This is a genomic window from Ornithinibacillus massiliensis, assembly GCF_018310345.1.
Classification (GTDB): domain Bacteria; phylum Bacillota; class Bacilli; order Bacillales; family Amphibacillaceae; genus Ornithinibacillus; species Ornithinibacillus massiliensis.
Genome location: NZ_JAGXBY010000002.1, coordinates 403,699 through 461,369, shown reverse-complemented (window position 1 = coordinate 461,369; position 57,671 = coordinate 403,699). Strand labels below are relative to the sequence as shown.

General features: G+C 33.2%; 68 protein-coding genes and 3 pseudogenes (2 of these 71 only partly in view). 61 read left to right on the top strand and 10 right to left on the bottom strand.

Annotation, left to right across the window (positions count from 1 at the left end; genetic code table 11):
* The 25 genes and pseudogenes from KGF86_RS06600 to KGF86_RS19260 all read left to right on the top strand — a co-directional run.
* Nucleotides 1–590, top strand: the final stretch of a protein-coding gene (locus KGF86_RS06600) for an ABC transporter permease (RefSeq protein WP_211741423.1). The gene continues 1,408 nt to the left of window position 1, outside the view; the window shows 590 of its 1,998 coding nt (coding positions 1,409–1,998); the start codon falls outside the window, past its left edge; it ends in the stop codon at nucleotides 588–590.
* 188 nt (nucleotides 591–778) lie between these two features.
* Complete coding sequence (locus KGF86_RS06595; RefSeq protein WP_211741422.1) at nucleotides 779–916, top strand: hypothetical protein; 138 nt, start codon at nucleotides 779–781, stop codon at nucleotides 914–916.
* A 383-nt stretch (nucleotides 917–1,299) separates the two neighbouring features.
* The gene (locus KGF86_RS06590) at nucleotides 1,300–1,842 is read left to right on the top strand and encodes an AAA family ATPase (protein ID WP_246521352.1); all 543 of its coding nucleotides are present in this window, start codon (nucleotides 1,300–1,302) and stop codon (nucleotides 1,840–1,842) included.
* 81 nt (nucleotides 1,843–1,923) lie between these two features.
* Nucleotides 1,924–2,437 (top strand): annotated as a pseudogene (locus KGF86_RS06585) (shikimate kinase).
* A 276-nt stretch (nucleotides 2,438–2,713) separates the two neighbouring features.
* Entirely contained in the window at nucleotides 2,714–3,637 is a 924-nt protein-coding gene (locus tag KGF86_RS06580; RefSeq protein ID WP_211741420.1) for a helix-turn-helix domain-containing protein, read from the top strand.
* A 257-nt stretch (nucleotides 3,638–3,894) separates the two neighbouring features.
* The gene (locus KGF86_RS06575) at nucleotides 3,895–4,059 is read left to right on the top strand and encodes a hypothetical protein (RefSeq protein ID WP_211741419.1); all 165 of its coding nucleotides are present in this window, start codon (nucleotides 3,895–3,897) and stop codon (nucleotides 4,057–4,059) included.
* Nucleotides 4,025–4,594 (top strand): RibD family protein, encoded by a 570-nt coding sequence (locus tag KGF86_RS06570; protein WP_211741418.1) that lies wholly within the window; start codon nucleotides 4,025–4,027, stop codon nucleotides 4,592–4,594. The genes KGF86_RS06575 and KGF86_RS06570 overlap by 35 nt, the downstream gene beginning before the upstream one ends.
* Nucleotides 4,595–4,681: 87 nt before the next feature.
* Nucleotides 4,682–4,939, top strand: coding sequence for an NUDIX domain-containing protein (locus KGF86_RS19265; RefSeq protein WP_246521350.1), 258 nt, complete (start codon nucleotides 4,682–4,684; stop codon nucleotides 4,937–4,939).
* Nucleotides 4,940–5,214: 275 nt separating this feature from the next.
* Nucleotides 5,215–5,649, top strand: a complete 435-nt coding sequence (locus KGF86_RS06560; protein ID WP_343221438.1) for a GNAT family N-acetyltransferase — start codon at nucleotides 5,215–5,217, stop codon at nucleotides 5,647–5,649.
* Between the two features lie 77 nt (nucleotides 5,650–5,726).
* Nucleotides 5,727–6,938: a serine hydrolase domain-containing protein gene (locus KGF86_RS06555; RefSeq protein ID WP_186871434.1), complete on the top strand. Its 1,212-nt coding sequence runs from the start codon at nucleotides 5,727–5,729 to the stop codon at nucleotides 6,936–6,938.
* Between the two features lie 179 nt (nucleotides 6,939–7,117).
* Complete coding sequence (locus tag KGF86_RS06550) at nucleotides 7,118–7,411, top strand: VOC family protein (RefSeq protein ID WP_211741416.1); 294 nt, start codon at nucleotides 7,118–7,120, stop codon at nucleotides 7,409–7,411.
* Between the two features lie 480 nt (nucleotides 7,412–7,891).
* Nucleotides 7,892–8,770: a CAP domain-containing protein gene (locus KGF86_RS06545; RefSeq protein ID WP_186871432.1), complete on the top strand. Its 879-nt coding sequence runs from the start codon at nucleotides 7,892–7,894 to the stop codon at nucleotides 8,768–8,770.
* A gap of 297 nt (nucleotides 8,771–9,067) precedes the next feature.
* Entirely contained in the window at nucleotides 9,068–10,027 is a 960-nt protein-coding gene (locus KGF86_RS06540) for a helix-turn-helix transcriptional regulator (RefSeq protein WP_186871431.1), read from the top strand.
* A 74-nt stretch (nucleotides 10,028–10,101) separates the two neighbouring features.
* Entirely contained in the window at nucleotides 10,102–10,734 is a 633-nt protein-coding gene (locus tag KGF86_RS06535) for a type 1 glutamine amidotransferase family protein (protein WP_186871430.1), read from the top strand.
* 383 nt (nucleotides 10,735–11,117) lie between these two features.
* On the top strand, nucleotides 11,118–11,735 hold the full coding sequence (locus KGF86_RS06530; protein WP_211741415.1) for a class I SAM-dependent methyltransferase: 618 nt from the start codon (nucleotides 11,118–11,120) through the stop codon (nucleotides 11,733–11,735).
* Nucleotides 11,736–11,926: 191 nt separating this feature from the next.
* On the top strand, nucleotides 11,927–12,391 hold the full coding sequence (locus tag KGF86_RS06525; protein ID WP_343221431.1) for an 8-oxo-dGTP diphosphatase: 465 nt from the start codon (nucleotides 11,927–11,929) through the stop codon (nucleotides 12,389–12,391).
* Nucleotides 12,392–12,453: 62 nt separating this feature from the next.
* Complete coding sequence (locus KGF86_RS06520) at nucleotides 12,454–12,789, top strand: peptide ABC transporter permease (RefSeq protein WP_211741413.1); 336 nt, start codon at nucleotides 12,454–12,456, stop codon at nucleotides 12,787–12,789.
* A gap of 58 nt (nucleotides 12,790–12,847) precedes the next feature.
* Nucleotides 12,848–13,648 (top strand): MBL fold metallo-hydrolase, encoded by an 801-nt coding sequence (locus tag KGF86_RS06515; protein WP_211741412.1) that lies wholly within the window; start codon nucleotides 12,848–12,850, stop codon nucleotides 13,646–13,648.
* A gap of 65 nt (nucleotides 13,649–13,713) precedes the next feature.
* Complete coding sequence (locus tag KGF86_RS06510) at nucleotides 13,714–14,133, top strand: RDD family protein (RefSeq protein ID WP_211741411.1); 420 nt, start codon at nucleotides 13,714–13,716, stop codon at nucleotides 14,131–14,133.
* 246 nt (nucleotides 14,134–14,379) lie between these two features.
* A complete protein-coding gene (locus tag KGF86_RS06505; RefSeq protein ID WP_211741410.1) occupies nucleotides 14,380–14,775 on the top strand; it encodes an NUDIX hydrolase in 396 nt (131 codons plus the stop codon).
* Between the two features lie 194 nt (nucleotides 14,776–14,969).
* On the top strand, nucleotides 14,970–15,332 hold the full coding sequence (locus KGF86_RS06500; RefSeq protein WP_211741409.1) for a VOC family protein: 363 nt from the start codon (nucleotides 14,970–14,972) through the stop codon (nucleotides 15,330–15,332).
* 456 nt (nucleotides 15,333–15,788) lie between these two features.
* Entirely contained in the window at nucleotides 15,789–16,322 is a 534-nt protein-coding gene (locus tag KGF86_RS06495; protein ID WP_211741408.1) for a hypothetical protein, read from the top strand.
* 106 nt (nucleotides 16,323–16,428) lie between these two features.
* Nucleotides 16,429–17,316, top strand: a complete 888-nt coding sequence (locus tag KGF86_RS06490) for a methyltransferase (RefSeq protein ID WP_211741407.1) — start codon at nucleotides 16,429–16,431, stop codon at nucleotides 17,314–17,316.
* Nucleotides 17,317–17,590: 274 nt separating this feature from the next.
* Nucleotides 17,591–18,052, top strand: a complete 462-nt coding sequence (locus KGF86_RS06485) for a VanZ family protein (protein WP_246521396.1) — start codon at nucleotides 17,591–17,593, stop codon at nucleotides 18,050–18,052.
* A gap of 456 nt (nucleotides 18,053–18,508) precedes the next feature.
* On the top strand, nucleotides 18,509–18,814 hold the full coding sequence (locus KGF86_RS19260; RefSeq protein ID WP_246521348.1) for a hypothetical protein: 306 nt from the start codon (nucleotides 18,509–18,511) through the stop codon (nucleotides 18,812–18,814).
* A 937-nt stretch (nucleotides 18,815–19,751) separates the two neighbouring features.
* On the opposite strand, the gene KGF86_RS06475 is transcribed toward KGF86_RS19260, so the two are convergent.
* The 8 genes from KGF86_RS06475 to KGF86_RS06440 are packed head-to-tail and all read right to left on the bottom strand — an operon-like array spanning nucleotide 19,752 to nucleotide 26,282.
* On the bottom strand, nucleotides 19,752–20,207 hold the full coding sequence (locus KGF86_RS06475) for a site-2 protease family protein (RefSeq protein ID WP_211741405.1): 456 nt from the start codon (nucleotides 20,205–20,207) through the stop codon (nucleotides 19,752–19,754).
* A gap of 60 nt (nucleotides 20,208–20,267) precedes the next feature.
* Entirely contained in the window at nucleotides 20,268–20,507 is a 240-nt protein-coding gene (locus tag KGF86_RS19670; RefSeq protein ID WP_211741404.1) for an acyl carrier protein, read from the bottom strand.
* Nucleotides 20,464–21,489 carry a BtrH N-terminal domain-containing protein gene (locus KGF86_RS06465; RefSeq protein ID WP_211741403.1) on the bottom strand — a complete coding sequence of 342 codons (1,026 nt, stop codon included), beginning with the start codon at nucleotides 21,487–21,489 and terminating at the stop codon, nucleotides 20,464–20,466. The genes KGF86_RS19670 and KGF86_RS06465 overlap by 44 nt, the downstream gene beginning before the upstream one ends.
* 20 nt (nucleotides 21,490–21,509) lie before the next feature.
* Nucleotides 21,510–23,126, bottom strand: coding sequence for an ABC transporter ATP-binding protein (locus KGF86_RS06460; protein ID WP_211741402.1), 1,617 nt, complete (start codon nucleotides 23,124–23,126; stop codon nucleotides 21,510–21,512).
* Nucleotides 23,110–23,913: a SagB/ThcOx family dehydrogenase gene (locus KGF86_RS06455; RefSeq protein WP_211741401.1), complete on the bottom strand. Its 804-nt coding sequence runs from the start codon at nucleotides 23,911–23,913 to the stop codon at nucleotides 23,110–23,112. Before KGF86_RS06455 ends, KGF86_RS06460 begins: the two co-directional genes overlap by 17 nt.
* An 18-nt stretch (nucleotides 23,914–23,931) precedes the next feature.
* The gene (locus KGF86_RS06450; RefSeq protein WP_211741400.1) at nucleotides 23,932–25,203 is read right to left on the bottom strand and encodes a YcaO-like family protein; all 1,272 of its coding nucleotides are present in this window, start codon (nucleotides 25,201–25,203) and stop codon (nucleotides 23,932–23,934) included.
* Entirely contained in the window at nucleotides 25,196–26,116 is a 921-nt protein-coding gene (locus tag KGF86_RS06445; RefSeq protein ID WP_211741399.1) for a hypothetical protein, read from the bottom strand. Before KGF86_RS06445 ends, KGF86_RS06450 begins: the two co-directional genes overlap by 8 nt.
* Nucleotides 26,085–26,282, bottom strand: a complete 198-nt coding sequence (locus tag KGF86_RS06440) for a hypothetical protein (protein ID WP_211741398.1) — start codon at nucleotides 26,280–26,282, stop codon at nucleotides 26,085–26,087. The genes KGF86_RS06445 and KGF86_RS06440 overlap by 32 nt, the downstream gene beginning before the upstream one ends.
* A gap of 442 nt (nucleotides 26,283–26,724) precedes the next feature.
* On the opposite strand from KGF86_RS06440, the gene KGF86_RS06435 reads away from it, so the two are divergent.
* The 9 genes from KGF86_RS06435 (at nucleotide 26,725) to tnpB (ending at nucleotide 33,820) form a co-directional block, all read left to right on the top strand.
* The gene (locus tag KGF86_RS06435; RefSeq protein WP_211741397.1) at nucleotides 26,725–27,105 is read left to right on the top strand and encodes an HIT family protein; all 381 of its coding nucleotides are present in this window, start codon (nucleotides 26,725–26,727) and stop codon (nucleotides 27,103–27,105) included.
* 261 nt (nucleotides 27,106–27,366) lie between these two features.
* Nucleotides 27,367–28,116: a class I SAM-dependent methyltransferase gene (locus KGF86_RS06430; protein WP_211741396.1), complete on the top strand. Its 750-nt coding sequence runs from the start codon at nucleotides 27,367–27,369 to the stop codon at nucleotides 28,114–28,116.
* 114 nt (nucleotides 28,117–28,230) lie between these two features.
* Complete coding sequence (locus tag KGF86_RS19255; protein WP_246521346.1) at nucleotides 28,231–28,476, top strand: VOC family protein; 246 nt, start codon at nucleotides 28,231–28,233, stop codon at nucleotides 28,474–28,476.
* Between the two features lie 436 nt (nucleotides 28,477–28,912).
* Complete coding sequence (locus KGF86_RS06420) at nucleotides 28,913–29,371, top strand: NUDIX hydrolase (protein ID WP_246521344.1); 459 nt, start codon at nucleotides 28,913–28,915, stop codon at nucleotides 29,369–29,371.
* 267 nt (nucleotides 29,372–29,638) lie between these two features.
* Nucleotides 29,639–30,091, top strand: coding sequence for a hypothetical protein (locus KGF86_RS06415; RefSeq protein WP_211741395.1), 453 nt, complete (start codon nucleotides 29,639–29,641; stop codon nucleotides 30,089–30,091).
* A 12-nt stretch (nucleotides 30,092–30,103) separates the two neighbouring features.
* Nucleotides 30,104–30,358 carry a hypothetical protein gene (locus tag KGF86_RS06410; protein WP_211741394.1) on the top strand — a complete coding sequence of 85 codons (255 nt, stop codon included), beginning with the start codon at nucleotides 30,104–30,106 and terminating at the stop codon, nucleotides 30,356–30,358.
* Between the two features lie 54 nt (nucleotides 30,359–30,412).
* Nucleotides 30,413–31,414 (top strand): alpha/beta fold hydrolase, encoded by a 1,002-nt coding sequence (locus KGF86_RS06405; RefSeq protein ID WP_211741393.1) that lies wholly within the window; start codon nucleotides 30,413–30,415, stop codon nucleotides 31,412–31,414.
* Between the two features lie 291 nt (nucleotides 31,415–31,705).
* Nucleotides 31,706–32,251 (top strand): hypothetical protein, encoded by a 546-nt coding sequence (locus KGF86_RS06400; RefSeq protein WP_211741392.1) that lies wholly within the window; start codon nucleotides 31,706–31,708, stop codon nucleotides 32,249–32,251.
* Nucleotides 32,252–32,647: 396 nt separating this feature from the next.
* A complete protein-coding gene (gene tnpB / locus KGF86_RS06395; RefSeq protein ID WP_211741391.1) occupies nucleotides 32,648–33,820 on the top strand; it encodes an IS200/IS605 family element RNA-guided endonuclease TnpB in 1,173 nt (390 codons plus the stop codon).
* 287 nt (nucleotides 33,821–34,107) lie between these two features.
* Here tnpB and KGF86_RS06390 read toward each other — a convergent pair whose 3' ends face one another.
* Nucleotides 34,108–35,193: an NAD(P)H-dependent flavin oxidoreductase gene (locus KGF86_RS06390; RefSeq protein ID WP_211741390.1), complete on the bottom strand. Its 1,086-nt coding sequence runs from the start codon at nucleotides 35,191–35,193 to the stop codon at nucleotides 34,108–34,110.
* Between the two features lie 422 nt (nucleotides 35,194–35,615).
* Between KGF86_RS06390 and KGF86_RS06385 the strand changes: the two genes are divergently transcribed.
* From KGF86_RS06385 to KGF86_RS06345, 9 genes are all read left to right on the top strand, one after another.
* Nucleotides 35,616–35,918 (top strand): LysR substrate-binding domain-containing protein, encoded by a 303-nt coding sequence (locus KGF86_RS06385; protein WP_211741592.1) that lies wholly within the window; start codon nucleotides 35,616–35,618, stop codon nucleotides 35,916–35,918.
* Nucleotides 35,919–36,171: 253 nt separating this feature from the next.
* Nucleotides 36,172–36,549 carry a BlaI/MecI/CopY family transcriptional regulator gene (locus KGF86_RS06380; RefSeq protein ID WP_211741389.1) on the top strand — a complete coding sequence of 126 codons (378 nt, stop codon included), beginning with the start codon at nucleotides 36,172–36,174 and terminating at the stop codon, nucleotides 36,547–36,549.
* Between the two features lie 2 nt (nucleotides 36,550–36,551).
* On the top strand, nucleotides 36,552–37,478 hold the full coding sequence (locus tag KGF86_RS06375) for a M56 family metallopeptidase (protein ID WP_211741388.1): 927 nt from the start codon (nucleotides 36,552–36,554) through the stop codon (nucleotides 37,476–37,478).
* Nucleotides 37,475–37,723 carry a hypothetical protein gene (locus KGF86_RS06370; protein WP_211741387.1) on the top strand — a complete coding sequence of 83 codons (249 nt, stop codon included), beginning with the start codon at nucleotides 37,475–37,477 and terminating at the stop codon, nucleotides 37,721–37,723. Before KGF86_RS06375 ends, KGF86_RS06370 begins: the two co-directional genes overlap by 4 nt.
* A 45-nt stretch (nucleotides 37,724–37,768) precedes the next feature.
* Complete coding sequence (locus KGF86_RS06365; RefSeq protein ID WP_211741386.1) at nucleotides 37,769–38,836, top strand: beta-glucanase/beta-glucan synthetase; 1,068 nt, start codon at nucleotides 37,769–37,771, stop codon at nucleotides 38,834–38,836.
* A 14-nt stretch (nucleotides 38,837–38,850) separates the two neighbouring features.
* Nucleotides 38,851–40,041: a transcriptional regulator gene (locus KGF86_RS06360; RefSeq protein WP_211741385.1), complete on the top strand. Its 1,191-nt coding sequence runs from the start codon at nucleotides 38,851–38,853 to the stop codon at nucleotides 40,039–40,041.
* Nucleotides 40,042–40,073: 32 nt separating this feature from the next.
* Nucleotides 40,074–40,943 (top strand): ABC transporter ATP-binding protein, encoded by an 870-nt coding sequence (locus KGF86_RS06355; RefSeq protein ID WP_211741384.1) that lies wholly within the window; start codon nucleotides 40,074–40,076, stop codon nucleotides 40,941–40,943.
* Nucleotides 40,944–40,975: 32 nt separating this feature from the next.
* Entirely contained in the window at nucleotides 40,976–42,175 is a 1,200-nt protein-coding gene (locus tag KGF86_RS06350; RefSeq protein ID WP_246521342.1) for an ABC transporter permease, read from the top strand.
* A gap of 10 nt (nucleotides 42,176–42,185) precedes the next feature.
* On the top strand, nucleotides 42,186–44,207 hold the full coding sequence (locus KGF86_RS06345) for a DUF5050 domain-containing protein (RefSeq protein ID WP_211741382.1): 2,022 nt from the start codon (nucleotides 42,186–42,188) through the stop codon (nucleotides 44,205–44,207).
* Between the two features lie 20 nt (nucleotides 44,208–44,227).
* On the opposite strand, the pseudogene KGF86_RS06340 reads toward KGF86_RS06345, so the two are convergent.
* Nucleotides 44,228–44,302, bottom strand: a pseudogene (locus tag KGF86_RS06340) (XRE family transcriptional regulator); the annotation flags it as partial.
* A 440-nt stretch (nucleotides 44,303–44,742) separates the two neighbouring features.
* On the opposite strand from KGF86_RS06340, the pseudogene KGF86_RS06335 reads away from it, so the two are divergent.
* The 18 genes and pseudogenes from KGF86_RS06335 to KGF86_RS06250 form a co-directional block, all read left to right on the top strand.
* Nucleotides 44,743–45,494, top strand: a pseudogene (locus tag KGF86_RS06335) (class I SAM-dependent methyltransferase).
* 477 nt (nucleotides 45,495–45,971) lie between these two features.
* The gene (locus KGF86_RS06330; RefSeq protein ID WP_246521338.1) at nucleotides 45,972–46,409 is read left to right on the top strand and encodes a hypothetical protein; all 438 of its coding nucleotides are present in this window, start codon (nucleotides 45,972–45,974) and stop codon (nucleotides 46,407–46,409) included.
* A 374-nt stretch (nucleotides 46,410–46,783) separates the two neighbouring features.
* Nucleotides 46,784–47,194, top strand: a complete 411-nt coding sequence (locus tag KGF86_RS06325) for a heavy metal-binding domain-containing protein (protein WP_211741381.1) — start codon at nucleotides 46,784–46,786, stop codon at nucleotides 47,192–47,194.
* 512 nt (nucleotides 47,195–47,706) lie between these two features.
* Entirely contained in the window at nucleotides 47,707–48,249 is a 543-nt protein-coding gene (gene lepB / locus KGF86_RS06320) for a signal peptidase I (RefSeq protein WP_211741380.1), read from the top strand.
* A gap of 514 nt (nucleotides 48,250–48,763) precedes the next feature.
* Nucleotides 48,764–49,108 (top strand): ArsR/SmtB family transcription factor, encoded by a 345-nt coding sequence (locus KGF86_RS06315; protein ID WP_186871518.1) that lies wholly within the window; start codon nucleotides 48,764–48,766, stop codon nucleotides 49,106–49,108.
* A 26-nt stretch (nucleotides 49,109–49,134) separates the two neighbouring features.
* A complete protein-coding gene (locus KGF86_RS06310; protein WP_211741590.1) occupies nucleotides 49,135–50,424 on the top strand; it encodes an arsenic transporter in 1,290 nt (429 codons plus the stop codon).
* A gap of 101 nt (nucleotides 50,425–50,525) precedes the next feature.
* Nucleotides 50,526–50,945 carry an arsenate reductase (thioredoxin) gene (gene arsC / locus KGF86_RS06305; protein ID WP_211741379.1) on the top strand — a complete coding sequence of 140 codons (420 nt, stop codon included), beginning with the start codon at nucleotides 50,526–50,528 and terminating at the stop codon, nucleotides 50,943–50,945.
* A gap of 352 nt (nucleotides 50,946–51,297) precedes the next feature.
* On the top strand, nucleotides 51,298–51,747 hold the full coding sequence (locus KGF86_RS06300) for a DUF3995 domain-containing protein (RefSeq protein WP_211741378.1): 450 nt from the start codon (nucleotides 51,298–51,300) through the stop codon (nucleotides 51,745–51,747).
* Between the two features lie 229 nt (nucleotides 51,748–51,976).
* The gene (locus tag KGF86_RS06295; RefSeq protein WP_211741377.1) at nucleotides 51,977–52,453 is read left to right on the top strand and encodes a GNAT family N-acetyltransferase; all 477 of its coding nucleotides are present in this window, start codon (nucleotides 51,977–51,979) and stop codon (nucleotides 52,451–52,453) included.
* Between the two features lie 50 nt (nucleotides 52,454–52,503).
* A complete protein-coding gene (locus tag KGF86_RS19665; protein WP_425516480.1) occupies nucleotides 52,504–53,112 on the top strand; it encodes a nucleotidyltransferase domain-containing protein in 609 nt (202 codons plus the stop codon).
* A gap of 94 nt (nucleotides 53,113–53,206) precedes the next feature.
* A complete protein-coding gene (locus KGF86_RS06285; RefSeq protein ID WP_186871514.1) occupies nucleotides 53,207–53,752 on the top strand; it encodes a nucleotidyltransferase domain-containing protein in 546 nt (181 codons plus the stop codon).
* A gap of 137 nt (nucleotides 53,753–53,889) precedes the next feature.
* Nucleotides 53,890–54,396, top strand: a complete 507-nt coding sequence (locus tag KGF86_RS06280) for a MepB family protein (RefSeq protein ID WP_186871513.1) — start codon at nucleotides 53,890–53,892, stop codon at nucleotides 54,394–54,396.
* Nucleotides 54,397–54,446: 50 nt separating this feature from the next.
* Nucleotides 54,447–54,656: a hypothetical protein gene (locus KGF86_RS06275; RefSeq protein ID WP_186871512.1), complete on the top strand. Its 210-nt coding sequence runs from the start codon at nucleotides 54,447–54,449 to the stop codon at nucleotides 54,654–54,656.
* 266 nt (nucleotides 54,657–54,922) lie between these two features.
* Nucleotides 54,923–55,315: a hypothetical protein gene (locus KGF86_RS06270; protein WP_211741376.1), complete on the top strand. Its 393-nt coding sequence runs from the start codon at nucleotides 54,923–54,925 to the stop codon at nucleotides 55,313–55,315.
* A gap of 327 nt (nucleotides 55,316–55,642) precedes the next feature.
* The gene (locus KGF86_RS06265) at nucleotides 55,643–55,981 is read left to right on the top strand and encodes a PadR family transcriptional regulator (protein WP_186871522.1); all 339 of its coding nucleotides are present in this window, start codon (nucleotides 55,643–55,645) and stop codon (nucleotides 55,979–55,981) included.
* 1 nt (nucleotide 55,982) lies between these two features.
* Entirely contained in the window at nucleotides 55,983–56,321 is a 339-nt protein-coding gene (locus KGF86_RS06260; protein WP_211741375.1) for a DUF1048 domain-containing protein, read from the top strand.
* Between the two features lie 537 nt (nucleotides 56,322–56,858).
* On the top strand, nucleotides 56,859–57,620 hold the full coding sequence (locus KGF86_RS06255; RefSeq protein ID WP_186871509.1) for an ABC transporter ATP-binding protein: 762 nt from the start codon (nucleotides 56,859–56,861) through the stop codon (nucleotides 57,618–57,620).
* A protein-coding gene (locus KGF86_RS06250) for an ABC transporter permease (protein WP_211741374.1) crosses the window boundary here: on the top strand, nucleotides 57,621–57,671 show its start. 699 nt of this gene lie beyond the right edge of the window; the window shows 51 of its 750 coding nt (coding positions 1–51); its start codon is at nucleotides 57,621–57,623; its stop codon lies beyond the right edge, outside the window.

Below are 57,671 nucleotides of genomic sequence, written 5' to 3'. Positions count from 1 at the left end.
AATCAACGATTCATGCATTAAACCTATTTAACTGGGAAAAATCTGGTGATGCATATGTGACATGGAAGGAACAATTAAAGAAACAAAATGGAATAGAAGGACAAGATCCATTACTATCTCGGTTAGATTACAGCACGGAGGAAGTGTTATTGGAGCCACAAGCTAAAATAGAGGTCTATAATTCCAATAGAAAAGCTGGGGGCATTCTATTTTTTATGTCTAGCTTTCTTGGTGCCCTATTTTTCGTTTCTTCGTTTATGGTGTTATATTTGAATATCTTTTCATCCATCGATCAAGAGCGAATGACATTCCATAAGTTATATAAAATTGGTATGACGAAAAAAGAAATACGAAAGGTTTTAGCAAAAGAGTTGCGTTTGCTATTCTTTTTAGCACCGTTGTTAGGCTTGGGTATTGCCTTTAGTTATGTTGCTATTTTTGCGAAAGATGCAGGGGGAATCGTTGATAACCCATTATTTACGGTGAATTTTATGATTGTTGCGGTTTTTTATTTTGTATTACAGATTGCCTATTATCTTCTAGCGAAGCATCGTTTTATGAAGGAAATTATGGGAGATCAAAAGTCATGACAAAAGGGGGAAGTCTTCTATTATGGAAAGACTTCCTTCTTTTATTCTACTTCTTATCGTAACCAAGCTCATTCCCTTGAGAAGAAATGTTGTAGAATAAGTATGTAACTTTTATAGATGTAAATCGTATAAGTAGTAAGCACTATATGTAATGAAATGATGCCGATGTTGTAACGGGGGGAATAGGGTTGGAATTAATAATAGGAATTGCTATTGTACTAATTATATTTTTTTCTTCAAGTATCATGGAAAAAAGGCTAAAAACCATTGAAAAACAAAACAATCGTGTCATAGAATTATTGGAAGAAATTAGAAATAATAGATAAGTTTGGTGTTGTTTTGTGTATATGCAGCAAAAACTTTGCGAGATTATTATATATTTTTAGTCCAATTCTCAACATAAAACGAATAGGGACTGTTATTGAATTAGACTTCTAGGATTTGCTCAAATGATACTTCAATAGAATGAACGCTGAGTAATTTTGTATAAATGGTTATGTTAAGTATATTTACACTTCCTCAAGTAAATACAATCTACTATGTTTTATTACGGAATCATATTGATTGGAATAAGAAAATAGAAGATATGTAAGCATATCAGTAAAAGAAATAGTAAGGTCATCTTATTGATGATCTTTATTTTTACATATATATTTTTGAAAATTAAGTTAAGTGAGTAAGGTAGATGTTAAATAGGAGGGGAATTACGTTGAACAAAAGAAACTATCCATTTGTTATTTCCATTGCAGGAGTGTCTGGTGGAGGAAAAACAACCATCACGAAACGATTAAATAAAAGGTTAACCAATACAAAAGTATTATTCTTTGATGATTATGATGTGGAGGGACCTATTGATATTATTGATTGGGTTGACAAAGGAGCTGTCTATGATGAATGGAATTTGGATGAGTTTTTTGTAGATTTAAAAGAATTGATTGATTCCCCATTAGAATACATTATATTGGATTATCCGTTTGCCTATAAACACGCTAAGATAAAAAGTTTAATAGATTTGGCTGTTTATATTGATACGCCTTTGGATATTGCCATGGCGCGTAGAGTAGTCCGAGATTATAATAATCGTTCTAAAGAAAGTATATTAAATGAAATGGAGAACTACTTATCGAGAGGGAGAAGAGGCTATTTGGAAATGATCCAGTCTATTAAACCCTGTTCGGATTTCATTGTGGATGGAACACTACCACCTTCTATTATAGTAGATAAAATTTATCATAATATTATAAACGAATAGATTTACTGGCTTTATTAAATTTATAGGAAGGAGGTAGTAAAAGAATTGGTACTTCTTTTTGGACCTCAAGCAGTTGGTAAAATGACTGTTGGACAGGAGTTAGCCAAAATAACAAGGTTAAAGCTGTTTTATAATCACATGACAATCGATTTAGTTAGTCAATTTTTCGACTACGGTACAAAAGAAGGAAAGAGGCTTGTTAATCTGTTTCGACAGGAGATTTTTGAAGAGGTATCCAAAAGTAATTTATACGGTATTATTTTTACATATGTCTGGGCTTTTGATTTAAAAGCCGATTGGGAATACGTTAATAAAGTGTCCCGACTGTTTGAATCAAGAGGTGGCACTGTTTATTAAGTAGAGCTTGAAGCTGATATAGAGAAAAGACTTTTACGAAATAAAAGTTTGAATCGAACATAAACCTTCCAAGAGGAATATTGATTGGTCAGAAAAAGATTTAATCCAATCAATGGAAAAATATAGTTTGAATTCATTGGAAGATGAAATTAAATTTAAGAACTATATAAAGATAGATAATACCAACATAAGTGCGGAAGTTGTAGCAGAAATGATCAAACAAAGATTTAATTTATAACGTAAAACCTCAACTATTCTTGCTGATAATTAAATTTACAACCTTATAGTAACTGAACGGTAAAAACAGCTTAGCTCTGCTATGTTTTTTCCGTGATTCAGATGTATTGTTTTGCACAGTATGATAACCTACAAGCCGTAAGACCGAATTCTATGTTGTTACATTCTACTGGTAGTAGAATTTTCTACTCAACTAACTGTTGATAGGCATCTTGTGATCTATATGCTACGCTTTCAGTAACAGTGCGCGCTGAAACAATTTTAGGAGGAAATTAGGATGTTAAATACAAGTAAGGTTGGAAGCTATATTTCGAAGCTAAGGAAGGAACGAGATTGGACACAAATGGAAATGGCGGATAAATTGAATGTTAGTCATCAGGCCGTGTCGAAATGGGAACGAGGTGATTCATTACCTGATATAGGAACATTAATGACTATTGGGCAAACTTTTGGGGTATCTATTGATGAGTTAATGAATGGGGGAGCAGATGAAGATAGTTCGGTATATATTAAGAACTTTGGGCACGTCATGAAAGGTTTTTCTGAAAGCCGACATGAGGACGTTTCTTCTATGATTAATACAGGAGAAGCGGATATGGAAGGATTAGTCAATGCTGCCCCTCTCTTAAAATCAAGTGAATTGACTGAAGTTACATCAAAACTGGATAAACGGTTATTAAATACGGATTTGCTTGTACGTTTAGCACCATTTATCGAAACAGAATTGTTAGATGAATTGGTTGTAGCCAGAACGATAGACGATGAATTTGATATAAGGTTTGTTCAGAAAATGGCTCCATTCCTCAGTAAAGATGTGTTAAGGGGATTAATTGACCAAGCAAATAAAGATGGAATGGATTTAAAGGCTGTTTCAAGATTAGCACCGTTTATTGGAAGGGAAGTAGTGGATGAGTTAATGGAGCAGGCAATCAGTAATGAGGTTGAGATGAAAACGATCGTTAACCTTGCTCCATTCTGCAGCCGCGAAAAGTTAATTAGTATAGTTGACCGGACGATGGAATGGCATTTAGATTCACACCTTCTCACCTCTTTAGCACCTTTTCTTGGAAGGGAATATTTAAATCGACTTGTGGAAGACAGAAAAATTGCTAATGTTAATCCAGAAGCGATTACTCGTCTAGCGCCGTTTGTTGACAAAACAACGTTGAGCAGATGGATTCAGGAGTTGTTAGAAAAATAGTTAAATCACTGTAGTGTTGAAGATGGGGAAGCTGTTTTACGCCTATTATCCGGAGATGGTATTAAATATTTTACATTGATTAAATAGACAAACTAGTACCCGTTATAGTAATCAATAGTCAAAAGTAAGAGATACTAATTCTAAACATTGGTATCTCTTACTATAACCAATGAATTCATTCTGTTCTAGTAGTCTATCACCGATAATTACAGGAGAAAAATCGATTTTATTTTTTGAATATTATGTTACCATTATGTATGAGTAAAAGAATAGAGGTGAGAGAAATGAATAGACCGAAAGTAATACTAAATGTTTTCTCCTCAATAGATGGAAAACTGACAACTGCCCCAAACCATAATGTATCAGAATGGACAAAAGAAGGAATTGATGGAGATGCACTTTCTAAGCCATCGGTTATATGATGACTTAGAATGTGTTGCATTATTATCTGGAAGTGAAACATTGATGGTGTATGGCAATCACTGGATTGAATTAGAAAAATCAGTTTATGAACCTAAAAAATCAAAAGCTTACATCGTTTTTGACGGGAGAGGTCGAATTAATTGGTATCAAACAGATGGGCTCATCGTTGTAACGAAAGAAGATGCTCCTCCTGCTTATTTTGAACAACTAGAAGCGAAAGAAATAACCTATATTATTGCAGGCAAGGATGACCATATTGACCTAACTTTAGCACTTCAAAAGTTATATGAAATGGGATTTAGAAAACTTGGCTTAAGTGGTGGAGGAGCAATCAACGGAGCTTTTTTAAGACAGGGTTTAATAGATGAAATTAGTATTGTATATTCTCCATTAGTAGTGGGCGGAAGAAGAACACCATCACTATTCGATTGCGATGAATTACAATCTGTACATGAAATAACTAAATTAGATATGATTCAGGTAAAGCTTGTTGGTTCAGGTTCTGTGTGGGTGCACTATAAAGTTAAGCAATAATGTTAGTCAGAAAGAAACTTTATTGGATCCGCTTTTAAAAATATTATAAATTATATAATTCTAATGGGAATATGGAGTGAGTTATAGTTGAAAATAAGAAGCTCTGTTCAAGCGATTATCATCAATGAAGGGAAACTATTAACTGTAAAAAAATATGATTATAACAAGTTTATGAACATACTCCCTGGTGGTGGTCAGGAACCAGGCGAGACTCTAAAAGAGGCAGTAATTAGGGAATGTAGAGAAGAGATAGGGGTAAAGGTTGAAGTAAACGAGCTTCTATTTGTAAGTAGTATATCGGAAAAAACCATGAACACGCTCGTTGGGATAGCGAAACTCACGTAGTGGTTCATCTTTTTTCCTGCACAGTTCCTTCAGATCTAAATAAATTAGGTAAGAATCTCGAACCTGACCCTGATCAAATAGGGATTGAGTGGATACCTATGAAAGAATTATCTAATTCTGATTTATACCCGAAAGCAATGATACCAATTCTATTAAAATATGAAACAGAAGGTGACGTTATTGCCACTTATGTTGGGGATATGGGGTAAGGAGACCATAAAGGGCATCTAATTTTTTACTTTCAATAAATACTACTAAAGATGAAGAAGGGAATAATAATGACTATATCAATTAAAGAATTAAATTCACAAAACGAAATTTTAGAAGCATTCACGGTTATGAAACAGCTACGAACTCATCTAGACGAAGAAACATATCTCGAATTAGTGTTGGATGCAAGAGATACGGATAGATATAAAATGTTCGCTTTATTTGATAGAGGAGAATTAGTTGCAGTAATTGGTTTTAAACCTATGATTACACTATACTACGGTAGATTTGTTTGGGTTTGTGACTTAGTAACCGATGCGAAAAGGCGTTCAAAGGGGTATGGAGAAAAGCTACTTACTTTTGTTCATAATTGGGCAAAAGAAAACAATTATGAAAGTGTTGCTTTGTCTTCAGGTTTACAAAGAACAAATGCACACCATTTTTATGAGGAAAAAATGAATTACGACAAGGTTAGCTATGTTTTTAGAACATGTTTGTAATAAACATTCGTTATATGGGTCACCAATGTCAATTATAGATAAAAGAGAGTTAGAAAATTGAAATCGATGGGGGACTTATGAAAAAAATTAGTATCTTGCTAATAGGATTAATTCTAGTTTTATTATCGTATCTGTTCATATTACCGGATTATAAATCATTCACCTATGTTAGTAGGAATATTCTCTGGGGTGAATCAGATTTTTACGATCATCAGAAGTTTGCATACAGAGAAATTGTGAAAGGGGATAATAGCTTCACCTTCGACTATAATTTGAAAGAAGAATTGATCGATGATGTGTTAAAGGATATTAGCTATAACTATAATCAAGAAAAATATACGATTGGAGAAGCTGAACAGTTCTTTACCGAATCGGATACAACTTCATTTATTATTATTAAGGATGATCATATAATATATGAAAAATATTTTAACGATTATAACAGAGAGTCTATAAATACGTCTTTCTCTGCTGCAAAATCTTTTGTATCATTTCTGATTGGTAAAGCAATAGAGGATGGATATATCGAGAGTATTGAAGAACCCATCACTAACTATATACCCGAATTGACAAATAAAGGATTTGAAGATATTAGTATACAAAACCTACTCATGATGTCCTCTGGAATACATTATGAGGAAGGTCGATTATTATTTGGAGATGACGCTAAAACATATTATTCTCCTAATCTAAGGAGTTTAGCTCTAGAAGAAACTGAATTAGTTGATATACCAGGAGAGAAGTTCCTATACAACAATTATAATCCTCTATTATTAGGGATAATTTTAGAGAGGTCAACTAAACAAAGTGTTTCTGAATATTTACAAAAGACGTTATGGGAACCAGTAGGAATGGAGTTCTCAGCTTCTTGGAGTATAGACAGTAAAAAGCATGGATTCGAAAAAATGGAAAGTGGTATAAATGCTAGACCTATAGATTTTGCTAAATTTGGCAAATTGTATTTAGATGAAGGTAACTGGAACGAAGAACAGGTTATTTCGAGTCAATGGGTAATTGATTCTACAAAACCAATTGAGGGCTTGAAGGATTCTTATTATGGCTCTACACAATGGGACTTTTTTAACCGTAACCACGGTTATTATGCATATATGTGGTTAGGCTACAATCGTGGAGAAGAAGAATATGATTTCTTTGCACATGGTAAATATGGTCAAGTTATTTACGTTAGCCCTAAATATAATGTTGTTATAGTTCGTAATGGAATAACAACTGGAAAGGTAGACTGGTGGCCAGAGATTTTGTTTGAATTATCAAGTAAGCTAGATTAGCTAATCAACCCAGATTGCAAGTATCATAACTATTATGGCATACATACAAACGAGAACACTCTAATTAACCTTATAGCATTTAATCTCCACAGAATATAAGAGAGCAAACCAGAAGAATTTGAATTAGGCATTAAGTGTTATCTTTAAGATGCAATTACATAGTTTTAGGAGTGATTATTTTGATTTTTGAAATGACTGTTCAGATTCGAGTACCAGATATGGAAGAAGGGCAAAAATGGTACGAAGAACTGTTTCAACGTAAACCTGATTTTGTCCCCCATGAAGGATTTGCAGAATGGGAGGTTGTTCCAGGTAGTTGGTTGCAACTTGCTAAGGGTACACCAGCAAAAGGGAGTGGTCCACTTCGTTTAGGAGTTTTAAACATGGAGAAAGAGAAAAACAGAGTTATTCATGATTTGAATGTAGAAAACTTTGAGATTTATTCACTACGAGTATCAGAAAATAAGCTTTAAATAGTGATAATACTTCGACTGCACCCCATTTGGAGGTGTTTTTCTTTTGAACTGAATTTAGATTGCTTGACTACTTACTAACATTTCCCTGCTAGGATTGAAGACTAGAAGGAAACTAGGAGATATTAGCTGCAAGTGTATTTTTCCTTATCTAGTAATTCTGCCTCTATGTCCGTAAATAAGTCGGAATTTATATTACAAAATAGCGATAATTGTTACAAAAAGCGCATTCGCGAAAAGTTGTCAATACTATATTCCTAGAATTAATTTCCTGTTTTCCTATTTTATAGCAATAAAATTAAGACTATTATTCTTCTGTTCTAGTTAATAACTCTAGTGTTTTTATATAATGATGGAGTTACGAGTAGATTCCGACCATGTTAATGGGAAATTAATCCATAAATATTACAAAAAACGTGTGTTATGATGTGTTCGTAAGTTGATAAACAAACATTTAGCGAAAAGGAGAGGGAAATTTCAATGTTTAAGAAAATTGGAATGGTTACAGCTTTATCAGCAGCTCTTATCTTTGGAGCAGGTTTTGATACAGCAAATGCCGAATCAAATCATTCGTTTAACTATAAATTCTACTATTCAATCAATGGAGAAAATGGTAGTTTGACTGGACAAGAAGCACAAGCAAAAATTCATAATCTAATCAATAAACTGATGGAAAAATATCATATTGATTGGAAAGAAGCAAATAAGAACGTAACTCAAAAGGAACAACCAGCTCAACCAGAAAAGTCTGAACAAAAAGAGCAGCCAGCACAAAAAGAAGAACCTGCTCAGCCGGAAAAAACTGAGCAACAAGAGCAACCTGCACAAAAGGAAGAACCTGCTCAACCAGAGAAGACTGAGCAACAAGAACAACCAGTGAAAGAGCCGGCTAAGGAACAAACTGAACAGGCTCCAGCTAAAGATCAAGCAACAGAACAAATAGCAGAAGAAACTGAGAAAAACCAATCTCAAGCATCTGAACTAAGTCAATTCGAGCAAGAAGTAGTCGAGCTTACAAATCAAGAAAGAGAGAAAAATGGCTTAGCTCCCTTGAAAGTTGATACAGAATTAAGTAAAGTAGCGAGAGAAAAATCACGCGATATGGCAGCAAGCAATTACTTTAGCCATAATAGCCCAAATTATGGTTCACCATTTGATATGATGAAAAGCTTTGGAATAACTTACCGTACTGCAGGTGAAAACATCGCCAAAGGCCAGCGCTCTCCACAAGAAGTAGTTAATGCTTGGATGAACAGTGAAGGCCACCGTGCAAATATACTAAATTCGAACTTTACACACATTGGTGTAGGGTATGTGGAACAAGGGAACATTTGGACACAACAATTTATCGGTAAATAAATTTGGACTCATCAAGAGATTAGCAAATTGCTAGTCTCTTTTTTTGTATGGATAAAAAATGTTCCAGATACCTGGGATTTGTAAGGAAGAATGTTCCGTATAAAGTATAAACGTTATTAGGCTACCATCCCTGTTTAGTGCGTGAAGAATGGTCCTGCAATAGACGATTACTAATTTATAATACGAGGATGCTTGTTACGAAAAGGGGGACTACGCTATACTTGTTTTATTATAATACTTACCTCAATTAAAATATCGTTTAGACTTATATTAACTACCATACAGAGGTGCAAATAAATGCCTAAAATTGACAATGTACTAGCAATCTTATGGATGCTAAGTTCCGGTGAAAAAATTACTGCTAAACAAATCTCCGAAAAGTTAGAGATGAATATAAGAACTGTGTATCGTTATATTGATACGCTTTCAATTAGTGGTGTACCCATAGTTTCAGAACCAGGACATAACGGCGGATATACTTTATTGAATAATTTTATACAAGCTCCCCTTATCTTCAATCTAGAAGAGCAAACCTCATTACTTCATGCTGCTGTGTTTGCAGAAGAAGCAGGATATTACGGAGATGAATCGTTAAACAGGGCTATTTCAAAGCTAAGAAAATATTCTAATCAAGAACAGCAAGAAAAGTTAAACCAACATTCATCCATTCTTGAGGTAATAAATGGAGTAAGTTCCTCTACAGTACCTTACTTGAAGGAGTTAAAAAAGGCTATAACAGACGGATATTCCGTAAAAATCCTATACCAAAAAAGTGGTGAAAATCTACCAAATGATAGATTGGTTGATCCGTATAGAATTATATATTGGAACAATAAGTGGTATGTAATTGGATTTTGTCACCGTAGGAATGATATTCGTAGTTTTAGGATAGAAAGAGTTGGAAATTTATTGATAACTGAACATAAATTTAATCAGCCAAATCAATTTTTAGCACGGGGCTATTTTATGAAAAATCTACTTCCAACTTTGAATGAAGGGAAAGAAATTATTTCTGTAGTTATCAAAGGAAATACAAATTCTCTAGATGACATTTGTCAAAATTGGTTTTTAGGGCATTATTTGCAAGAACGTATTTCAAATCAAGCAGTATTTACTCTCGAAAAAGATATGATACATACATATTTACCTAATATACTCTTATCGTATGGGAAATCTATTCAAGTGATTGAGCCAATAAGTCTTAAGGATAGGCTTATCGAAGTTCTATCCGATTTAATAAAATTTCATCAAATATAACAACTCCCCTGACGTTAGCTGTCAGGGAAGTTGTATTATAATGGGCAATATCAATAGGATTGGAGTGTTAACGGATGCAAATAAAAACTGCTTATCTTTATGTATTTAATACGATGTCAGATTGGGAATATGGATATTTAATTGCTGAACTAAACTCAGGAAGATATTTTAAAAAAGGGTTAGCACCTTTAGAAGTAGTCACAATTGGAATGAATAAAGAAGTAATTAGTACAATGGGAGGACTAAGTATAAAACCAGATATTACCCTAGATGAATGTAATCTTCAGGGTGAGGAGCTTTTAATCTTACCTGGAGGTACCACTTGGAGTGAAGAAATCCATCAACCTATTTTGAGAAAAATTGGGGATGCAATTGAACTTGGCACAATTATCGCAGCCATTTGTGGTGCAACAGAAGGACTCGCGAATATGGGTTACTTAGATTCCAGAAAGCATACTAGTAATGACTTAGAGTATTTGAAAATGGTTTGTCCTAATTATAATGGAGATAATTTTTATGAGAGAAGTCCTGTGGTAACTGATACAAATCTGATTACTGCTTCTGGCGTAGCTCCATTGGAATTTGCTAATGAAGTATTGAAAAAACTAAATGTATTTGCACCAGATACATTAGATTCATGGTATAAACTTAATAAGACTCATAAGCCTGAACATTTCTACCAGCTAATGAATTCAATAAACAAATGAACTGAAAGATTATTGTAGTATGAGTATTACATTTACTTTAACTAACGATGCTTTAGGTTAATCCTATAATGAAATCCTGAAGATGATGCTTGAAATCCTGAAAAGGAGTTCTCAAATCCTGAAGAAGGTGCCCCAAATCCTGAAAGACCCCCCTCAAATCCTGAAGAGTATGCTAACTAGATGGATCAAGGTGTCAAATTAGAAATGTAGATGAAATATATGAAGATAACGAAGGTCTGAGGCAATTGTTTTTAACAAGGCGGCAATTATTGGCCGTCTTGTTTTATTCTAAAATTTTAATTTTTTCTGTAATTATATGTTAAAATTAAGGGGATAAGTAGAGGCAGATAGTTTAATAAGCTAATAACAAAGGGGATGAGTTAATGAAAAGAACAATAGAAAATATCGCAGAATCATATAATACAAAGGCACAGGAAAGAGATTCATCTACAATGCAAGCATGGAAGGTCAAAGAAAGAGAAGTTTTTTTAGATTACATACAAAGTGAAAACGTAAATAGTCTATTGGAAATTGGAGCAGGACCAGGGAAAGATAGCCTGTTTTTTAAAGAAAAAGGGTTAAACACTTTTAGTACGGATATATCGCCTGAAATGATTAAACTATGTAAAGAAAAAGGTTTAAATGCTCAAGTAATGAGTTTTTCAAATCTTGTTTTTTCTGATAAACATTTTGATTCTATCTGGGCAATGAATTGTTTACTTCACGTTTCTAAAGAAGATATACAAAGTGTTCTTAATGAAATTAAACGAGTTTTAACACCAAATGGATTATTTTATTTAGGAGTTTATGGTGGTGAAAATTCAGAGGGAATCTGGCAAGATGATGCTTATATTCCTAAAAGATTCTTCTCCTTTTATGAAGATCACACCCTAAAAGAATTATTATCGAAGTTCTTTATAATAGAATACTTTAACGTGGTACCAAAAGAAATAGTTGGAGGTAATTTACACTTCCAATCTTTTATTTTAAGAAATAAGTAGATAGGAACTATCATGATGTTAATAGGTTCCATAGTAGAAAAGCAGCTCATCAGATTGATGATCCTTATTATTGGAATATTATGTTAAAATATTGGAGATTGGTGCTAAGCAGATTGGCGTCTTAGTCTAGGAAACATAATCCAATTAATCAATAACTTACAAAAAGAACTTCATAAAAACAACGTAAAAGGGTGATACTCTTGAGCAGAAGTGAAAATGTCGTATTAACCAATATGTGTATGATCTATGATAATAAAGGAAGAATTCTTGTACAAGATAGAGTGAATTCCAATTGGCCTGGTATTACATTTCCAGGTGGTCATGTGACCGAATTCGAATCTTTCACGGATTCAGTGATACGTGAAGTATATGAAGAAACAGGATTGACTATTACATCACCTGCACTTTGTGGTATCAAACAATTTCAAACAACAGAAGGAGAGCGTTATGTTGTCCTTCTTTATAAAACGAATCAGTTTGAAGGCGAATTAAGATCCTCTCAAGAAGGGAATGTATTCTGGATAAATAGAGAGGACCTTTTGAATTATAATCTAGCGAATGATTTTGAGAAAATGCTTCAAGTATTTGAATCAGAAGACATTAACGAATTGTATTATTTGAAGGAAGGAGAACGATTAACTTCAAAGTTTCTTTAACGGTAGCGCGTTCAACTAAGTGTTAGGAGTTCTCATAGGGTCATTAGAGTAAGGGGGATAAAATGGGGATTTCAGAAATAATCTTTTTTATGATTGTATATGGTGGTCTGTTTATATATATATTTCAAACAATTTCTTCAAATAATAGAGTACTATTTTATCTAAAGTCAGCAATTCTACTACTTTTGTATATATTTATTTCCAGTATTTTTTGGTTTCGCTACAAAGGAGAAGAATTACATATTAATAATCATAGTGGTTATGAGCCGATTAGTTATACTGGTGAAGCTATTCTAATGATTGGTTTCTTCAGTATCTATACCGTCATTTTATTAATACTAAGTTATCTTTTAAAAAGAAAGAGGCATTCGTACTTTTTATCGATTTTCAGTAAATAGATCAGTGTCTAACAGGGCAGATAATAGACTTATGCTTAGAACGTCTAGGGGGGATTTTATGTTTCATTTTCAAGAGAATAATATTACTGTTTTTCAAAGCTCATTGTATATGACTTCTACAGCTATCATACAATCTAATGATGTTATTATCATGACCGATCCTAATTGGCTGCCTGGTGAAATCCAGGAAATTAGGAATTTTATAAATGAGCATTTGGATAATAAGGAACTCTATATTATTTATACACATAGTGATTACGACCATGTTATAGGTTCGGGTGCATTTCCAGAAGCAAAAGTAATCGCAACAGAGGAATTCATCAATAATCCAGATAAAGAAGAAATTGTTCAGAAAATGTATGAGTTTGACCAAAAGTATTATATTGATAGAAATTATGTTCCTACTTATCCAGTGGTTGATATACCAATTGTGAAAAATGGCGAAAGCAAAAATTTAGGAGACTTATCTTTAACGTTCTATAAAGCACCAGGACATACAAATGATAGTTTATTTACTATCATTGAACCATACGGGATATTCCTCTCAGGTGACTATCTATCCGATGTAGAATTTCCTTTTATATTTAGTAAGTATGAGGATTATGTAGATACCATTGAGAGAGCTTCGTACATTTTAAACCATTTCAATATCAACTATTTGATACCTGGTCACGGTTCGACCACGACAAAAAAGGAAGAAATGTTAAATAGAATAAGCTTCTCTAAAAATTATTTACAACAACTAATTCATGATAATGGAGATTTAGAAACCAAATGTCGTTCTAAGTTCCGCTTTTTTGAAGGAATGAAGAGCATTCATTATGATAATAAGCGAATAGCAATAGAGGAAAAGGTTTAGAGAATTAATGAAAACAGGATGGAATAAGAAATTGCATACTTAAAAATATCATGACATAGAGGGGAATGGTTCTTATTGATATCATAAAGGATAGTCCTGTAGATATCACTGAACGTGGCTTCGCTTTGATGATTGATTTAGTAATAACGATTGGGTTTTCGATTTTAATGCATTTTCTCTTCGACTTTCATCCATTATTTGTTGCAATAATTTTTTCTTACTTATATGATGTATTCCTTCCATTATTTTGGAATGGTTATACCGTAGGAAAACGAATTCTAGGTATCCGAATAGCCTGTTTAACAGGTGAAAAGTTGACTTTAGGTACGATGATAATTAGAGGTTTTTTAGCGCAACTACTTTACAGTATTACTGCTGGTATTTTACTAATTGCAAGTATTTATTTAGTAGCCACAAGAACGGATAGACGCTCTATTCACGATTTATTGGCAAGAACTTACGTTACATCTAATATACCAGAGTAAAAGTAAGAAATTGGATCTTTGGTTGCAGTATCTCACTTAGGGAAATGAATTTTCAAACAAAATGGTATATCAGTTAGACAAGGTGACTTTTAATTCAGCTTATCTTCATTTTTTAGAAAATTATGTTTATATGGAAGTGTAGAACTATCAAATGATTAAAACATATTAGCAATAAAGCTATGATAACGATATCTACAATACATTGCGTTATTATAAAATGAGTTATTAACAAAAGAGGTTATGGATATGCGAAATAGAGCTTCGGTTGTGATTATCGAAAATCAGAAGGTAGCACTAATTAAAAGAATGAATGCTGGTTCCATTTATTATGTATTTCCAGGTGGTGGAATAGAAAAAGGGGAAACACCAGAAAATAGAGCAAGAAGAGAAGCTTTTGAGGAATTGGGAGTAGAAGTAAAGGTCAAAGAATGTATAGCAGAAGTTGAATATAACGGAATTCAATACTATTTCTTATCTGAAATCATCAATGGCACATTCGGAACTGGCCAGGGTGAAGAATACACGCATAAAGAGAGAAATAGAGGTATTTACTTGCCAGTATGGGTAGATATAAGTAGATTATCTGAAATAGATGTTAAACCAAAAGAAGTTGCTATACGAGTTCTAACCTTATTCAAGTAGTTGCTACACTATTTAAACTAGATAACCATCGAAAGAAGTCTCTTAACTATTAATTTCCGAATATTATGTTATGAAATTAGTAGTAGTTTGTGTACTAACGGAAAAGTGTTAATAGAAGAGATGCAAACATTTTTCAAGATAACTGAAGATTGAATTTATCAAGGTAGTAATAATAACCCAAGGAGATGAGTGTTATGAGTAAACAGATACAAGAAAAATTTATTGAACGGATTGACGCAGTATTTCTTCCTGTGAAAGATCTTAAAGAATCGATGAATTGGTACCAGGAAATTTTTGGTTTTAAGCTACTATGGGAAAATGATAGAATGTGTAGTCTATCAATAGCACCCAATTGTGGATTTCACCTTGTGCAAATTGTGGATTTTCAGCCAATTGATAAATACACGCCTTTTAACTATGTTGTTAAGGATATAGAAAAGGTTAGAAATATGCTAAAAGACAAAGATATAACCATATCTCCTATAAGAGATGGAGAACCTAAACGGTTTGATTTGACTGATATAAATGGAAATATGATTAGTGTTATACAATTATAATTATTTTTAAATAAGGGTTGTCACATAGAGAATTATATGAACCCAACAGAAATGAGAGAGTTTAATGTTCCAACAGCATTTGCGCTTAATTCCAGAGAGTTTTTCACAAACTATGTATTCGTTATCAGTTCAACCGTCGATATAGTGCATATAAATATAGTAGGATTGGTTTGCAATTTTAAAAAAATCAAAATGTTCCATGACATAATACGTTGGTAGAGTGTAGTGTTAATTTACATAGAAAGAGAGATTATGAAAGAAGCTGAGCAAATTAATTCTATGTTTGAAAAAGGAGATTTTACCATAATAATTGGTCTATCCTGATCGGGTTCATCCTCCAACAATATCATCTGCTGCCCACATTTATTGTCCTTGAAAATGAGCTCCATATTACTAAACTTATCAATATTAAAGTAGAAGTTAGAAAATTTATATTCAGAACTGGAGAGGAACAAGATGAGGAACTTTCTACTGTTGTTATTGGTACTTAACATGCTTTTTATGGTTGCTTGTAAAGAAACAGAAGAGACATTCAACAAGAATAAAGATCCAGTAAATAAACAACCTAAATATGAAGAAGACCAATATATAGGTATAGAAAGTGTAGTTCAAGAGAAAGAACTCCCTGCTATTATAAATATTTTATCAGGTGAATTTGTTGAAGCTCATACAACAGGAGACAAGAAAGCCCTTGAGAAATTATTGTCAGATGGAACGAATCTCATAGAGAAAGATAACAAGTTATATCTGACAAATACTGGAGACGATTTCGAATGGTTCTTATTTGATTCTCAAAGTGAGATTACATTGCATGATTGGAAAATACAGGGCTATGCGTACGATAATGAGGAAGAAACATTCTTAGTTCATGTAAGAGAATATTTTTATGATAAAAATGGGATTATCGTCAGCCCGCCCACTTTTCTAAATTTAACATTTAAACTTCAAGCAAGTGATTGGGAAATTATTAGTGTGGTATTCGATGTGTAATCAATGACTAAAGGAGACTACTACAAAGGGAATAATGTTTGTCAAACTAATGGAGCAAGCTTAGTAGAATTTAGAAAGTGACATGTAGAAATAGGGAGAGAGTTAAATGGAGGAATATTATTGGGATACCCAACTGGAATACCTCAAAGGAACAAGAGATTTATATTATAATGATGACTATTTAGAGTTCTTAGTAAGTAGGGTTTGGAAGATTACCAAACCAGTAAATATTATTGATTTTGGCTGTGGGTATGGGTATTTAGGACTGAAATTATTACCCTTATTACCAGAGGGATCCAAATATACGGGGATTGACAAAGGACAACAACTTATTAATAAGGCGGTCGATTATTTTCATGATCTTCCTTATGACACAGAATTCATTGTAGCAGATACGAATGAGATAGAATTAGAGTGTAAGTATGACATTGCTGTTTGCCATACTTTTTTATTACACTTGCCTGAGCCTCAAAAAATGCTTCAAAGAATGGTAGATTCAGTTATAGACGGAGGAAAAATAATATGTTTTGAACCACACTGGATCTCAGCTATGTCGTCTTATGAATTAGAAGGGTATGAACAATCACAACTTGTGCCACTAGGAATATTACAAAAAATATTTGAAGAAAAAGCAAGTAAAACTGGAAATGATGGAAATATTGGAGCAAAAATACCAAAATATCTATATGAATTGGGCGTGGAGAACATTCAATGCAGAGTCAGTGATAAAGTTAACTTCCTACATCCTGATACGAATCAACAAGATAAGGATAGGCTGTTTTATGCGCTTAAAGAGGAGGGGGTAGGTGGCGAACCGACTAATAAAGAGCAGTTTATGGATAGCTTAATAAAACGTGGGGTCTCATTGAAAGAAGCACAGGAACAATATGAGGCTGAACTACTATTTTCACAAGTATTTAACAAGGAATCCTCTTTAATATACGCCCCCAGCATGAAAATTACCTTTGGGGATATAAAAACTCGTAATGCATAATTTGAAATGATTTTTTCTTAATTTAGCAGGGTCGTTCTTAAGGATAATATATTTATCAATAGTACTATGTATGGAGGATTCTTGATGACACGTTTTTGGAGGAGAAAATGTTTATATTTCGCAGGGCTGATGTTCAAGATCATGAGTTTTTAGTTCAATAATCGAATATCAATATAAACTAGTGTTATTGAACACATAACTGGAAAAGACAAGTATGTATAATTCGGTTTATAAGGACATAACTTTCTATATTAAGGAGGTATGTCTATTGAAAATGTTTGTTATAAATTTAAAAATCCGTTTGTACGTTAAATTACTTTTTTTCTTATACATTAGTGTTGTACTATTTGTTAGTCTTGTTAATATCGAATCCATCTACTCAAGAATGATTATCTTTCAACCATTGATTGAAGCACAACATAATCTAATACCGTTTACAACAATCGGAAACTACATAATTAATTTTTATAACTATAATTTTGATATTTGGTTTTTTAATATAATAGGTAATATATTATTATTTGTCCCAATGGGAATATTGCTTCCAATCTTGTCATTTAAATTTAGGAAGTTTTTCCCATCAATAATTTTAGTTATACTATTTAGTCTTACAGTGGAATTGCTACAATACGCTACTCAATTAGGTGTATTTGATATAGATGATATTATATTGAATGCCCTAGGTGGGTCCATAGGATTTTTAATATTTATTATTATGAAAAGAAGAATGAGTTAATCAGCTAAGGTATATAAGAGCTGCACGTAAGATCATCAAACTGGTGATCTTATTTCTTGTCAATTTATTAGGGATATCGTGTTAAAAGTGTATTGAAGAGGTTTTTGTTCTAAAGAAATAAGCCTTCTGAAAGCATTTATTATTCGATACACAATATGTTAATATAAAGGTACAGTCACACTATTAAATGGTAAGAATAGTACAATTAAATATTATGGTAGATAAGGCGATAAATTATAGTAAAAAGAAGAAGGGTATAGAATGTCACGAAATAATAAAATTGTTTTCTCTCTAATATTTTCAGCACTCGTTATGTTACTTTCTGGATGTAGTGGAAGTGAAAAGTTGAGTCATTAATACTTATTATTAGAGGGGGAAAATCAAACTTGGAATTTATCCGATTATGAAGTTGTACTTACACCAGAGAACTTTAAAGCGGGTTATGGAACTTTACATATGAAAAATCCAAATGAATACATTTCAGACTCCTTAAGTTTCGAAACTCACGCAGTTATAAATGTTGAAGATATTAGCGTTCATTCTAGCTCAATCACCGGTACAGGAATTGACATTGCAGAAGAAACAACTGGTGCAATTGAAAGCGGAATATATCTTAACGAAGCTGGAAGCCCTATCAAACTAAATGAAGTAAGTATTATTTACATGATTGTTGAATGGTGGGATATAGGTAAGAGTGAATTTATGAAAGAAAGAATAGATTTATATATCAAACCGAAGAAGGAACAAACTTTCATTAACTAAGGATGCCAAATTGAATTGAAGACGAAAGAGTTCAATGATGTCTACATATGCTTTTATTGAGTATTGCTGACAGTTTGAGCTTGCAGTGTGGAATTTTGAACCACTGAATGCGTTATGGGAGCAAGTAATTGCGGAAGGGAGATTAACCATCAATGTTTAGCCATAATTTGCGCATATACTATTTTCCGCCACCATTGACTTAACTTTTGTCCGTGTTGAGGAAAAATTGCAGGTTTGTCATTAATAATGCCAAAGAGGCACACCTGCTCAAGTATGATTACCCGAACAATCCGACTCAAAGCATTCGCTGGTGGGTCCCCGACCCCTTCCAGCAAATGCAAAGAAAAGGGCGTTACAGTCAATAGCAAGCAGCTCCGCTGTGGCTCTCACTCTATAATCTAAAGAGCGGTTGTACTATTATTAGAGGCTTTCAGTTAAGCAAATGGTGGTTTAAAACTACGCATAAGTGGCTCAATTCATCTACAATATTCAGCTTTGATAAATGAATATACACAACACATAAGTATTACTTATGTGGAAGTCAGTTCTTTAAAAAATTATAACGCAAGTTCTATCATAATAAGAACTAAAAAATATCATCAAAATAAACATACTAAAACCGCAAAAATTCAATCAAATAAACCAACAAAAGTCAACGAAAAATAGGCTTCTGCCGTCAAAATGTCTGCAACACGATAAAAATACAAGAATAAATGATTCCTCAATGTATCAGGAATCATTTATATCAAGAGTTGAACTGATGATCCCGATTGAAACGACCTCCACACTTTCAAGGGGATATGGTAAAAGTATCTAATGATTTGACACCAGTTGTTTTATTAATGTAACGATTATAGTCCATTCATAAACTTGAAATCTCATTAACCATTATGGTGAGTTTAATAGAATCTTAACTTAAATACAAGTGGTCACTGTATTATTGCTTCCTTTTTACTCTTAGTAAATTCATGATATGTTTCCCATCATTAGGAGTTCCATCAGCATAGACTTGGGGAATCATGGTAAAAACAGCTATAAGATAAGAATGAATGATATAGCCACGGATTGGGAGATAGGGGTGGAGATAATTTAATTCCACAATCATCCACAAGATTGTTGCAGATATTACGTTTACAATGATACCGCCAGCTGAAACTAAGATTTCTTTCCCTGTTGTCATACTATCTATTGAGAAATCAACCTCGGCCGTCCAAAATCTATTTTTGCAGACAACATTTTTACCAATTTTAAATATTTTTTTACCATTTCCATAAACTATTTTATGTACACTGCCACCAAATAGTTTTATAAAAAAGACATGACCGTACTCATGCAATATTAATGGAAGGGGTATCGCGATAAGTAAAAATAAAAAGTATTCTAGTATTATCATGTCTACAACCAACCTTTATTCTAAGTTTATATTATTTATGGAAAAAAAGACTCTAGACGTTTAAGAAATACTTTGATGATTATTAATATATCTATCCAAGTCCCCAATCGTATTAATAGAGTACATTTCTTCTATTTCGAGTTCTATATCTAACTCGGTCTCTAAATATATTAATAGGTCTATTACTTCAAGGGAATCAAGGCCCAAGTCAGTTCTTATGTTTGTCAGAAGATCTAGTTTTTTATATTTCAACCCATTATCTTCTAGATAATTTTTTATAGCCTTCAATGTTAATACCATAATTATCTACCTCCTTAACTAATGTTTGATAAAAATCCTTTTCTTTCCAAACGATTTCCTTAAAAAGTTTCTCAGCTTTGATGAGTAAGGAGCTATTTTGTCTAACTCCTGCTTCACCAACAACTGCTAAGAATTCACCCCAAATTTCACATATTTTGCTAAATTTTTCATGGAACTCTAGTAAAAACTGATAGTAGACTGATAATTCTGCTAGAAAGTCCTTAAATAAATTTCGGAAAGCCGCTCCACCAGATCCACGTTTTTCATTCATTTCATAGACTAATATACAAAACATACTCCAGTCATTAATGGAAGACCATTTGTTCATTTGGGATAATGCTAATTCCATCCCTTGAGCACCCATGTTGTGTTTTGGGGGCTTGAGCATTTTAAGAGCATTCTTTTTTAATGCTATCAAACCTGCTTCAAAAACTTCTTGAATCTGAAAGTAATCCAGATAAAAATGTTGATTATTGATATATAATGGTGGTGCAATACTACTTATAGCATTTTCAACACTTTCATAACTTGATTTTTCTATCTGGCTATTCAGACTATCTGAGATGAAGTACTGTTTCTTCTCATCATCATATCCTGTAATGACAATTGAGTGACCAGAATAATAGTTTTTGGAATTAACATAATCAAGATAGTAAAGGTCTGTAATCAAGATACTAGGGTTGCCTTTAATCAAATTTGATTTTATGGTTTTATGATCTAAGTTACCTAGCCTTTTAATTCTCCAATCATAGCCGATATTCTTAAAAAAAACTGGCTCAAAAAACGGACTTCTACCTATTAGACTTATTTGCGGAGTAGCATTGGGATTGGCAGTATATATAAAATCAAGCCCCTCTCCTATCCCAAAACACATTGCTTCTGATAAGTGGTGACCATAATAAAAACATACATTCATAATAGCGGTTGAAGAGCAGTGCAATCCTTTCTTATGTTGAAAATCATTTAAAACAAATTTCTTCATATACATCACCCTGTTATCTACTAATTTAAAGAAACAATATTATCTGACTCAGTAATTAACTCATTTTCATGTGTGATAATAATAATAATTTTATCCTCACTTAACCTTCTTAGTAATGGCATAATTATTTCTCTATAGTTATGATCTAAGTTTGATATAACCTCATCCAGTATTAAAACCTCCTTATTATGTAATATGGCTCTCATTACGGAAATAATGTATTCTTGTCCAGTGGATACAGAACTTTGAAAGTCTAAATCCTTCACTTTATTGGCATTTTCACCTATAATATCCTTTATTTTCTGAAGAAGTTCTTTACTTGATAGGCTTAAACCAAAATTATCGTTTATATCCCCGGGGATTAGATTGCCTTCTCTAAATACAACCCCAACTTTTTTTCGCATTACCGTTAATATATCAAACGAAATTTCTTTATCATTAATAAAAAGTTTTCCTTTTTCGGGACGGTATGCACCTAGTAATAGTTTTAACAGAGTTGTTTTACCTGTTCCATTATTCCCTAAAAGGAAATTTACTTTTCCTTTTACAAAGGTAGCAGTAGTTATATGGATTTTACTATTACTATTGTAATAGGTATAATCCACATTCTTCATGCTTAGCTTTTTAATTGTTTCAAATGGTAATTCTAGGGATTCTTTATTTGTGGATTCCTCCTGCAAGACAAGAATTTCTTCAATTCTATCCGTACTAACTTGCATCACTCGTAATGCCATGATATTCCCTATTAAACCTTGTATCGGATTGAATACTTGATTCATATACGTTATTAAAGCTATCATTGTTCCTACTGTAACCATCTGGCTTAAAGTAGATTGTATTCCAATAATGATGATAATTATAAGGGATACATTCGATAAAACCTTTTGGACAATTTCATTTGCAACATAATTTCTACCAATCTTTATATCGAGTTCATATGCTTTTGAAAAGAGCTGATAAAATACATTGTCCCAAAACCTTTTGAAATTATAGACGGCTGATACTAGTCTTCTATTCAAAAACAAAAACCCATTATTTATCGTATTCGTTTGATTCTCAATGTATTCTCTAGATAGAAAGTTCAACTTATTTCCTAGTATATAAGTAGAAACTACATATATTGGCATGAAAAAAACAACTAAGATGCCAATAAAAGGATTTAAAATAAATATAATAGTTAATGATATTAATATATTTAAAAAACCACCAATAATACTAAGAGATACATTTAGAATATCTCGCTGAATTGAAGATAGTTCATGAACAATTCTGTTCAACAAATCGGATTCTGGATATTTATTTAATTTCTCATATCTAATTTTACTAATTTTAGATATTATTTTCTTACGTATGTTAATAAAGCTAATAGCAAGCAATTTATTTAATGTTAAAGAAGAGACACTGGATACAATTAAAGAAATCGCTACTAATGTTATCATCATATATAGATAAAACCATGTTGTTTCATAATCACCTAACGTAATTCCATCAATGATAAGCTTCATTAAATATGGTATTCCTGCTACGCTAAGCAGATTGAAAATAAGCAAGAATACCCCAATTAAAAACCTTACTTTTTGCAGTCTTACAATCTCTTCAAATAAATATTCTTTAGTAAAGTTATTCAAAAAACTCATTATAGTCATACTCCACAATTTTATTTTCATATCCAAAAGAAATAAGATATAAGGCATTCTCGTCCACTCCATTTATTTCTAAGATGGAGTTAATATTATCATCGAAAAAACCACCTAATCCACAACTCCCCATTGACATAGCATTAGCAATGAGCATACTGTTTTGAGCTATATGCCCTGCCTCAAATAAACAAAATCGGTATCCTCTTTCCATATATTTGTGTGTTGTTCTATCAAATATACCAGTTATGATTAAGGTGAATTTTGAACTCCCCACTATTTCCTTAAGGTACTGGTCATGATGGAATTCATCGATAAACTTTTGAATATAGCTTCCATTCTTTATTAAGGATAAAGAATGAGCATAAGGGGAATAATGGTATATTCCTTTTTCGATATCTTTAACATTATTTACTAGAACATATAATTCATTTGGATATTTAGCTCCAGCTGATGGTGTTGCTCTAAATGATCTATCTGCCTCCCTATGGGTAATGCCGTAAGAATATTGCAAAAAGATGGATAATTGATCTAGAGTAACAGTCCTGTTATCATCAAAATTTCTTATTGATTTTCTATCTTTTATGCAAGTAAATAGATTTGTGTTATTAATATCTAAGCTAATGTTTTTAGGTAGCTTTACTTCAATCCGATTGTAGTATTTTTTTTTAATTTCTTTTGTATAATCAGGAAGGCCAGGTACCTTTTGATAGAAATCTTTGTGTAGTTTGGAATTTTCATGGTATATTTTATATAATGGATCAAAAGAATCATTCAATTTTCTCATTGATAAAGCCTCCTATATTTATGGAAATGGATGCGGATTCTCATTAAAGTATGGTAAGTTGTTCGCATTGATAATCTCTGGAACTGTGTGAAGCCTCTTATTGTTAAATCCTGGATACTTAAAATCTATAAAGAATAATTCGGGACTTATGACTCGAACTGTTTTTAAACCAATCGCCTCTATATCGGGTGTAGTTAAATCTTTATATAATATTTCGATATCTCTATCTTTTAATAGTTTAATAACATCTTGTAAGGAATAGGATGCATATTTTTGTTTCTCATCAATATTAGCTTTGTTTCTAGAGGAATACAGGAATTGTAAATTTTCTAGATCTTTTCCTGATGCATAATAAAATAAATGGTCTTCAATCGTTCTAATTTCTTCTATTCTTTCAGGAATTTCCTCAGCAATATAAGTAAAGTGAAAACCAACCAGAGCTTCTTCCAAGGATTTTGTCATAGCATCAAAAACATTTAACTGGCAGGATGCTCCACAAGCAATGAAAGGTAATTGATTTAGTTTATTTTTTATTAGACAAAAAACAATTGGTATTTCTAAGTCTAATGTGATATCAATAAAAATAACATCAAGATTAGAATAATGACATTCATTCAGTAGTTCCGATAAATGTGGATTATTATTTCGGCTTTTAATTTCATCATTATTATAAATGGGTAAACTTAAAAAATTTTTCCATGTAATCATGATAGAATCTCTTTCAATCAATTCTAATAATCCACCTAGAATGGCGGTATTTAAATTCGTATGACAAGCTAACCCATTCGTAATATTTTCTCGGAATTGCCCTCCATCCAGGTAAGGGCAGTACACGACGTCTGCTGGGGTCAATTTTGTACTGTTATCTATTAATGATGTTGTTTCTACCCAATCAATTCTTGTATATTCATCAATTCGTTTAAACGGCAATGATTTATTCTTATATTGGGAATCCGTGTAATGCTGGAATCTCCTCGGATGGATAGCTTTACCGTTTTCTAATTCTTTATAACTGAGATTATAAAAAATATCGTCAGGGTCAATGTAAGAAGAACAGTATCTCTCCATACTCTCCCCGATTGCTCTATTAATAGCCGTATCTTTATCCTTTGATACACCAGTACCTTCCGAGTAACGCCTTATGATTTTTTTTCCTTCTTCATTTTTTATAGATCTTCCTTGCGAAACAAATATGTTTAAACTGGGTAAGCCTGGATAACTATTAACTCGTTCTATTTGATAGTCAAATCCAAACTTAGGATCAATTATCTTATCCATTAACTTATTCACTTTTTTCACCACCGACGACAGATTCTGCATACATTGACTGTCTATTTTGGTTCGAACAAGAGGAACATAATGGCATTTTATATACTGGTCTTAGATAACTGTCTAAAGTGTCTAAATCGATTTCATACTGTTTCGCGACAATCATACAATAATCCTTAGATAAAAAATACTTATATATTTCATTGATTATTAATCCAAAGCATATGAATTCTGTCGAAGGAAAAGTTAAATAATAATCTTTTCTATCCAAATTTTTTGGGTTATAGAAGTTATCATTGGAGACTTTTCTGTTGATATAACAGGTATAACAAGCAGTTGTTGGAGTTTCAAAAATTGGTCCTATAGTTATCTTATTTACTCCAGTAGAGTATTTTAGCCAAGGTACCTTTTTGTCCAGGCAGATTGAGTTTACTTTGTTAAGCTTATCATGGTCTTCTTTGTTTACAATTACTAGATCCATATTATCAGTAATATCACTAATAGGAATAACGTCTATACGCACAAAACCCATTTCTATCATATATTCTCTTAACCTTGAAGAGCAGGGAGAAGAAATGATTCCTATTCTTTTGTTTAATATAATTTCTATGTTACTATTATCAATATTAAAATAATCTGCAATAACCTTATTAAGTAAGTTATTATTCACTTTACCATCATTAATTGGATCTTCTGATAAATATAAATAATCTTTTGATTCCAAATAGTTCACTAAATCTTGAATAGTATCTACTCTTAAATCAAATTTTTGGGCTAAATGCTCCAACGAATTTTCCCCATTCATTTCACTCACAATTTTAGATATAACTTTCGATGATTCACCAGAAAATATAAGCCTCTCTTCATAAGAGGAAAGAAAAACTTTATCTTCAATAAACCTTTTATTGATAAAAGCTTTTAATTTTGGATACATCCTTCGCACTCCTTTTTGTTTGGTGGAGGAAGTAGAATTTTACTTCCTCCATTTTTGGGTCCTTAATTACCACCATTATCATTATCAGATGTACAGCAAAGGTAGCAACATGCGATACCGCCTCGACAACTGCTATTACCACAACCTGTACCACCACCACAGCCAATTGGTGATGGCTTTTGCACTTTATTAGGATTAGTGCTAGCCGCCTGATAATCTACAGAAAAATTTAGCATTATAATCTTCCCCCCCCTTCATATATGGAATCTATGCTGACTGGAAAACTTTGTATATTTTACATTCTATTATATTTTAAATATAATTTGTATTGGGAAAATTGGTCGTATTTAATCGTATTTAGAGAGAAATTCGATTGTTTTCGACTAAACTAGCGGAAAGTTGTAAAAAAACTCCCATAATTCTACAATATTTTACACTGTCATGGATTTGCTAAAGTTATTCAGACTTAAATTGTCAATTAATTTCTATTAGAGATATTAATGTTACTTGATAAACAATGAATACTTTTGGTTCAGCGTTGTCATAAAAAAGGAGTGATAGTATATTGGTCATGTGAAAATTAGAGATTATATAGATTACTAAAATATGTGATATTCCAAAATGAATATGACACTGCGTTTATCGCTAGTAAATGGTGGCCAAACAATAAAGGGCACGTTCTAGTTGTTCCTAATCAGCACATTGAAAACATATATGAACTCCCCCTAGAATATGCTGCTGAGATTCATAGAGCAGCACAACTTACCGCATTCGCAATGAAGAATACATATAATTGTGATGGGATTACTACCCGTCAGCCTAATGAGCCATCTGGAAGTCAGGATGTCTGGCATTATCATCTTCACGTGTATCCTCGGTATAAAAACGATTTTTTCTATCTTACAAAAGGATTTCAAACAAACCCGGATAAAAGAGCAATTTATGCTGAAAAGTTGAAGATGTGGATCGAAAACCATTTAAATAGATAGTTATATCCATCTGTAGTAAAGTTCTCGAGTATATTTGATTATATAATTCCATTAGTTGAAAAGTAATTATAGCTGACTTTTACTATTTTACTATTTCGATAGAGTTATAAAAATATTAGAACAGAGATTTCTTGCTAACGGTGGAGTAGATTTAATAAAGGTGCGAATATGTTAATCCTCTATGATAACCTAAGTCAATTCTTGATAACCTTATTGAATTGGTGGGTATTCTTACTTTTTTAGATATTGGGAGGTGTTAAAATGGGAGAATTTGACTATGAAAATCTATATGATAAGGTCGGTAAAATAAACGGTTGGGATTTTAGTAATATAAAATCTCTTACTGATGGTGTTAATTGGAATTTTTATGAAGAAGTAATCAAAAGATGTAATAAAACAGACGTTCTTTTAGATATCGGTTCTGGTGGCGCTGAAAATTTAATAAAAATTGCACCTTCATTATTCTTCTTAATTGGAATTGATTTATCTAAAGGCATGTTGGAAACAGCTTTAACAAATTTAAAAAGATCAAAAGTAACGAACGTGAAGTTTTTTCAAATGTCGTCTGACCAGTTACAGTTTCCCGCCTGTTTCTTTGATGTAGTTTCATGTCGTCATGCGCCATTTTCATCAACAGAAGTAGTTAGGGTGTTAAAACAAGGGGGTTGGTTTTTGACTCAACAAGTAAGTGAAGATGATAAACTTAACCTAAAGAAAGCATTTGGTCGTGGCCAGGCTTTTGATGAAAGGGATGGTGTATTAAAAGAACGATATATTCGTGAACTTAGTGAGGCAGGGTTTTCTGAGATTAAATCATTTGAATATGATGCAATCGAATATATTAAAAGTACAGATGAACTAATTTTTTTACTTAAACATACACCAATTATTCCTAATTTTGGTCAAGATAGTAGGGACATTGAAATACTAAGTGATTTCATAAAGAACAATAGAAATGAGAAAGGAATTATAACAAATTCTAAAAGGTTTCTCTTAATTGCAAGAAAGTAAGAACGGAATTATCTTATATCAATCTGAATAAGTATAGCTTTTTCTGCACCAGTGTATATTTTAAACTTTAAACATGTACTATTAATAAAGGAATTGAATAATAGGGGTGATTGTTTGGTTCTTCAAAGATTAAGTTTGGTAACGATTGGGTGTTATGATTTACCTCTTCTTCGTAAATTTTATAATAATTTAGGTTGGGAAGAAACAGACCACGGATATGTAGACTATGCGATTTTTAAAACAGCAGGTGTTTTATTATCACTTTATTCCGTGGAAAAGTTGGCGCGAGACACTGGGCTAGAAATTATGAAACCAAACACTTTCTTTAAAGGTGTTACATTTTCAATAAATGTTGATTAGCCAATTCAAGTTGATGAAACAATTGAAGTGGTTAGGGGCCTTGGGGGAAATATTATAATTGAACCAAATGAACCTACTGGTAGTTTTCGCTCATCGACTTTTGCTGACCCTGAAAATAATATATGGGAAGTTGCATATAACCCGGATTCTACTTTTGATAAAAGAGGAGCTATGCTTACCATTTAGATAAAATTTTAGATTCGAGGATAATAAGCCCTTAATGTTTTGAGAAATAAATATTAATATATTTTAAGTGTACTTGAGTGAAATAAAAGATCATCATATTGGTGGTCTTTTATTCTTGGGTGAATGTGCCGGATATGAAACTGAAGTTGAAGCAATTAAAGACTACTTATATTAATGTTCTGCTTTTCAAGCCAACAGGGCAATTATTGAAAGGATAAAATGGTACAATAAAGAACAAAGGGAGGGGAAAATGATTAGGATTTTTGGAGAAAAAAAAGCTGGTCTTGATTATCTATTAAGAAAAGGCGTTTATGCTGTAATTTTCAACACTACCGGAGATAAGGTTTTAACTGTCTACACTTCAAGAGGAGATTATTTTTTACCTGGTGGTGGAATTGAAAAGGATGAGAGTTTTCAAGAATGCTTACATAGAGAAATATTAGAAGAAACTGGATATAGCGTATCAATAGGCTCTTTTATAGGTGAGGCAAATAGGTATTTTCAATCTACTAAAAATGAGCCAATACTAAATGAGGGATACTTTTACTTAGCAGCATTATTGAACAAGCTACAGGAGCCAATAGAAGAGGACCACTTTATGAAGTGGATTGATATTAATGATGTTGAAGAGCTGCTTTTTCATGAGCACCATTGTTGGGCGGTGTATGAGGGGTTAAAAATTGAACGGTGGCAAAAATGTGGAAGATAAGATGATTTTTCTTTGAAATAGACGGTGCTTTCGATTATTATTATTATTTAGAAAGGGAAAGAATTTTAGACTTTTTCCGATTAAAAGGCTATTGACGTTTGGAAGCAATTTTCTAGTGAATACTTTGACAAATTCTTAACTAATGAATTGTCATTTCAAGAACAAAAAAGAGTAGAATGATGGAACTTTTTAAGATGGTTGAAATTAATCTTACCAACAAGAAGCTGAAAACCTGTACTTGCATGGCAATTGCCTGTCGTAAAATGTTTGTATACGACATTAAAGATGTTTATGAAAAGGGCGCTTGTACTTTTGGAAAGGGAGCATCTGGCTGGATTTCGGGCGCATGAGCATGTGAGATGGGCGCATCTGACTGGATTTCGGGCGCATGTACATGTGGAAAGGGAGCATCTGACTGGACTTTGGGTGCATGTGCATGCGGAAAGGGAGCATCTGACTGGATTTCGGGCGCATGTACATGTGGAAAGGGAGCATCTGGCTGGATATCGGGCACATGTGCTTATGGAAAGGGAACATCTGGCTGGATTTCAGGCTCATGTGCTTATGGAAAGGGAGCATCTGGCTGGACTTTGGGCGCATGTACATGTGGAAAGGGCACATCTGACCGGAGTTTGGGCGCATGTACATAAGAAAAGGGAGCATCCGGTTCGGAATTGGGCTCATCCTACTGGGGTTTCTCTAAGTGTAAATATAACATAGGGGGTAGTTCAAATGGGGAAAGTTAGTTTTGTTTCAGGAATAGTTATGATTGGATTAAGTGCTGTATTATATACAACAGAAAGATTTATTGCTGTATTTCTATACGTTAGTGATAGTTTTCCTGTTAAACTGAATGGAAATGGGTCTTATCCAGGTGAGCCAAATATGCCTGCAATTTTTGATAATTTCTTTGTCGGTTTATTATTGATCCTTGGATTATTTTTAATTGTATTAGGTGTCATTCAAAATAATAGACTTAGTAAGTAAATATATAATCATTACCACTCAGCAAGACCAATACAAAGGGAAGGAAATGAGAGAATGCTTATAGAGTCTTATGAGAAACCTTTGATTAATAAAAACCAGATAAATAAAAAAGGGACAGTAACAAAAGAGTATATTGAAATAAATGAGGTACGACAAGGATTGATTATCGAATCTTTAAATCAAGCAAAACCATTATTATTATTTTTACATGGAGGTCCTGGATTTCCAGTCTATCCAGTCAATAAAGCCTATGGTACCAAATTCGAGCAATTATTCGATATCTGTTATTGGGATCAAAGAGGTACAGGAATGTCGTACGATAATAAAGAAGCCAAAAATCCTCTAACGTTGGAACAAATGGTTGAGGACACCATTCAAGTAGTAAATTATTTACGGAAAAAGTATTCCCAAGACAAGATTTATTTGATTGGGCATTCCTGGGGTACTTATCTTGGTAGTATTGTCGCAAGTAAACGGCCTGAGTTATTCTACGCTTATATTGGTGTAGGCCAAATAGGGGCGCAAAAAGATTCTGAAAAAGAGACATATCATTATATCTTAAAAACAGCAATGGATCGGAATGATAAACGCGCCATTAAACAAATAGAGAAAGTAAAATTTGATGAAAACTATTATAAGAAGCATTCGTATGCAGTAATAAGAAAAAAGTTTACAGAAAAGTATGGTGGGGGTTTTAAACGTGATGGATACTCTTTCATTATGACTCTGAGAGATATTTTCTCCTGTCCAAACTATACTTTTAAAGAACGAATGAATATCCTAAGTGGTAGTTATTATAGCTATCAGTCATTAGCACATGCTATGTCTACAATTGATCTGATAAAATTAGTTCCAACACTTAACCTCCCAGTATTTATACTCCAAGGATTACATGATTATCTAACAACTCACACGCAGGCAAGACGTTTTTACGAATCAATAGAATCCCCCTACAAGGAAATGTACACCTTTGAAAATTCATCCCACACTCCTTTTATTGAAGAGCAAGAACTTTTTTATAAAATAATGCGAGACAATGTATTGGGTGCGGTGTAATTTGACCTTTTGCTAACAATACAGAGGTCTATTACCGAGTGTCGCTTTTTTCTAGTGATAAAATTCCAGAATATTATGTTACCCATTGATATAGAAAATAGTATGGAACCGAGTATTAAGAACTTGAAAAGGTGCGAAAGGTTAAATCAAATGCGGAAACCAACCATATTTCCGGAATTGTTATTACATCTTAATATGGAACGATCTTTTGAAAGCTAATTGGAAGGGTAGTTTAAGGAGTAATAACGATGCCAATGTGTTTAGTTAATATAAAAAGGGAGTCTATTATTAATGTCAGACAACTATTCATATAGAAAATTTCGTTCGTTAATCATGTGGATTTTAATTATTACCATTTTAATTCTTTTTGTTTTTCTTCTTGCAGAGCGAGGAAAGTATGCAAATGAGAAGGATAAATTAGAATCAGCAACGATGTACCTATATAATTTAGAGGTTGAAAGTAGTATAAGAAGCCTTCTACTTTATTTAGGATTAAGACCTGCGGTAGAAATTGAGTGGGAGGAACAAGAGGTTCGCGAGACGCTTAACTATTATTTCGCTAATTTAGATAGGGGTATAGATAACATAAACGATCCCATTCTAGAAGGAATCCCGGAAAAAGTACATACAGAACTTCTGACTTTGCAAGAGACGATAAAGAGTTTCCAGCAAAGTATTCAATCTCAAGAAACCATAGACGATACTACAAAAGAGGAAATTATGAAGTTATCTAGCTCCATCCATAGGTGTAACGTGGAGGAACATAATAGGAGTTGGGAACAAATTTTTTCGGAGATAGAATGTTTAAATCTAAATACTATAAGTGCTGAAAAATAAGTGTATTACTCGAAGCAACTGGTGCCATGGTTGCATTTGAATATGTCAACTAAATAAAAGATTATAGGTTAGAAACGATGGCGTTTACGTGGAAGCAGAGTTTAAATCAGAGGGAAGTTGATGTGCTGATCATTATAACAGTAATATTATTTGTGTTTTTATCTAAAATAGGCGAGAAAACCCCCATCTTCAAGGAATGAGAAGGGTAAAGCCCCATGAGTAAGTGGGGGATGAATCGCCTTCGGACAAGGGATGGCTTACTTGCCACCTCGATTGTCCGACTGTTCGAGTGCGTGTTGATGAGATAAATAATAGCTTGGGTACGAGTGGTAAAACCTTTTTTCTGTAAAGTCATCCATTCGTTTCCATCAAACATAATGAAGGAGGTGAAAATCAATGGTAGTGAAAAAAGCCTGCAAGTTCCGAATCTATCCAAGTAAAAAGAAAATGGAACTGATTAACAAAACAATTGGATGTTCTCGCTTTGTTTACAACTATTTTGTTGGAAAACAAAAAGGTAAAGATGCTTATTGGTACATCGTCAATGAAATGGTGCAGAACGGTCAACTGACTGAAAATAATTGGAAAGGTGAGTTTTTCAATAAAAACCAATCCATTAAGGTAGTTCGTGAATTAAAGAAACACTATCCGTTTTTAAAAGAAGTCGATAGTATCGCCCTTCAAAAATCAGTTGAAATAGTAAACGATTCTTACACTCGATATTACAAAAACCAAAACGCCGAACCACGTTTCAAATCAAAAAAGAATCCGGTTCAATCCTATACAACAAAGTTTGTAAATGGGAATATTGCTGTTTTGGATAAGCATATTAAACTACCGAAATTAGGTCTTGTTCGTTTTGCGAAAAGTCGTGAAGTAGAAGGTCGCATTATGAACGCAACGATTAGACGTAACCCTTCTGGAAAATACTTCGTTTCGATTTTAGCCGAAACAGAAGTTGAACAACTTGGAAAGACAGGTTCTGCAATTGGAATTGATGTTGGATTAAAAGACTTTGCCACACTTTCGGATGGAACGACGTATGCAAATCCAAAATTCTTCCGAACATTAGAAGAAAAATTAGCAAAAGCACAGCGTATTCTTTCAAGACGACAAATTAGTTCTTCCAATTGGAACAAACAAAAAGTAAAAGTGGCACGACTTCACGAAAAGATAGCAAATGCCAGAAAGGATATGTTAGATAAAATCTCTACCGAAATTGTCAAAAACCACGACATCATTGGTATTGAAGATTTGTCTGTCAAAAACATGTTAAAGAATCATAATCTTGCTAAGGTTATCAGCGAGGTATCTTGGTCACAATTTCGCACAATGTTGGAATATAAAGCAAATTGGTATGGAAAACAGGTTGTGACCGTAGCGAAAAATTTCCCTTCCAGTCAGCTTTGTTCAACGTGTGGTCATAAGTATAAAGACGTTAAAAATCTTGCTTTGCGTGAGTGGGAGTGTCCTACCTGTAAAACCCGTCACGATAGAGATATTAACGCAAGTTTGAATCTTCGTAACGAAGCATTACGATTAACCGCAGGAACTGCGGGGATAGCCTAATCCATAACTAACCGATAGGTTGGTATTCTTAGGAATTCCCCACTTCAATGAGACCGTAAGTCGATAAGTGGGGGGTAGTTCAAACGAGTTTACGGCAATTAGAAAGCAAAATAATACTATTATAAAACAAAATGAAAGAGTAATTACTTTAATTAGAAGAAATCAAAAATAAGTAGACCATGTTTTTTGGGTTGTTTCTATCTCATTAAGCTAAAGGGGGAGGAATAATCAATTAGGTATACACAAAAATCTAGCATTAGCTAATAGATTTTTGTGTATACAAGAAATCACAGTTCTTCTAACGAACTTAATATATTTGCTTCTGCGATCATATTTTTAATTAACATGGAAACGGTTTGGTTTTTAGCTAATCTTAGATTTTGACCGGACCAAAGTGACATGAAATCTGGGTCATTTCGTGCAGCAGAAGTTTTTCTAATATCTTGAGTTAGTGTATTTTGAATAGGGAAATCTGGTAAAATCTTTTCATGTTCCTGCATTTCTAAAATAAATTTATTTTTTATTCCTCTTGCCCATTTACCAGAAAAGGAACGCGTTAATACAGTGTGATCTTCGTTAGCGCTGAGGATTGCCTCTTTATGAACTTGATTTGCCCCACTTTCAACACAAGTCAAGAAGGCCGTACCCATTTGTACCCCTTTAGCCCCTAAGCAGATGGAAGCCATTAACCCTCTCCCGTCCATAATTCCGCCAGCAGCTACAACTGGAATCTTAACATTATCGACAACCTGTGGGATTAGGGACATTAATCCAACTAGGCTCTCTTTATCACTATCGATAAAGCTCCCCCGATGTCCACCTGCTTCGCTACCTTGAACAACCACAATATCCATTCCGGCTTTTTCATTTTCTACCGCTTCTCTAACGGTTGTAGCGGTTCCCATCAGTGTTATATGAGATTGTTTTAATTCTGCCATCACTTCATGAGAAGGAATACCAAATGTAAAAGAACAAATAGGAACCTTTTCTTCTATAACAACCTTAATTTGTTCCATAAACGTATGAGAAACATCATGAGAATTAGAAATTTCAAAGCTTTCTTTTGGCTTTAAATTCAATTGCTTTCGAATTTGATTTAAGGGACGATTAGCTGATTTAATTTGATCCTCTATTATATCAAAGTCGTTAGGAACAAATAGATTTATGCCAAAAGGCTTTGATGTTAACTGTCTTATTTCCCGTATTTGTTCCTGTATTTGGATTGATGTCATATACCCTGCACCAATCATTCCTAGACCGCCGGAATTTGAAACCTCAGCCACTAATTTTGAAGTTGTTATTCCACCAGCCATTGGAGCTTGTATAATTGGATATTCTATTTTTAAAAGCTCTTTCATTTTATTCTTTAACATAGTTAATACTCCTTGTACTCAATATTATAAGTATTCCTTTTGGGCACTTCTTAAACTTATGTGCATTTATGCTATGCTAAAAGATGAAATTCGTCTGTTAATGGTAGAAAGGTTAACTCTTTAAATACGGCTACTAGCTTCTTTAATAAACCTGATATTTAAATTATATAGCTTATTTGCTATAAGGTATAATATATAAAAGTGATAGTTGATATCATTTATATTGATGGCTAAATGAAATTTAACAGTTAGAATCAGATCTTCAAACTAATTTGTTTTATAGACATAATCGTAGAACTACTTTAACAGCCAAGGGAAGCATGTTATTAACATAAACCAAAAAGATATTTGATCTTGTCGAGGAAACAAAAAGTGTGGTGCAAGCAAATCAAACTCCAAGTGGCCCACTAGCAATTGGATCAATGGAAACAACGGCGACAGTTTGTTTACCAATCTTGCTTTCAAAGTATCATAAAGTTTATCCAGATGTGGATTTAACCTTAAAAACAGGCTTTACGGAACAATATATTCAAGCAGTGCTACAGTATGAACTTGATGGAGCCTTCGTAGCAGGGCCTATCGGACATACCGAACTGAATGAAGAGGAAATAATTGAAGAATTGACCATAATTACGGATACAATTCATCCTCCTATTTCCTCTATTCAGGATATCCATTCAAGGACATTGCTTGTATTTCAGTATCTTATTGTCAATGATACCTAGCTTTGAAGGGATGGATAAACAGGCAATTATGAAATTGTTTAATGTTATGATGCTTCGGGCTGGGATCACGCTCATTATTACAATTGCTTTTAGCATTTCCTCTATGCTTTACAGCTTAACGACAAGACCTAATTAGTTAGAATGATACACTCCTATTTTAGACAATTGTAAAATATTCATTAAAGCTATTGACTATCATATTTTTACAAGTGTAGAATATAAAAAAGACAATTGTAGAAAAGGAGTTATTTGTATGGAAAATATGAAGAGGCTTCCAGACGCAGAATTTGAAATTATGAAGGTTGTATGGGAGAAAGAATCACCTATCACAACAGCGATGATTATGGAAGAAATAGGGGATAAACGCAAGTGGAAAGCACCAACTGTGCTTACCCTTATGAGACGTTTAGTCGAAAGAGGGTTTTTACGAACAGAAAAAAAGGGAAAAGAGCGTACGTATTATCCTTTGATAAGTAAAGAAGATTATCTCGAATTAGAAACAGAAAAGTTTATGAAACAGTATCATAAAAACTCATTTTTAAGCTTAGTCAACACTTTGTACAACACAAAAGAGCCTTCCGAGAAAGAATTAGATGAATTATTGAAATGGGCTAAAGAACGGAGGAATTAATTTTGCAGCAATTTATGATTTCGTTACTTGAAGTGTCTATAGCTATGTCAATAATCGCGATTGTGTACATTTCGGTCACGCCATTTTTAAGCAAATTTTTTACAGCAAATGGACGTTATTATGCATGGTTGGTGATTATTTTAGGGATGATTATTCCATTCAGATTTTCTTGGCTAGAATCAGTAATTGCAATTGATACATTCATGCCTGCAACAAATAATTATTTCGTAAAACCATATGAAATAACCACGTTATCAATTTTTTCATGGCCTGTTCTATTTAGTGTGCTATGGCTTGTCGGTGTGGCTGTTTTTATCACAATTCATATAATTCGGCACAGACATTTCTTGAAAATGGTAAAACGTTGGATCATTAAAGTGGATGATGAACAAGTACTGAATATGTTGCATGGGGTTCAAACGGAGTTGCGAATTAAGAAACAGATAGAATTGCAAACCTGTCATGGTATTTCTAGTCCTATGTTGCTTGGTTTTTTCCGGCCAACGATTTTGCTTCCAATAAACTACATTCCTCCAGATGAGCTTCCGCTTATTTTAAAGCATGAGTTGATCCATTATAAACGCGGAGACATTTGGTATAAAGCATTAGTATTTTTAGCTACAGCACTGCATTGGTTCAATCCATTCGTTTATCTAGTAGCAAGAGAAATCGCTATTCAGTGCGAGATTTCTTGTGATGAAGAAGTAGTGAAAAGTACAGACATGAATGGTCGACAGAAATACGTTGAAGCAATCATTGGGGTTATTAGAAAACAACCAATGGTGAAAAGCAAATTCTCTACAAATTTTTATAGTGGAAAGAAAGGGATGAAACATAGGGTTTTCTCCATTATGGACGCCAGAAATAAAAAACGAGGATTTTCAATTTTGGCAATAGTTCTTGTACTAACTTTCAGTACAAGCATATGATAAAAATTAGTATACCAGATTTTCCCTTCGAAAATTCTGTTTTTGCATCTGAAAGTAAGCTAGAACAAAACCATACAGATGATGAGGAAAATAAAAAGGTTGATCAGACTCTTTCCAAGAAGGATAAATCTGTTCTAGAGAAGGAAAAGGTTATTTTAAAAGATGCGACTGAGGAGTATGTATTAATAGCTAATGATGAAAATAATTTCGAATCTGATAATCCTAAGTTAGTAGAGAGTAAGTAATGCTACTATCGTGGAAAGTCAAAAACATGAAAGGAGAAATATATTTTGAACAAAAGATTACTTTTCACGTATGGGTTTTCATTCATTGTATTGCTTCTTATTGTCACGGGGTGCTCCAAAGATGATGTGGAGGAAGAAAAAGAACAAGTAGCAATTAATGAAAATAATGAGAATCCATTTGAAATAGATGAAGAAGATACAGTCATTATGGGCTCTATATGGCATAGTTACGCCAATGTAGAAGTAGATGATAATGATGAAGTAATACCTTTAACCTATGATGGAGATGAACTAGTAATAGATTACTCTGTTCAAGCAGAAGGAAAAGCAACCAATATTGGTTTCTTAGTATATGTAGACGGCATTGCACAACCATATAAACTTAATACGACGGAGTCAGCTTATCAATACATGCATATTTTTGATTTAGAAGAAGAGGGTGTTGATACACCGTTTCAATTTATCTTTACACCGATTACTGGAAAAGAAGGAGAAACTGTTAATGTAACGATTACTAGCATATACAATCCTTCATTTATACCAGATATGAAGGAAACAACCTCTTATGGTGGTTATCATCATGCTTTGTCTGTAATACGTCCAATAGAATTTCATGAGAAACCTGAATTTCTAAATTTGAATGACCTTCCAACAAATAAGATTTTAAACGACATTAGTATATCAACTGAACCTGTAACGGATGATTTTCTAGAAAAGTTAGGTGGTGGAGTAACCACGATTGATTCAGAAATGTTAGATACTAATGTATTTAACTTCGTCGAGATAGAAGATAAACCAGACAATGAAACAAACTTTCAAATAACTGATCAAGGTAACTTACATATGAAGTTAAAAATTCTTGGTCATCCAGGTGTAGCATATCAAAACACTTTTTATTTGAATCATCAAGCTCTCTCTGATCAAGAAGGAAATACTTCATTTGAAACTAAATTGACTAAAGGTGACGTGTCTGTTATTGATGTGGAAATTGATATAGACACATTAGATGATTTTAGTACCTTTTATGTTGTATCAACACCAGTGAATCCAGGAGACTTTTATGAGAATGTCCTTACGCCCTTAAAAACACCATCCGTATTATTATATAAATGATTGGAGTATCTGCCATGAAATCAAGATTTACTATTTCTATATTTATTCTGCTTATACTTTTCATAGTAGGATGTACAGCCCCAGAAACAGGAGAGGAACTAGAAGAAGAAAAAGATAATCCCATAGATACTTCTGTAGATACAGAAGGAAATACGGATTCTTCCTCTCCTTCTAAATCTACGGCGACTATTTCGAGTTTGGAGCAAATACAAGGAGATATACGTCATGTGCACTATGCTGGAAAAGGAAAAGTTTTGATATCCGCAGAAAGGTTATATTTATATGATTTAGACACAGAAAACATACTAACAGAAGTTTCACAAGAATCAAAGGAGAATGAGCGGGTTTGGATCATTGACGATGGCTACGTGGTTATTCAAGAAATGGAAGATGATAGTGTTAGTATGACAGAATGGGAGCCTGATTATCAAGGTGTTTTCTATAATGAGGATCTAAAACAAGTGTCTGATTTTGACTTCAATCAATTGCTAGAGGAAGACGATTTTTTAATGTCATTAAAACAAATTTCCTTTAATCATGATGGAACGAATATGGCCTATGCAACCCACTCAGGTTTATATATATATGATTTCGAATTAGAAAAAAAGACAAAAATCCTTGATTTGGAGTCTGAAAATTTTGATAATCGTTCCAATATAGCAGCATTAGAACAGATTGGTTTTATTAACGATGGAACACAGATAGCTTTCAAAGCACAGACACTGCCATCTCAACCTGATCAACCCTCTTATGATACTTGTGGAATCGTTAATATAGATGGCTCTAATCTGTCTAATCAAACATTTGATAATTATACTTGTAAAGAATTGATAGCTTACAATGATTGGATATTATTAGCAGAGGATGTCACGAATGCTACTGGTAGATTGATGGTAATGGAACAGAAGACAGAAAAAACAACCATCCATACACTAACAGATAAAGATGAAAGTGGTATAATTGCAGGCTCTGATGAAGGAGCATACTTTGCGACATTTCGTTCAGAAAATCAAGATTTTATCATCCGTATCTATGATACAAAGACTGGAGAACTAATAGAAGAACTACAAAATACTGTTGATGAAGAAGCACTTCTTTATCAACAGCCTATTCTAAAGGTAGTAGATGATACAAGAACGATTATTCTTTTATTAGGATCTAAACAAGAAGATATAGAAACAAAAATAATAGTTAATCATTTTTAATAAATTACTTTTCATAAAAGGAGTATCCGCTAGTGAAAGTATCATTTGAAGGAATTTCTAAAAAATACAAGGGAAAATGGGCACTAAAGGATTTCTCTTCCAATTTAGAATATGGTATTTATGGTCTATTGGGTGAAAATGGCGCTGGTAAAACCACATTAATTAATATATTTGTTGGTATTTTAAAGAGTGATCAAGGAAGGGTATTAATTAATGGTAGTGATGTTAAAAAAATTGGCATTGATTTTTTATCTCATATCGGTTATTTGCCGCAATACCCTCAATTTTACAAAGAGTTTACAGTCCTTGAATTTTTAAAATATATGTCCGTACTAAAAGGAATTCCAAAAGAACAGGGAGAAAAAAGAGCAAAAGAATTATTGTCAATGGTCAATTTAAGTGAAGCTAAGGATATGAAAGTTGGTGCATTATCGGGAGGAATGCGACAACGTGTTGGTATCGCTCAAGCAATGTTAAATGATCCCGATATTTTAATTTTAGATGAACCTACTGCTGGACTTGACCCTCAAGAAAGAATTCGATTTCGAAACTTAATTACGAAGTTTTCAAAAAATAGAATTGTTTTGTTAGCGACACATATTGTATCAGATATTGAACATGTAGCTAATCAGGTTATTTTACTAAAAAATGGAGAACTTCTTAAGCAAGGAGCTCCTCGGAAACTTACGGATGAAATAAAGGGAAAAGTCTGGTCTATCACAGTAACAGATGATTCTTTAGAGGAAATGCTTCATCTTAAAATTAGTAGTATGATGCGAGATGACCAAGGTATACATATAAGAGTGATTGCAGACGAGAAACCCGCTGACCATGCTGTTCATGTAAAGCCAAATTTAGAAGATGTATTCTTGTATCATTCTAGTGAGGGTGAGAAATGGTGAGATTGTTCTTTTTTGAATTCCGAAAACACTTCATGAAAAAGTCCCTAGTTATCGCAATCATATGCTTCAGTCTATTAAATATTGCGAAAATATATAGTGAATATCATGAGAAATCTCTATTATCTTCATCAGCTAATCCAGAATGGCAAGAACTTTATTGGAATGAAATCTATGAACAGTTTAAAGGGGTTATGACAGATAAAAAGATTGACAGATTAATGTCTATTTACAAACCATTAGAACAACAAACAGCAGATAAAACCGCTAGCACAGAAACTAATAACCCCAATACATTTACAGGGAATTTGTACAATGATCATTTATTTTTTAAGTGGAATTTTGTTGACCCGATGGAATACTCTTATATGTACAAACAATATGCGAATGACGTTGTAAAAAACGCTAAGGAAAACGTATCTTTTTTTGAATCGTTAGGAAATGATTATGAATATAAAAAAAATAAGATAATATTGAATCGATTTCAAGGAAGAAGTATTGATTCGTTTTCTTATACTGAAATGTTTCAATACTATATTCATTATGATTTTTCCGCCTTTCTTGTAATATTAATATGTTTATATGCTTTAATGAGTGTATTTGTAACGGAAAAGGAAACAGAAATGAATGTACTTCTATTGACGACTAAAGCAGGTGGACATAAAACTATTTTTGCCAAGTTATTTTCTGCCTCCGTCTTTGTTATTGCTGTATCCTTTTGGTTTGGAATAATTGATTTTATTGCATTTGCTAGTTTTTTTGGCTCTTTAGAAGCATTATTTTCACCAATTTATGCAATTGAAAATTTTGCAAATACAGCCCTTGATATTAACTTAGGAGAATATGCACTATTATCATTAGTGGTAAAGACAATAGGATTTTTAATCGTTTCTTATCTATTTTTATTCACTTCATTATTCTTTAAAAACGCTTTACTTCCATTTATTATCAATCTGTTTTTTATGTTCGGATTTATTTATTTTCAAGAAGCATACATGGGTTCTGAACAAATAATATTTAAAGTTATTAATCCGTTTTCTTTAGTTGTTCATCGTGATTTATTTGGTGGAACGGAGTTTGTGAATTTATTTGGTTTTCCTATACTAAGTTATACGGCAGCTATCTTTTTTGGGGGAATATGGGGCGGACCTTTTCTATTATCGATCTTCATATTTCAAAGAAAAAATACTATATATCGAATCGGGGTGAAGAAACGTGTCGATATGGTGGTATGAGATAAAAAAAATGTTTTTTTATCAAAAAGGATTGCTTTGGGTTAGTTTATATTTTATTTTTAGTTTCGCCTTTCTTTTCTTTTTTGATTCTCCGAAAAATCCAGAATTAGAAATGAATAATTCTGCTTATCAATATTATTTAGATTTAGTAAATGGTTCACATACAGATGAAACCGAGCAACTATTTAGAAATGAAGCTAATAGAATTTCTGAAGCACAGGCAGAACTGACAAAAATCTATGATGATTATTATGATGGCCATATTTCAGAGAATGAACTACAGGATTTAATTCCTAGCTTAGAAAAGATAATAGAGAATGAACGAGGTTTTCAAGTTATTTTTGATCAATATAAGTATGTCCGTGAAAACCCCGATAACAGATACTATTTGGCTACAAATGGTTGGGATGGTTTGCTATCTACAGAACAGTTAGACTTTGGTTTGCTGTTATTGTTATTATTGCTAGTAACTCCTGTATTTTGTGCGGAATATTCAAGTGACATGCGTTCTCTTCATTTGACATTACGTAAAGGAACAAGAGAGCATGCTATTTCTAAAATGTTACTAGTGTTCCTCGTTGTTATTATCATTTCTATTTTATCCATAATGTTGAGATATGGATTTTATGATATGAAATATGGTTTAGATCATGGGAACTACCCTCTTCAAAGTTTGCCTTATTTTGGAGCATCCCTAAAAGAAATTTCATTATCTTCTACATTTTTATGGTCTACCATTTTAAAAATATTTGGCAATTTGATTTTTGCGATGTTAATTATGTTATTTTCTGTATGGACAAAGAAATATGCTTTAACGTTATTTTCTTCAACCATTATATTATTGCTTCCGTACTATCTATTTACTTTGGACTCTTCGAAGTACTTTTTACCAGGCCCGCTTGGGTTTATGCTTTCTACAGGATATTTCAGAGGAAGTGAATATGAGCGTAATCCTTTTACTGATCAGATAGACTTGATATATGAAGGGGTTCCGGTGATGACGTTGGTTATCTTACTAATTATTAGTTTGTGTATAGGAATTGGCGCATGGATAGTAATACTCTTTTATCATACGAATGCATGGTATGCAAGGAAAAGACGTCATAAGCTAAAATCACTTAGCATAACGCTGCTTCTTTGCATGATTGCAGTTACCCTTGTAGGTTGCGACTTTTCTAATGAGGTAGATAATGAACACGATATTTTTAACTCTATTTCTAGACAAACTTTTGAAAATGATTCCTACCGTTTTTATATAGATGAATCGGATGTAGAGAATATTCGACCTGTATTTGAAGATAAAGAAACAGGAGAAATAAAGAATCTTATGAGAAGCCCTTTCTCATCCTTAACGAGTATAGAAAATTATATATATGGTAATGGCTCATTAGTCTATTATATGAAAATGGATTATGATAAGTCAGGTTTTTATAAGGAAACCAATCGGCTCTCGCTTATTGAAGTGGATACAACAACTTTTGATGAAAAAATAATCTATGAAAAGAATGCAAATATGACTAAGGATACTTTTTTAGGTCTACATACGACAGATGACATTGATTTCCTTGGTATCACTTCTTTTTTTGTGGATAAGAGATATATTTATTTTGTGGTTGATGATAATCAAATAAGACGAATTAATCGACTAACTGGAAAAGAAGATACGATTATTCAAACTTCTGTATTTAACAATATCGCTTATAACGGCAGATATATTTATTACCCGAATGAAGCTTACCAAGTCATCAAGTATGATATTCAAACAGAAAAAGAAATGACGATTCCTGACATTATAACAACACAATTTTTCCTTACAGACAGCGAATTACTTTATATCAACCGTCAGGATAACTATAGTATTTATGCTATGAATTTAAGTGATTCTAACATTCGAAAAATCACCAATAAACCGGCATGGAGTATTACTGGTGATGATGATTTTATTTATTACAAAAGTAAGATAGACAATGAACTGTATCGAATTGATCGAGATGGACAAAATGAAATGTTAATAAATGAGGATAATGAATAAATGTAATCAGAAAATAATTATTCAATATTGGTTAAATAACGAGGGGCAATTTCAATTTTCGATCCCACTTGTTCTCGAGTTAAACCCAATTTTAAAAAGATTGTTAAATTAGATACTGCTTATTTCTTTTATAATACAACAATGGAAAATATGGGCTGTAGTCAAAAAGTAATCAGGGAAGATTACCTTTTTCATTTGGTAAAATCTAATAATATATTATGTTACTTTTATATTAAAACGAGCTGTGGTAATGAGGAAATATGCATAGATTCAGATTTGATAAGAAACGAGGAAGGATATTAATAGATGATATTAGGTGAACGTAATAAGATAGTTTATCTAGCTTTCATAAACAGGGAGAAGAATTTAAAACATTTTAAGTTTTCTATTCAGATAATGGAATATTATGGTAGATAAAGTAAAAAGGAATATCTGCCAGCATATTGTTAGTTAGAGAGGAGACGCATCATTGGGGATATTGAACTTTCATCATTCTCCTGTAAAAATATGAAATACTTTACAGGAGGATTATTAAATGAATATAAAAGAAGCTCATAAATTTTATAGAAAACAATTCGATATGTTTAAAGACATAGTAGATTTATCTACACCCTATATACCTCACGTAGAAGAAATTATCGAACAGGTAGGTAGACCTTTTACGACTGTTTTAGAACTTGGTGCTGGAAATGGTTTATTAGCTCGGAGTCTTTCAACTTTTGATAAAACCATTACTACAGTTGAATTAGTACCTGAAATGGTAGAATTTGCAAAGAATTATCAACCATCAAATGTAACATCACTTTGTGGTAGTTTTTATGATATTGAATTAAAGGACACTTTTGATACAGTCTTGTATATAGACGGTTTTGGAATAGGGACAGATGAAGAACAATTAACATTACTAAAAAGAATCTATCATTGGTTGAAGCCTGAAGGAGTAGCATTAATTGATATTTACCAGCCAGACTACTGGAAAAAAGTAAATGGTCAAAGAATGAGGCCATTTCCGAATTCAAAAATATCACGTATATACGGATATGATGAGAACCTTAATAGAATGACAGATACTTGGTGGGAAGATGAACATCCTGATATAAAATATACCCAGTCGTTAAAATGTTACTCTCCTGATGAAATTAGTGCGTTATGTAGTAAAGCCGATTTAAATGTAAGGCTTATTTCCCTGGTGGAGCGATGGATTTTGAGAAATGGCAATTCAAAAATTTAGTAAGTTTATCAGAATGTCTTAGTTATAGAATAAAGATTAAAAAAGCATTTAGTTGATGTAATGACCAATGGCTAGTGTAACTACTCAAAATGTTATCTGCCTAAGCAGAACCTCATACCTTCTGCGCTCATCATGTGTGGAGAACATGTTTTGCTATATAAATTTGCTAATGGTGGAGTTGGAGGTTCTCCTTTGGGACAAATTCAACTAGTATTTTGGTTCATATTAATTATTGAGGTGATCTTATTTAGTTCATTAGGCGTCGCATATAATAGAAAAAACAAATAAATGATTTTCACAAACATGGGTATTCCTGTTTAACAAGGGATGCCCTTTTTTAATTCATGTTAAAACCAGTTAATTGACGATTGGGGGCATTGCTCAAGACCAACAACTCCATATTTACTATTAGTAAATTGAAACAAGGAACATTACTTAAAATAGAATTCAAGAAGAATCAAAGTCGGACTATAAAAGCAGAATGATTGAATAAGCATAAAAGGTATTGGGATATTAGTATAGAGGTGAAGTTTATGAAAATAGTTGGTGTTATAGCAATGTTAATCTCTGTCATTCCCTTTGTACCAAGCCTTAATTATGTACAAGCCGATATAGAATGCCCGGAAATAGAACAAGTAAAGGAAACATCAATAGATGATAAAGATGAACTATTTAGTGCACTTCAGATTATTGTTTCTGATATTTATGGAAAAGGGGAGTATGGGGAGTTGTATTCTGAGTGGGAAGTATTAACGGCTCTCCCTTTTCCCCAAACTGTAGGGCTAGAAAACGATGCAGTATATTATGAAATGGCAAAAAACTTTTGTGGGCAAGCCGTGGCGGACAAATCGTGGTTAGTAAGATTATATTTCCCAAAATGGGAGGGAAAAAGTGCTAGTGCACTAGAAGGTCAAATCTTTTTATCAAAAAGCAAGGAAAATGAGTGGTTCGTTTGGTTTAGGTATCACTAATAGTTTGTATAAAAGGATACTTGAGTTAAGGAAAGACCGTCATTAATTTGACGGTCTTTATTTACTTAACTATTAATTCTCGTGAAATTGAATATTAAGCTAATAGAATAATTGTAAACGAAAATCATAGCAAAAGTAGTTTTAGCAACCATGGAAAATCAAATAGGTACTAAAACGTGTTTTCTTACTTTAAATTTTCTGGGGTCTATACAACTTGCTGTGGCAATATTCAATGCATTAGAAGCGCTTCCTTATAATAATGACATATCCATTTATGAATTAAATTTATTATGCTAATATTGAAATAGCAGTTAATAAATTAATAGAAAGTTATACAAGGTTATACTAAATTAATATAGAAAGGGTTATAAATTATGAGTCTTTTTAAGAGCAAAGAAGAGAAGTTGGAAAAAAAACAATTAAAAGAAGAACAGAAGTTGCAAAAAAAATTATTAAGAGAACAAGAATTAGATAAGATAAAAAATATGCCAGTATCGACTTTACCATCTTGTGATAAACCATTTCAAATCATTGGACTAGTGAGCTCTAGTTATGATACTGATGTAGCAGCTGATATTTCATATACTATAGAAGAATTAAAAGAGGAAGCACATAAACAAGGAGCAGACGCAGTTATTGGAGTAACCTTTCAAACCACAAGTATACCAGTAGGGCATAATAGAATTTTAGATACTAATAGACGCAGAATTAATGAAGAGAAACAAGAAAAGAGCATTATAAAAAGTAGGGCAGTAGGGACTGCGATTAAATACATAGAGGAATAAATCGGTTGAGACTACCTTTTATGGTAGTCTTTATGTTTGTTTATAAAAAAATGCACTAAAACGCTTTGAAAGAGATTCAATTTTAACTAATAGGTTAATAGGATAGCAAATAACAGGGAGATTATTAATCCGCTTTTTATCTGAAAATACCGGTTCCTTATTTGGAATATTATGTTAATATGGAAATAAACGTATTGATTCAACCAATACAACAAGATAAACAACTAGAACCTACTTTTTTAATATTATTCACTCGACAAATTTTAAGTCCTACCCATCTTAGAACAAGCATAGATTGTACTGAGGTGGGTTTTTATGAAAAAGCATCGTATAAATTTGTTGTATTTAAAAATTACCCCAAAATCGTGCAAACTGCCAAACAGAGGAAGGTAGATTAATTCAAGAGTTTACTAGTTAGCTAATCAAACAATAGTTAGGAAAAATATATAAAAGATTGATAAACTAATGGTAAAATAAGTATATAGTTAAATAACTTGAGCGGAGGCTGAGAAATGGCAAAGAAGAAAAATGAAATATTAGAATGGTTCAAACCGATAATTGGAGCACTTGTATTAGTCGTCCTTATTCGCACATTTATCTTTACACCGGTTGTAGTGGACGGATATTCGATGAATCCGACTCTACAGGACAGGGACCGCATGATTGTAACAAAAATTGGGGAACCCGAAAGATTTGATATTGTTGTGTTTCACGCCCCGGAAGGTAAAGATTATATTAAACGTGTAATTGGTCTCCCTGGTGATAGAATTGAATATAAGAATGATGTTTTATATATAAATGGAGAAGCATATGATGAACCTTATTTAGATAGTTTTAAAGAAAAAACACAAGGCACACTAACAGGATCCTTTACCTTAGAGGATACCGTAGTAGGTAGTGAAACCGTTCCAGAAGGCCACCTATTCGTGTTAGGCGATAATAGAAGGCATAGTACAGATAGCCGACATATTGGAGCAATACCGTTCGATAAAGTAGTTGGAACAACGAATATTGTTTACTATCCATTAAATGAAATAAAAATTATAACGAAATAAATTATTTAATCAAACCTCAACTAGAATTTTTAGCATAAAAGAGTGCATCTACTCCAATAGAGAGTGTTGCACTTTTTTATCATCCTCTTTGATTTTATAACTATAATAGCTGCTACAAAATGGCTATGCGCTACTGACCGGAAAGAACGGACGGGTCTTCAAACGAGTTAAATCCAAGATACGCTCATGACAAGATTTACTCATCTTCTTAACATACATTTAGAACAAATTGTTGAACAGCCAACCAACAAGATGTGCAGTATAATTAGCAGTTTACTATTTTAACTTAAGCCTATATCAACCCAACATACACGGATTAAACCTACTTGACAGTAAACCCTCTTTTAAATCCAAAGATCAACTGAATTGAAATCGTGTTGATAAATAGTAGATAGGAAGAAGAAAGGGAGAAGCTATAATCTCCATTAGATTGAAAAAAGCTAACTTTATACGTTGTTCATATAAGCAAATCATTATATAATTATAAATAAATGCTTTAGGTGGTGAATAGAGTATGTCAAAAGCAACTATTGAAATGGATAAAGCGTCAGCGATCTTAAAGTTATTAGGGGATAAGACACGCTTAACTATGATGAAGTTACTTGATAAGCATGATTGTTGTGTATGTGAGTTTGTGGAAATATTTAAAACAAGCCAACCATCCATTAGTCAACATATTCGTAAGTTAAGAGACTTAGGATTAATAAAAGAAGAGCGGAGAGGTCAATGGATATTCTACTCCATGAATAAATCGCATGAACATTATCCATTTGTTCAAGAAATCCTAAAACATCTACCAAATCAAGATGATAAATTAAGAGAATTAGAAGAACAAGGAACACGAATTACTTGTTGTTAACTTAAGGGGGAACTTATTTGTCAGCAATGGGAATACTCGCAATAATAATCTTTTTGGTCACATTAGTATTCGTTATTTGGCAACCAAAAGGATTATCAATTGGATGGTCTGCCTGTGGTGGTGCTATCTTGGCACTCTTAATAGGTGTCGTTGGTTTTCAAGACGTGATTGAGGTAACAGGGATTGTTTGGAATGCAACCTTAACATTTGTAGCAATTATCCTTATTTCGTTAGTATTAGATGAAATTGGGTTCTTTGAATGGGCTTCCTTGCACATGGCAAGAATCGCAAAAGGTAATGGAATAAAGATGTTCATTTATGTAAGTATACTTGGTGCTATCGTTGCAGCTTTTTTTGCAAATGATGGTGCAGCATTAATACTTACACCAATTGTTCTAGCGATGGTTCGAAATTTGAATTTTAAAGAAAAAATGGTTTTCCCATTTATAATGGCGAGCGGATTTATCGCTGATACAACTTCTTTACCACTTGTTGTCAGTAACTTAGTCAACATAGTTTCTGCAGACTTTTTTAATATTGGATTTGTGGAATATGCAACGAGAATGATTATACCAAATATCTTCTCGCTTGTTGCAACTATCGTGATCCTTTTAATTTACTTTAGAAAAAGTATTCCGAGGAACTATGATGTTTCACAATTAAACCCACCTTCTGAAGCAATTAAAGATAAGAAGATGTTTAATCTATCCTGGTATGTATTATCCGTTTTATTAATTGGGTATTTTGTTAGTGAGTTTATCCATCTCCCAGTTTCGATTGTCGCAGGGGTTATTGCAATCTTTTTCCTACTAGTAGCTAGAAAAAGTAAGGCAGTTAACACCATGGAAGTGATCAAAGGCGCACCCTGGAGTATTGTATTTTTCTCTATCGGAATGTATGTCGTTGTATTCGGCTTACGTAACGCTGGGTTGACGGATCTATTAGCAAATTTAATCCAGCTTGCTGCAGAGCAAGGATTATTTGTTGCAACAATTTCCATGGGATTTATAGCGGCCATTCTGTCATCCATTATGAATAACATGCCAACCGTTATGATTGATGCGATTGCCATTTCAGATACGAATACGACTGGAGTAATACGTGAAGCACTTATTTACGCCAATGTTATTGGTTCTGATTTAGGGCCAAAAATAACACCAATTGGTTCATTAGCCACTTTATTATGGCTTCATGTATTATCACAAAAAGGAGTAAAGATATCCTGGGGAACATACTTTAAGACGGGTATTGTTTTAACCATTCCTATCCTATTCATTACGTTACTTGGTTTATATCTTACGCTTTATTTCTTGTAATGGTATTAATGAATGGGTTGAATCAATACGTACGATTGAAAGGTAAAAACAGCAGCAATTCAAAATAAATTAATAAAACAAAATAGAAACGGAGAATGATTATGGCTAAAAAAACGATTTATTTCTTATGTACTGGTAACTCATGCAGAAGCCAGATGGCAGAAGGGTGGGCTAAAGAGCTTCTAGGTGATGAATGGGAAGTTCGAAGCGCTGGGATTGAGGCACATGGATTAAACCCTAATGCGGTAAAAGCGATGAAAGAAGTAGGAATTGATATTTCGGAGCAAGAATCCGAACTAATCGATAGCGATTATTTAAACAATGTGACAATGGCAGTTACCCTATGTGGTGATGCTGCTGATCGTTGCCCAATGACACCACCACATGTAAAAAGAGAACACTGGGGATTTGATGATCCTGCGAAAGCAGAAGGCACAGATGAAGAAAAGTGGCAAGTTTTCCAACGAGTACGTGATGAAATCGGGGAACGTATTAAGCGTTTTGCTGAAACTGGAGAGTAAAAATATACTAGGGTGAAATTTGAAGTATATTGAGGCTCATGATATATTAAAAAAATAATACAAATAAACTAATAACAAATTATTTAAGGCTATTCTTCAAGTAGGAGAATAGCCTTTTTTCTCTATGGAAATAAATATATACTTTTAGTTAATACAGTATTAAAACTTGAAAGATAAAGTCTAACACGATGGAAAGAGTTAAAATTATCGATATGAATATGGAAATATCACAGTACTAAATGGAAGACTAATCTAACCATATATAAGTTCTGATAGACTTCCAGATAAATTATGTTATATGAATAGCTGAATAGTATAAAAGTGCAAGACGATAACAGAGGAGTGTTTTCCAATGCAGAGGAATTACTTGATTATAACGTTCGGCATTGTTTGGACTATCATTTTTTCAGGTATGAGCTTTTATTGGGCAATGGGCGGCTTACTTGGTGTTAGATCTCTAGGGGGTTCTATATATGAAATGTCCCTAAACCCTTCCCCGTCATTCATCAAGATTGTTTGGCTTACCGGTTTTATGAAATTGCTTGGATTACTTTTATTATTGCTTCTTCTTGTTCAATGGAAGAAGCCTATCATAAATAGAACGCTGTATTATGTTGTGAAAATTGTAGGGACCTTACTGTTTTTATATGGGCTCCTTAATTTCATCACCATTACCTTAAGTACGATAAATATCTTAGATTTTGATTTAGATTTATATGCAACGCTTTGGGGATTACTTTTTTGGGAACCTTTTTGGATGATTGGTGGGGTTTTTTACTTTTTCTCCGTAAAAAAACAGTAAATCTTCTTTCAACTCCCGACGGATTTTCTCAAATAAGCCATTCATTCTAAGACACTTTTCTAGAATAGGAAGCAATAAATTAATGAGGGTGATCCAACTTGGGTTACCTTTTTTCAGTTGAAATCTATTTATATTTCGGAATATTATGTTAGTATTTAGATAATAATTTTTTGTTACAGGTACGAGAGTTGTAGAATATCATTGGGATATTATTGGGGGATAAATAATTATGGATATACTTATTCGAAAAGCCAAGCAAAGCGATTACGAAGCATTGTTGCCATTATTTAGGCAGGTTCATGAATTTCATGTTTCTGTAAGACCAGATTTATATAAAGAGAATTCTACACCAGTGAAACAAGCGTTTTTTGATGGCCAACTAGTTGATGGCAAACACCATATTTTTGTGGCCACTATCAGCAATGATATAGTCGGCGTTGTCGTGACAAAGGAAGAAGAAGTAGATGAGAATACTTTTGTCAAAGCGAGGAAAATATTGTTTATAAAGAGTTTATGTGTTGGTGAAATACATAGAAAGAAAGGTATCGGAAAAAAACTAATTCAATACGTGTTTGATTTTGGAAGAAGCCTCAAACTTGATGGTATTGAATTGGGAGTTTCCGAGGAAAATACATCTGCTATTGAATTTTATAGGTCAATAGGGATGGCAACGAAGAGTAGAAAAATGGAGATTATATTAAACTAACACGTGCTATGCCGCTAGAAGCATAGAAACAATTCCTTGTTAACTTATGGCTGCTTTATCGAGAAGAAAGTAACTTAGTAACACCTAAATTTTTTGGAGGGGTTATCATAGTAGATGAGAATGTTGGTTTAGAAACTAAGTCACAATTACATGTATTAAGTGAGATTATTGAGATATTCAAGGAGCTGGATTCTGAATTCTGGCTGCGTGGGGGTTGGGCAATTGATTTCCTTCTTGGTAAAATTACCAGAACTCACAGTGATATCGATATCGTAACGTGGATAACAACTAGAGAACAATTAGAAAAAGCACTTGAAAAAGCTGGTTATGAAAAAGTACCTGTTGGAGAGCAATTTCGTAATAGGCAGTCTGATTTTCGAAAGGATAACGTAGAAGTATCATTTGGATACGTAACACACAATAGCGATGGAAGAATTATTCTCAATGGGTTACCCGAATGGGGATGGCGGGAAGATGCCTTGTTTCAGCAATATTTCCAGTTACACGGAATATCTGCGAAAGTCTTACACCCAAAACAGCTCTTGGAAGAAAAAGAGACATATGAGCAAATCGGACGTCCATACCGACAAAAGGATGCAGAAAGCAAAAAGTTATTGTATCGTATAATATCTGATTTTAATTATCTTGCGAGATATTGATTTCTTCAATAAACGTTACAAATTTACCTTGCTGTAGTCTTGGTATAATGATGTAAATGTTACTTGAAAATACAATAAGGTTAGGAGATTTAATTTGCTAGAAACATTATCTTTTATCGGAGATAGATTAGGTGATGAAAATATAACCTGGGGAGTTGGTGGCTCACTACTCCTTAGCTTTTATAACATAATCGATAAACCAAATGATATCGATATATTAGTAGATGAAAGAAATGCTACCAAATTCAATGAAATTATGTCATCCATCGGAAAACCGAAAGAAGCATTAAGTGCTAACCCCTTTCGCACCAAATATTTCTCTAAATATAAAATTAATGGTATCGATATTGATGTGATGGGTGGATTTGCAATACAACATGGTGAAGGAATTTATAAACTATCACTGCAACAGGCATCCATTGTAGCTCACAAAAAATTACATGGGATTGATATTCCTTTATGTTCGCTTGAGGATTGGTATACTTTATATTTATTAATTCCAGACAAACAAGAAAAAGCTATGCTTATTGAAAAGTATTTTAGAACTCATGGTGTAACATACCCACATTTGTTAAAGGAAGCAATGAATCATTCTTTACCACTTGAAGTTAAAGGAAGAATTGATAAATTATTAAGCTAACTGGTGTAAGATTTAAGTTTTTTGGAGAAGAGGTTATGTACGAAAAACGTAAAATTATAAACAACTCAATTCCACTTAATTTACTTTTAGGGGTATGTGGTGAACAAATCTAGTAGTATAACTATAAGGGGAAAATAATGAATGAATTTTATAAGGCCATAACATATGTAAATGAGAATTACTATGAACCAAATCACTTAGTTATAAATACTGTCAGAGAGGAAACCCAAAATTCTGATTATGGTGCAGGTATATTTCAACTGAATTCGAAATCAGTTAGGTTCAGAGTAGCAAAGACTACACCTAATAAGGTAGGACAATTTGTATCTTTATGGGAAAAAGATGCTTCTCATAAAAACCAAGCCTTTTCATATGAGAAAGCTACCGATTTATTAGTTATTAATACCTTTGCTAATAAAAATAGATTTGGACAGTTTGTTTTTCCAAAAGAAGTTCTTTTACAACAAAAAATCCTTAAAACAGCCACTACAAAGGGAAAAATGGCAATAAGAGTATACCCTACATGGGATAAGCCCACTAACAAACAAGCTATTGAAACACAAAAGTGGCAATTAGAATATTTTATTGAGACAGATAATACTAATAATCTATCTCAACAAGAATTATTAAAGCTATATTCCTAAAGTGACAACATTCCTTAAATAGAATTTTATGATGAAGGAGAAATTTTAAATTGAAAGAATTTATTGGTACATTGTTTGCTTGTATAGTTATTTGTTGCGTTTTTACATTTTTCTTCCTCGGTATTATTGTAGAAAATATTTGGACTTTAGTTATATTGATTGCATTCGTATTAGCAGTGTTAATTACAATTCTTATAAGACAGGAAACCAGAATTGAAGAACTAGAAAATAAAATGGAAGAGTTATTAAGTAACAAATAGTCTGATATTGTGTATCATTTTTCAACTACGGTGTTAAATAAAAGCTGCTATTAGTTATTAGATATAAAAATTAAGGTGGCCCACATATTCATGACCTTGAAAACGATGTTAAGGTGATAAATGCACCATATGATACAACTAAAGGAGAATATGACAAAACCTGGTGTTTGTACTTCAATAAAAGTGGTAGGAACTCTAGGAAGAACAGAATTTCTTCCTAACGGATGTACGGATTACGATTAAAATATCAAGAAGAAGGTTAAAAAATGAATGAATATAAACTTTCCAAGACTCTTGGGATTGTTCTAGGGATAATAATGGTAATCGCTTCATTTGGTTATGGCTTTTTATATTTTCTAGGAAGATCTTTAGGTAATGTACTCATTTCTACTACTGATACAACAGCTAACGACATAGCTGCTTTAGGAATTATATTAAGTATATGTGTTATTGGATTAATTACATTTACAGGTTGTTTTGGATTGAGGGGTACAAGATGGAGACGGGTGTATATTAGATTATGCTTGATAGTGGGAGTTGCTCTTCTTGTTATGTATTTTATTTCTATCGGATCGTTAGGAACTATGTATGAATTTTCGATTCTTTTGATGAGCATTTTTTATTTATTATTAGGTTATTTTGTAAAAAAAGAGATTTAAAACTGAAGAGAGATGTAACTCGGTTACAACATGAGTTTTGAAAATACAAAGTTCATGAAAAAAACTTATGAACTTCTGTTAAGAAATATATGAGTAGTGAAGATTCATTTTCTTTCTTCAACCACAGGTTCTATATTTAGATTGAATGATGAGCTTTCTAATGTGACGGAAGCGCCTATGGGATCCCGTCATAACATGGTTATGACAAGGAAATTCATACTTGACACCCCACTCTACTATGCGTTACTATATAGTGGTAATGAGTATTACTAAATACCAGTGATACAGATTACTGATAAAATTATGAAATGCAGATGGGTGATTAATTTGGAAAATATCACAGAAATGCTTAAAGGAGTACTTGAGGGTTGTGTGCTTGAAATCATCAGTCGTGGTGAAACCTATGGCTATGAAATTACACAGCAGCTACGAGAACTTGGTTTTACGGATGTGGTCGAAGGAACAGTTTATACGATTACCATGCGGCTTGAGAAAAACAATCTAGTGAACATCGAGAAAAAACGATCCAATGTGGGACCACCAAGAAAATTTTACACACTTAACGAAGCGGGTAAAAAGCAACTTGAAATTTTTTGGGGAAAGTGGGATTTCATCTCAAGCAAAATAAATGAACTCAAAACAAAAGAAATCAAAAGGGGAAGGTAAAATGAATTTTATAGAAAAAATCATTGGAAGTCTGGATGACAAGCGTGAGTGGAAAGCGATAGAGAGGCGTGCAAAAGCACTTCCACGTGAGTACCATAACGCTTATAAAGCAATACAAAACTATATGTGGACTGTTGGTGGCCTAACCGATTGGAAGGATATAAGCCGTATATTTGATGGTATTCTCGACCTTTTCGAGGAAGGTGCAGCGGCAGGTAAGAAAGTCACTGACCTCACGGGTGAGGATGTAGCCTCTTTCTGTGAAGAACTAGTGAAGGAAGCGAAGACTTGGAAGGACAAATATCGTGAGAAGTTGAATAATACAATTGGACGTGACTAATGCCGAAATTATAGAGGATTTTCGCCTAGCATCTACATTAGGCAACACACAGTCATCTTTCTATTCTGCTCTGAATGATCATACAGTATTAACATATCCCTACCTAGTTAAACAAATTACTCGATTGCATGAAGAAATCGAGTAATAAAAGCCGGAGCAGCACAAGGCAGACAACTTTGAAATATCACATGGGAACATATGGCTGCTTTAGCCGAACTAGTGGCAAACGCCAAAAATTATTCGTTAAGTATTATGAAGAAATGCCATTACAATAGATTATTCCGACTGAATAGCGGGCAGCAATGAGAATTGCCATCAGCACTATTCAGTTAAATTTTAACCCGGTAGTAAGTAATACTGAATATAAGTCAGACAGAGTAGATGGCAAAGGACAATTTAGAAGTACAAGACAAGTTGACCGAATCATGACTAGAGCTTTGTAAGAAAGCTAAACAATTCGCTTAGGAATCAGACAAAGCACTTATTTTATGGATTTAGCATGGCAACTTACTGCATTAACAATAAGGAGGAAAAAGGATGAATAATATAGCGATTTCTGTAAAAGGGTTAACAAAATCCTTTAAAGAAAAGAAAGTATTGAAAGGGGTGGATTTTGAGGTCCAGCGTGGCGAAATTTTTGCACTGTTGGGCTCAAACGGAGCAGGGAAGACTACAGTGGTCAATATCCTCTCGACGCTTTTAAAGCCAGATGGAGGGCAAGTTAGTATTTGCGACTTTAATGTTCAACGTCAACCAGAACAAGTTCGCCAAAGTATCAGTCTAACAGGACAGTTTGCAGCTTTAGATGGCATGCAAACCGGCCGAGAAAATCTCATGATGATTGCCAAGTTGCGGGGCGTCGCTAATCCCGCTCAAGTTACTAACAATCTACTTGAAAAATTCAACCTGACTAGTGCATCTAACCGTCGTGTTGATAATTATTCTGGTGGGATGAAGCGTAGGCTTGACATCGCTATGAGCCTAATTGGAACTCCTAAAGTCATTTTTCTCGACGAACCCACCACTGGGCTTGATCCTGAAGCAAGGATTGAAGTCTGGGATACTGTCAAAGAGCTTTCCGAGGCTGGCACGACCATATTGCTTACGACCCAGTACTTGGAGGAAGCCGAGCAACTTGCGGACCGTGTTTCTATTCTGCATGGCGGAAAAATAATCAAGACCGGCACCCTTACCGAACTTAAGAAGATGTTCCCCCCAGCAAAAGTAGAATATATCGAGAAGCAGCCGACATTGGAGGAAATTTTCCTAGCGATTATCGGCAAGAAGGAGGAGAAGTAAATGAAAAGTAAAACAGGGGTATTACTAGGGCGTTTACTACGTAATATTATG

Excerpts from the sequence above, each read along its gene's own strand:
- KGF86_RS06380 (WP_211741389.1), top strand. The coding sequence starts at position 36,172 with ATGGAAAATATGAAGAGGCTTCCAGACGCAGAATTTGAAATTATGAAG.
- KGF86_RS06555 (WP_186871434.1), top strand. The coding sequence starts at position 5,727 with ATGAAAAAAATTAGTATCTTGCTAATAGGATTAATTCTAGTTTTATTA.
- KGF86_RS06370 (WP_211741387.1), top strand. The coding sequence starts at position 37,475 with ATGATAAAAATTAGTATACCAGATTTTCCCTTCGAAAATTCTGTTTTT.
- KGF86_RS06300 (WP_211741378.1), top strand. The coding sequence starts at position 51,298 with ATGCAGAGGAATTACTTGATTATAACGTTCGGCATTGTTTGGACTATC.
- KGF86_RS06420 (WP_246521344.1), top strand. The coding sequence starts at position 28,913 with ATGATTAGGATTTTTGGAGAAAAAAAAGCTGGTCTTGATTATCTATTA.
- KGF86_RS06430 (WP_211741396.1), top strand. The coding sequence starts at position 27,367 with ATGGGAGAATTTGACTATGAAAATCTATATGATAAGGTCGGTAAAATA.
- KGF86_RS06405 (WP_211741393.1), top strand. The coding sequence starts at position 30,413 with ATGCTTATAGAGTCTTATGAGAAACCTTTGATTAATAAAAACCAGATA.
- KGF86_RS06505 (WP_211741410.1), top strand. The coding sequence starts at position 14,380 with ATGCGAAATAGAGCTTCGGTTGTGATTATCGAAAATCAGAAGGTAGCA.
- KGF86_RS06400 (WP_211741392.1), top strand. The coding sequence starts at position 31,706 with ATGTCAGACAACTATTCATATAGAAAATTTCGTTCGTTAATCATGTGG.
- KGF86_RS06330 (WP_246521338.1), top strand. The coding sequence starts at position 45,972 with ATGAAAATAGTTGGTGTTATAGCAATGTTAATCTCTGTCATTCCCTTT.
- KGF86_RS19670 (WP_211741404.1), bottom strand. The coding sequence starts at position 20,507 with ATGGTATTAACATTGAAGGCTATAAAAAATTATCTAGAAGATAATGGG.
- KGF86_RS06490 (WP_211741407.1), top strand. The coding sequence starts at position 16,429 with ATGGAGGAATATTATTGGGATACCCAACTGGAATACCTCAAAGGAACA.
- KGF86_RS06280 (WP_186871513.1), top strand. The coding sequence starts at position 53,890 with ATGAATGAATTTTATAAGGCCATAACATATGTAAATGAGAATTACTAT.
- KGF86_RS19260 (WP_246521348.1), top strand. The coding sequence starts at position 18,509 with ATGAAAAATCCAAATGAATACATTTCAGACTCCTTAAGTTTCGAAACT.
- KGF86_RS06455 (WP_211741401.1), bottom strand. The coding sequence starts at position 23,913 with ATGAGAAAATTGAATGATTCTTTTGATCCATTATATAAAATATACCAT.
- KGF86_RS06410 (WP_211741394.1), top strand. The coding sequence starts at position 30,104 with ATGGGGAAAGTTAGTTTTGTTTCAGGAATAGTTATGATTGGATTAAGT.
- KGF86_RS06465 (WP_211741403.1), bottom strand. The coding sequence starts at position 21,489 with ATGAAGAAATTTGTTTTAAATGATTTTCAACATAAGAAAGGATTGCAC.
- KGF86_RS06445 (WP_211741399.1), bottom strand. The coding sequence starts at position 26,116 with ATGTATCCAAAATTAAAAGCTTTTATCAATAAAAGGTTTATTGAAGAT.
- KGF86_RS06385 (WP_211741592.1), top strand. The coding sequence starts at position 35,616 with ATGGAAACAACGGCGACAGTTTGTTTACCAATCTTGCTTTCAAAGTAT.
- KGF86_RS06495 (WP_211741408.1), top strand. The coding sequence starts at position 15,789 with ATGAGGAACTTTCTACTGTTGTTATTGGTACTTAACATGCTTTTTATG.
- KGF86_RS06500 (WP_211741409.1), top strand. The coding sequence starts at position 14,970 with ATGAGTAAACAGATACAAGAAAAATTTATTGAACGGATTGACGCAGTA.
- KGF86_RS06520 (WP_211741413.1), top strand. The coding sequence starts at position 12,454 with ATGGGGATTTCAGAAATAATCTTTTTTATGATTGTATATGGTGGTCTG.
- KGF86_RS06535 (WP_186871430.1), top strand. The coding sequence starts at position 10,102 with ATGCAAATAAAAACTGCTTATCTTTATGTATTTAATACGATGTCAGAT.
- KGF86_RS06390 (WP_211741390.1), bottom strand. The coding sequence starts at position 35,193 with ATGTTAAAGAATAAAATGAAAGAGCTTTTAAAAATAGAATATCCAATT.
- KGF86_RS06545 (WP_186871432.1), top strand. The coding sequence starts at position 7,892 with ATGTTTAAGAAAATTGGAATGGTTACAGCTTTATCAGCAGCTCTTATC.
- KGF86_RS06540 (WP_186871431.1), top strand. The coding sequence starts at position 9,068 with ATGCCTAAAATTGACAATGTACTAGCAATCTTATGGATGCTAAGTTCC.
- KGF86_RS06575 (WP_211741419.1), top strand. The coding sequence starts at position 3,895 with ATGAGTAAAAGAATAGAGGTGAGAGAAATGAATAGACCGAAAGTAATA.
- KGF86_RS06260 (WP_211741375.1), top strand. The coding sequence starts at position 55,983 with ATGAATTTTATAGAAAAAATCATTGGAAGTCTGGATGACAAGCGTGAG.
- KGF86_RS06360 (WP_211741385.1), top strand. The coding sequence starts at position 38,851 with ATGAAATCAAGATTTACTATTTCTATATTTATTCTGCTTATACTTTTC.
- KGF86_RS06315 (WP_186871518.1), top strand. The coding sequence starts at position 48,764 with ATGTCAAAAGCAACTATTGAAATGGATAAAGCGTCAGCGATCTTAAAG.
- arsC (WP_211741379.1), top strand. The coding sequence starts at position 50,526 with ATGGCTAAAAAAACGATTTATTTCTTATGTACTGGTAACTCATGCAGA.
- KGF86_RS06515 (WP_211741412.1), top strand. The coding sequence starts at position 12,848 with ATGTTTCATTTTCAAGAGAATAATATTACTGTTTTTCAAAGCTCATTG.
- KGF86_RS06530 (WP_211741415.1), top strand. The coding sequence starts at position 11,118 with ATGAAAAGAACAATAGAAAATATCGCAGAATCATATAATACAAAGGCA.
- KGF86_RS06510 (WP_211741411.1), top strand. The coding sequence starts at position 13,714 with ATGGTTCTTATTGATATCATAAAGGATAGTCCTGTAGATATCACTGAA.
- KGF86_RS06310 (WP_211741590.1), top strand. The coding sequence starts at position 49,135 with ATGGGAATACTCGCAATAATAATCTTTTTGGTCACATTAGTATTCGTT.
- KGF86_RS06255 (WP_186871509.1), top strand. The coding sequence starts at position 56,859 with ATGAATAATATAGCGATTTCTGTAAAAGGGTTAACAAAATCCTTTAAA.
- KGF86_RS06570 (WP_211741418.1), top strand. The coding sequence starts at position 4,025 with ATGGAGATGCACTTTCTAAGCCATCGGTTATATGATGACTTAGAATGT.
- KGF86_RS06460 (WP_211741402.1), bottom strand. The coding sequence starts at position 23,126 with ATGAGTTTTTTGAATAACTTTACTAAAGAATATTTATTTGAAGAGATT.
- KGF86_RS06580 (WP_211741420.1), top strand. The coding sequence starts at position 2,714 with ATGTTAAATACAAGTAAGGTTGGAAGCTATATTTCGAAGCTAAGGAAG.
- KGF86_RS06270 (WP_211741376.1), top strand. The coding sequence starts at position 54,923 with ATGAATGAATATAAACTTTCCAAGACTCTTGGGATTGTTCTAGGGATA.
- KGF86_RS06345 (WP_211741382.1), top strand. The coding sequence starts at position 42,186 with ATGTTTTTTTATCAAAAAGGATTGCTTTGGGTTAGTTTATATTTTATT.
- KGF86_RS06325 (WP_211741381.1), top strand. The coding sequence starts at position 46,784 with ATGAGTCTTTTTAAGAGCAAAGAAGAGAAGTTGGAAAAAAAACAATTA.
- KGF86_RS06350 (WP_246521342.1), top strand. The coding sequence starts at position 40,976 with ATGAAAAAGTCCCTAGTTATCGCAATCATATGCTTCAGTCTATTAAAT.
- KGF86_RS06475 (WP_211741405.1), bottom strand. The coding sequence starts at position 20,207 with ATGATAATACTAGAATACTTTTTATTTTTACTTATCGCGATACCCCTT.
- lepB (WP_211741380.1), top strand. The coding sequence starts at position 47,707 with ATGGCAAAGAAGAAAAATGAAATATTAGAATGGTTCAAACCGATAATT.
- KGF86_RS06295 (WP_211741377.1), top strand. The coding sequence starts at position 51,977 with ATGGATATACTTATTCGAAAAGCCAAGCAAAGCGATTACGAAGCATTG.
- KGF86_RS06485 (WP_246521396.1), top strand. The coding sequence starts at position 17,591 with ATGTTTGTTATAAATTTAAAAATCCGTTTGTACGTTAAATTACTTTTT.
- tnpB (WP_211741391.1), top strand. The coding sequence starts at position 32,648 with ATGGTAGTGAAAAAAGCCTGCAAGTTCCGAATCTATCCAAGTAAAAAG.